The organism is Streptomyces mayonensis (assembly GCF_018982965.1).
Taxonomy (GTDB): Bacteria; Actinomycetota; Actinomycetes; order Streptomycetales; family Streptomycetaceae; genus Streptomyces; species Streptomyces mayonensis.
Map to the genome: position 1 here is coordinate 1 of NZ_JACBYP010000059.1, position 48,423 is coordinate 48,423.

The 48,423-nt window shown below is 73.6% G+C and carries 41 protein-coding genes; 14 read left to right on the plus strand and 27 right to left on the minus strand.

Going from position 1 to position 48,423, the window contains the following annotated elements; all coding sequences use genetic code 11:
* Nucleotides 1–109 precede the first annotated feature (109 nt).
* Genes HZS56_RS21720 through fxsT form a run of 4 tightly spaced genes read left to right on the plus strand, consistent with a single transcriptional unit; the run spans nucleotide 110 to nucleotide 7,663 of the window.
* Nucleotides 110–1,051, plus strand: coding sequence for an AAA family ATPase (locus HZS56_RS21720; protein WP_216722428.1), 942 nt, complete (start codon nucleotides 110–112; stop codon nucleotides 1,049–1,051).
* A 3-nt stretch (nucleotides 1,052–1,054) separates the two neighbouring features.
* A complete protein-coding gene (locus tag HZS56_RS21725; RefSeq protein ID WP_216722429.1) occupies nucleotides 1,055–2,965 on the plus strand; it encodes a magnesium chelatase in 1,911 nt (636 codons plus the stop codon).
* Nucleotides 2,958–4,307, plus strand: a complete 1,350-nt coding sequence (locus tag HZS56_RS38755; RefSeq protein WP_308408122.1) for a CHAT domain-containing protein — start codon at nucleotides 2,958–2,960, stop codon at nucleotides 4,305–4,307. Before HZS56_RS21725 ends, HZS56_RS38755 begins: the two co-directional genes overlap by 8 nt.
* The gene (fxsT, locus tag HZS56_RS21735; RefSeq protein WP_216722430.1) at nucleotides 4,304–7,663 is read left to right on the plus strand and encodes an FxSxx-COOH system tetratricopeptide repeat protein; all 3,360 of its coding nucleotides are present in this window, start codon (nucleotides 4,304–4,306) and stop codon (nucleotides 7,661–7,663) included. The genes HZS56_RS38755 and fxsT overlap by 4 nt, the downstream gene beginning before the upstream one ends.
* Before the next feature lie 143 nt (nucleotides 7,664–7,806).
* Here the strand turns inward: fxsT and HZS56_RS21740 are convergent, their stop codons facing one another.
* From HZS56_RS21740 to HZS56_RS21755, 4 genes are all read right to left on the minus strand, one after another.
* On the minus strand, nucleotides 7,807–11,631 hold the full coding sequence (locus tag HZS56_RS21740; protein ID WP_308408123.1) for a multifunctional oxoglutarate decarboxylase/oxoglutarate dehydrogenase thiamine pyrophosphate-binding subunit/dihydrolipoyllysine-residue succinyltransferase subunit: 3,825 nt from the start codon (nucleotides 11,629–11,631) through the stop codon (nucleotides 7,807–7,809).
* A 280-nt stretch (nucleotides 11,632–11,911) separates the two neighbouring features.
* Nucleotides 11,912–13,036, minus strand: a complete 1,125-nt coding sequence (locus HZS56_RS21745) for a sensor histidine kinase (protein ID WP_216722432.1) — start codon at nucleotides 13,034–13,036, stop codon at nucleotides 11,912–11,914.
* On the minus strand, nucleotides 13,033–13,773 hold the full coding sequence (locus HZS56_RS21750) for a response regulator transcription factor (protein ID WP_216722433.1): 741 nt from the start codon (nucleotides 13,771–13,773) through the stop codon (nucleotides 13,033–13,035). The genes HZS56_RS21745 and HZS56_RS21750 overlap by 4 nt, the downstream gene beginning before the upstream one ends.
* Nucleotides 13,774–13,885: 112 nt before the next feature.
* A complete protein-coding gene (locus HZS56_RS21755) occupies nucleotides 13,886–14,611 on the minus strand; it encodes a spermidine synthase family protein (RefSeq protein WP_216722434.1) in 726 nt (241 codons plus the stop codon).
* A 264-nt stretch (nucleotides 14,612–14,875) separates the two neighbouring features.
* Here HZS56_RS21755 and lon point away from each other — a divergent pair, with 264 nt between their 5' ends.
* Nucleotides 14,876–17,350, plus strand: coding sequence for an endopeptidase La (lon, locus tag HZS56_RS21760; RefSeq protein WP_216722435.1), 2,475 nt, complete (start codon nucleotides 14,876–14,878; stop codon nucleotides 17,348–17,350).
* 75 nt (nucleotides 17,351–17,425) lie between these two features.
* Here lon and HZS56_RS21765 read toward each other — a convergent pair whose 3' ends face one another.
* On the minus strand, nucleotides 17,426–18,253 hold the full coding sequence (locus HZS56_RS21765; RefSeq protein ID WP_216722436.1) for a lysozyme: 828 nt from the start codon (nucleotides 18,251–18,253) through the stop codon (nucleotides 17,426–17,428).
* Between the two features lie 263 nt (nucleotides 18,254–18,516).
* On the opposite strand from HZS56_RS21765, the gene HZS56_RS21770 reads away from it, so the two are divergent.
* Nucleotides 18,517–19,011: a MarR family winged helix-turn-helix transcriptional regulator gene (locus tag HZS56_RS21770; RefSeq protein WP_216722437.1), complete on the plus strand. Its 495-nt coding sequence runs from the start codon at nucleotides 18,517–18,519 to the stop codon at nucleotides 19,009–19,011.
* 30 nt (nucleotides 19,012–19,041) lie between these two features.
* On the opposite strand, the gene HZS56_RS21775 is transcribed toward HZS56_RS21770, so the two are convergent.
* Nucleotides 19,042–19,833 carry a protein phosphatase 2C domain-containing protein gene (locus HZS56_RS21775; RefSeq protein WP_216722438.1) on the minus strand — a complete coding sequence of 264 codons (792 nt, stop codon included), beginning with the start codon at nucleotides 19,831–19,833 and terminating at the stop codon, nucleotides 19,042–19,044.
* A gap of 453 nt (nucleotides 19,834–20,286) precedes the next feature.
* Between HZS56_RS21775 and HZS56_RS21780 the strand changes: the two genes are divergently transcribed.
* The 5 genes from HZS56_RS21780 (at nucleotide 20,287) to HZS56_RS21800 (ending at nucleotide 26,463) form a co-directional block, all read left to right on the plus strand.
* Nucleotides 20,287–23,451, plus strand: a complete 3,165-nt coding sequence (locus HZS56_RS21780) for a nitrate- and nitrite sensing domain-containing protein (protein WP_374201193.1) — start codon at nucleotides 20,287–20,289, stop codon at nucleotides 23,449–23,451.
* On the plus strand, nucleotides 23,448–23,969 hold the full coding sequence (locus HZS56_RS21785; RefSeq protein WP_216722440.1) for a roadblock/LC7 domain-containing protein: 522 nt from the start codon (nucleotides 23,448–23,450) through the stop codon (nucleotides 23,967–23,969). The genes HZS56_RS21780 and HZS56_RS21785 overlap by 4 nt, the downstream gene beginning before the upstream one ends.
* Nucleotides 23,966–24,499, plus strand: coding sequence for a DUF742 domain-containing protein (locus HZS56_RS21790; protein ID WP_253914637.1), 534 nt, complete (start codon nucleotides 23,966–23,968; stop codon nucleotides 24,497–24,499). The genes HZS56_RS21785 and HZS56_RS21790 overlap by 4 nt, the downstream gene beginning before the upstream one ends.
* Nucleotides 24,480–25,121 carry a GTP-binding protein gene (locus HZS56_RS21795; protein WP_216722441.1) on the plus strand — a complete coding sequence of 214 codons (642 nt, stop codon included), beginning with the start codon at nucleotides 24,480–24,482 and terminating at the stop codon, nucleotides 25,119–25,121. Before HZS56_RS21790 ends, HZS56_RS21795 begins: the two co-directional genes overlap by 20 nt.
* A gap of 79 nt (nucleotides 25,122–25,200) precedes the next feature.
* Complete coding sequence (locus HZS56_RS21800) at nucleotides 25,201–26,463, plus strand: styrene monooxygenase/indole monooxygenase family protein (protein WP_216722442.1); 1,263 nt, start codon at nucleotides 25,201–25,203, stop codon at nucleotides 26,461–26,463.
* Nucleotides 26,464–26,627: 164 nt separating this feature from the next.
* Here HZS56_RS21800 and HZS56_RS21805 read toward each other — a convergent pair whose 3' ends face one another.
* From HZS56_RS21805 to HZS56_RS21820, 4 genes are all read right to left on the minus strand, one after another.
* Nucleotides 26,628–27,962, minus strand: coding sequence for a C40 family peptidase (locus HZS56_RS21805; RefSeq protein ID WP_253914639.1), 1,335 nt, complete (start codon nucleotides 27,960–27,962; stop codon nucleotides 26,628–26,630).
* Nucleotides 27,963–28,065: 103 nt separating this feature from the next.
* A complete protein-coding gene (locus HZS56_RS21810) occupies nucleotides 28,066–28,434 on the minus strand; it encodes a DUF8847 domain-containing protein (RefSeq protein ID WP_216722443.1) in 369 nt (122 codons plus the stop codon).
* Nucleotides 28,435–28,543: 109 nt separating this feature from the next.
* The gene (locus tag HZS56_RS21815; RefSeq protein WP_216722444.1) at nucleotides 28,544–29,197 is read right to left on the minus strand and encodes a TetR/AcrR family transcriptional regulator; all 654 of its coding nucleotides are present in this window, start codon (nucleotides 29,195–29,197) and stop codon (nucleotides 28,544–28,546) included.
* Between the two features lie 63 nt (nucleotides 29,198–29,260).
* Complete coding sequence (locus HZS56_RS21820) at nucleotides 29,261–30,199, minus strand: AurF N-oxygenase family protein (protein WP_216722445.1); 939 nt, start codon at nucleotides 30,197–30,199, stop codon at nucleotides 29,261–29,263.
* 235 nt (nucleotides 30,200–30,434) lie between these two features.
* Between HZS56_RS21820 and HZS56_RS21825 the strand changes: the two genes are divergently transcribed.
* A complete protein-coding gene (locus tag HZS56_RS21825) occupies nucleotides 30,435–31,034 on the plus strand; it encodes a Uma2 family endonuclease (RefSeq protein ID WP_216722446.1) in 600 nt (199 codons plus the stop codon).
* Here the strand turns inward: HZS56_RS21825 and HZS56_RS21830 are convergent.
* The 6 genes from HZS56_RS21830 to HZS56_RS21855 form a co-directional block, all read right to left on the minus strand.
* The gene (locus HZS56_RS21830) at nucleotides 31,009–32,505 is read right to left on the minus strand and encodes a peptidoglycan D,D-transpeptidase FtsI family protein (protein ID WP_216722447.1); all 1,497 of its coding nucleotides are present in this window, start codon (nucleotides 32,503–32,505) and stop codon (nucleotides 31,009–31,011) included. The genes HZS56_RS21825 and HZS56_RS21830 overlap by 26 nt on opposite strands.
* Nucleotides 32,502–33,863, minus strand: a complete 1,362-nt coding sequence (locus HZS56_RS21835; protein ID WP_216722448.1) for an FtsW/RodA/SpoVE family cell cycle protein — start codon at nucleotides 33,861–33,863, stop codon at nucleotides 32,502–32,504. The genes HZS56_RS21830 and HZS56_RS21835 overlap by 4 nt, the downstream gene beginning before the upstream one ends.
* A gap of 43 nt (nucleotides 33,864–33,906) precedes the next feature.
* Entirely contained in the window at nucleotides 33,907–34,398 is a 492-nt protein-coding gene (locus HZS56_RS21840) for an SH3 domain-containing protein (RefSeq protein WP_216722449.1), read from the minus strand.
* Nucleotides 34,399–34,537: 139 nt separating this feature from the next.
* Nucleotides 34,538–35,782: an ATP-binding protein gene (locus tag HZS56_RS21845; protein WP_216722450.1), complete on the minus strand. Its 1,245-nt coding sequence runs from the start codon at nucleotides 35,780–35,782 to the stop codon at nucleotides 34,538–34,540.
* Nucleotides 35,779–36,594 carry a hypothetical protein gene (locus tag HZS56_RS21850; protein WP_216722451.1) on the minus strand — a complete coding sequence of 272 codons (816 nt, stop codon included), beginning with the start codon at nucleotides 36,592–36,594 and terminating at the stop codon, nucleotides 35,779–35,781. Before HZS56_RS21850 ends, HZS56_RS21845 begins: the two co-directional genes overlap by 4 nt.
* A 137-nt stretch (nucleotides 36,595–36,731) precedes the next feature.
* Nucleotides 36,732–37,238 (minus strand): protein-tyrosine phosphatase family protein, encoded by a 507-nt coding sequence (locus HZS56_RS21855; protein WP_253914640.1) that lies wholly within the window; start codon nucleotides 37,236–37,238, stop codon nucleotides 36,732–36,734.
* A 128-nt stretch (nucleotides 37,239–37,366) separates the two neighbouring features.
* Between HZS56_RS21855 and HZS56_RS21860 the strand changes: the two genes are divergently transcribed.
* Nucleotides 37,367–38,170, plus strand: a complete 804-nt coding sequence (locus tag HZS56_RS21860) for a nuclease-related domain-containing protein (RefSeq protein ID WP_216722467.1) — start codon at nucleotides 37,367–37,369, stop codon at nucleotides 38,168–38,170.
* A 219-nt stretch (nucleotides 38,171–38,389) separates the two neighbouring features.
* Here the strand turns inward: HZS56_RS21860 and ligD are convergent, their stop codons facing one another.
* Nucleotides 38,390–39,271, minus strand: coding sequence for a non-homologous end-joining DNA ligase (ligD, locus tag HZS56_RS21865; protein ID WP_216722453.1), 882 nt, complete (start codon nucleotides 39,269–39,271; stop codon nucleotides 38,390–38,392).
* Between the two features lie 59 nt (nucleotides 39,272–39,330).
* Between ligD and ku the strand changes: the two genes are divergently transcribed.
* Complete coding sequence (gene ku, locus HZS56_RS21870; RefSeq protein ID WP_216722454.1) at nucleotides 39,331–40,506, plus strand: non-homologous end joining protein Ku; 1,176 nt, start codon at nucleotides 39,331–39,333, stop codon at nucleotides 40,504–40,506.
* A 25-nt stretch (nucleotides 40,507–40,531) separates the two neighbouring features.
* On the opposite strand, the gene HZS56_RS21875 is transcribed toward ku, so the two are convergent.
* The 10 genes from HZS56_RS21875 to HZS56_RS21920 all read right to left on the minus strand — a co-directional run bounded on the left by HZS56_RS21875 (nucleotide 40,532) and on the right by HZS56_RS21920 (nucleotide 48,384).
* The gene (locus HZS56_RS21875) at nucleotides 40,532–41,098 is read right to left on the minus strand and encodes a hypothetical protein (RefSeq protein WP_216722455.1); all 567 of its coding nucleotides are present in this window, start codon (nucleotides 41,096–41,098) and stop codon (nucleotides 40,532–40,534) included.
* Nucleotides 41,099–41,330: 232 nt separating this feature from the next.
* Entirely contained in the window at nucleotides 41,331–42,077 is a 747-nt protein-coding gene (locus HZS56_RS21880) for a DUF4142 domain-containing protein (RefSeq protein WP_216722456.1), read from the minus strand.
* 157 nt (nucleotides 42,078–42,234) lie between these two features.
* Nucleotides 42,235–42,669: a PPOX class F420-dependent oxidoreductase gene (locus tag HZS56_RS21885; RefSeq protein WP_216722457.1), complete on the minus strand. Its 435-nt coding sequence runs from the start codon at nucleotides 42,667–42,669 to the stop codon at nucleotides 42,235–42,237.
* A gap of 85 nt (nucleotides 42,670–42,754) precedes the next feature.
* Entirely contained in the window at nucleotides 42,755–43,699 is a 945-nt protein-coding gene (locus HZS56_RS21890) for a DUF3152 domain-containing protein (protein ID WP_216722458.1), read from the minus strand.
* 251 nt (nucleotides 43,700–43,950) lie between these two features.
* Nucleotides 43,951–44,286 (minus strand): TcmI family type II polyketide cyclase, encoded by a 336-nt coding sequence (locus tag HZS56_RS21895; protein ID WP_216722459.1) that lies wholly within the window; start codon nucleotides 44,284–44,286, stop codon nucleotides 43,951–43,953.
* 135 nt (nucleotides 44,287–44,421) lie between these two features.
* Nucleotides 44,422–44,901 carry an SRPBCC family protein gene (locus HZS56_RS21900; protein WP_216722460.1) on the minus strand — a complete coding sequence of 160 codons (480 nt, stop codon included), beginning with the start codon at nucleotides 44,899–44,901 and terminating at the stop codon, nucleotides 44,422–44,424.
* Nucleotide 44,902: 1 nt separating this feature from the next.
* Entirely contained in the window at nucleotides 44,903–45,172 is a 270-nt protein-coding gene (locus tag HZS56_RS21905) for an acyl carrier protein (RefSeq protein ID WP_216722461.1), read from the minus strand.
* A 124-nt stretch (nucleotides 45,173–45,296) separates the two neighbouring features.
* Entirely contained in the window at nucleotides 45,297–46,559 is a 1,263-nt protein-coding gene (locus HZS56_RS21910) for a beta-ketoacyl synthase N-terminal-like domain-containing protein (protein WP_216722462.1), read from the minus strand.
* The gene (locus HZS56_RS21915) at nucleotides 46,556–47,827 is read right to left on the minus strand and encodes a beta-ketoacyl-[acyl-carrier-protein] synthase family protein (protein WP_216722463.1); all 1,272 of its coding nucleotides are present in this window, start codon (nucleotides 47,825–47,827) and stop codon (nucleotides 46,556–46,558) included. Before HZS56_RS21915 ends, HZS56_RS21910 begins: the two co-directional genes overlap by 4 nt.
* Nucleotides 47,824–48,384, minus strand: a complete 561-nt coding sequence (locus tag HZS56_RS21920; protein ID WP_374201194.1) for a cupin domain-containing protein — start codon at nucleotides 48,382–48,384, stop codon at nucleotides 47,824–47,826. Before HZS56_RS21920 ends, HZS56_RS21915 begins: the two co-directional genes overlap by 4 nt.
* Nucleotides 48,385–48,423 lie beyond the last annotated feature (39 nt).

Genomic DNA, 48,423 nt, shown 5'->3' on the forward strand with positions numbered 1-48,423 from the left:
CCCCCGCCACCCTCGCCGCCCCGGCAACCGGCGGCCCCCCGACGGGCGGTCCCGCCCCCGACGGCACCGGCCCCCGCCCGGCGCCCGGTGCCGCGGACGGGGCCGCCTCGTGAGCCGCCCGGCGTCCGGCCCGCGGATCCTCCCGTACTCCAGGGTCGTCGCCCAGGACGAGCTGAAGCTGGCGCTGGAGCTCAACCACGTCGTGCCCCGCATCGGCGGCGTACTCATGGCCGGACCCCGCGGCACCGCCAAGTCGACGCTCGTCCGCGCCTTCGCCCTGATGGCCCACGGCGAGCTGCCGGTCACCCTGCCCATCAACGCCACCGACGACCGGGTGGTGGGCGGCTGGGACCTGGACGCGCTCATCCGGGGCGAGCCCCGGCCGCAGCCCGGGCTGCTGGAGGACGCAGCGGACAAGGGACTGCTCTACGTCGACGAGGTCAACCTCCTCGACGACCACCTCGTCGACATCATCCTGGACGTCGCCGCCACCGGCGTCCTGTCCGTGCAGCGCGAGGGACTGGCCGGCGCCAAGTACCTGTCGTTCGGGCTCGTCGGCACCATGAACCCCGAAGAGGGCGGGCTGCGACCCCAGTTGCTCGACCGCTTCGGACTGATGGTCACCGCCGAGACCCTGGACGCGACCGCCCGCCGCCTCCTGCTCCGCACGGTGCTCGACTTCGAGCACGAGCTGGCCAGCGAGGACTCCGCGTGGCTGTCCGCCGCCGAGCGGGACGACACCGGCACCCGGGACCGGCTGGCGGCGGCCAGGGACCGCGTCCGCGGCGTCGACGTGCCCGACCGGATGCTGGAGCTGTGCGCGCAGGCCGCGGAGCGGACCGACGCCGTGGGCCAGCGCGGGGAGATCGTGGCCGTGCTGGCGGCCCGGGCCCTCGCCGCCCTGGAGGGCGCGGACGCCGTGGCCCCCGGGCACCTGCGGCGGGTCCTGCCGATGGCGCTGCGGCACCGGAGGCCGGAGGCGGCCCACGGCGACACCTTCGACTGGGGGCCCGAGGACGAGGCCCGCCTCCAGGACCTCTTCGGAGCCTGAGCGGTGACCGCCACCCCACCCGTGCCGCCCGCGTCGCCCACCCCGCCGCACAGGGGTGCGGCCGGCTCCGCGGACGCACCCGCGCCCGACGGCCTGATCCGCCGGCTCGGCCTGGCCCTGGTCTGCGCGGCCGCCGACCCCGCGCTCGGCGGCGTGCTCCTCCTCGACCTGGACCCCAGGCTCGTCGAACCGGTCGTGCGCCTCTTCGGCGCCGTCCTCGCGGGCACCACCGAACCGGCCCGCCCGCCCCTCGTGCTGGGCGCCGCCGACCGGGACGAGGACCTGTGGACCCGCACCCGCATCCGCGGCGGCGAGCACGGCATCACGGTCCGTACCGAGCCGGGGCCGCTGGTCGAGGCGGACGACGCGCACGGTCCGCCGCCGCTGGTCGTGGTGCCCGACCTGGCGCGCCTCGGCGTCGCCGGGATGCGCGCCGCGGTCCAACTGCTCGGTGCGGAGGTCGCGACCGTCGAACGCAGCGGGCTGCGCGGGACGGTCCGGCCCCGGGCACGCTGGCTGGCGACCTGCCGCGCGGCCGACGCCGGACGGCTCAGCCGGCACCTGCTGGACCGGTTCGCCGTACGGCTGTCGGTCGCCGAGCTGCGGCTGCCCGGTCCGGCCGGGCCGCTGGAAACACTGTTCGCAGGTCTCCCGGACGCCTGGCGCACCGCCGCCCCGGGCGTCCGGCCCGTGCCCGTCACCGACGCGGCCCTCACCCGCGCGCAGCAACTCCTCGGGCCCGACACCGGTGTCCGCCGGCAGCTGGCGCTCGTGCGGCTCGCCCGTACCCTCGCGGCGCTGGAGGGACGGCCGTCGGCGTCCGCCGGACACAGCGAGGCCGCGGCGCGGCTCATCGGCGTGGCCGTGCCGGACCGGGCACAGGACCGCCCGGAGGACGCCCCCGAGCCGCCCGGCCCGGCGCCGGGACCCGCGGGCCCGCCCGGCACCCTCCCGGAACGTCACGGCGCAGCCCGGCCGGACCCCCACCGGGTGCGCGACGACCGGGCCCTGCTGGACACCGGACCGGCCCAAGGCATCGGCACCGCACCCGGCCCCGCGCCCGCCCCGGCCGGATCGGGTCCCTACCCGGAGGACGGGACGGCCGGGGCACGGGACGCCACGCCGCTGAGCGGCCCCCGGCGGCGCACCACCGGCCCCGTCTCCGCGCGCGGCACCGTGATCGGCACCCGCCGCGCCACCGACCTGCGGGACATCGCCCACGTGCGCACCGTGCGCGAGGCCGCCGTGCACCAGCGGGCCCGGCGCACCGAACGGTTCACCGTCTCGCCGGCCGACCTGCACAGCAACGTGCGGGCCGCCCCGCCCGAGCGGGTCCTGGTGCTGCTCCTGGACCACACCTGCCGGGAGCCGGACGGAAACTGGCAGGAGACTCTCGCCCCCTTCCTGCAGTGGGCGTACACCAGCCGGGCCACCGTGCAGGTCATCGAGGTCGGCGCCGCGGACGCGGCCGACGAACTGCGGGCCGGGTCCTTCGCCGCCCGCAGCGTCCTGGACCCCAGGGTGCCGGGAGCGCTGCATCGCGGGGGCGGCCGGGCGACGCCGCTCGCCCACGGCGTCGAACTCGCGGCGCACACGCTGCGCCGTCTCTTCCGCCGGCTGGGCACCGGCCCGGCGGAGGCGTGGCTGGTGGTCGTGACCGACGGCCGCGGCAACGTGCCCCTGCGGGTCAGCCACACCGGCCGCCCCGCCGGTGGGGTGGCCGCCGCCGGCATCGAGGACGCGGTGGAGGCCGCCGCACGGATCGGGGCCATGGACCGGACCCGCCTGCACGTGGCGGTCGTCGACCCGGGCCGGGAACCGTACGGCGACCTGCCCCACGTACTCGCCGACCGGCTCGGGGCGGTGGTCGTCGACGGGCGGCACCGGTCCGGAACGGAGGACGCCGGTGACTGATCCGCAGCGCGGGCCGCGCCGGCTGCCGGGCGTCGGCGCCGCGGGACTGCGCACGGCACTGCCGGGGCTGAAGGCCGCGGCGCGCCGACCCGCGGCCTCGGTGCGCAACCTGCGCCGCGCCCAGGAACCGCCGACCGGGCTCGGCGGCACCGACGCGCGGCCCGGCGCCCGTCTGGAGGACGGCTTCGCCGTGCTCCGGGTCCTGCGCGCGGACGGGGCCGACGGGCTCCCGGGCTACCGGCTGCAGGGCTGGTGCGGCGACCTGTCGGTGAACTGCGCGGCCGGACCCACCCGGCGCGCCGCTCCCGCCGTCAGCCTCGCCCGGCTGCGGCAGGACGGCGACGGGCACTACCCCTCCGAGGTGCTGCGGGGCATCGGGCTCTGGTCGGACAACCAGTACGAACTCGCCCACTGGATCAACCGGATCCGCGTCCGGCACGGGGACGACCTGCGCCTCGTCGTGTGGGACGACACCGGGTACGACCTCCCCTGGGAGCTGCTCCACCTCCCCGAGAACGCCGCGCCGGGCCTGGCGGGCGGGCCGTTGGGGGCACTGGTCGCCGTCGCCCGCTGGACGACCGTGCGCGACCTGAGCCAGGGCGGCCTGCCCTCCGAGACCGGCGACTGCCGTGGCCAGGTGCTCGGCTACCTCCACCAGGACATGGCGGACGACGGCCACCTCTTCACCGCGTACGCCCGCCGGTTCCACGGACTCATGACACCCTTCCTCAGCGACCTCGACACCGAGGCGGACCGCACCGGGCTGGTCTACCTCGGCTGCCACGGCACGTACGGCGACGCCGTGCCGCGCCTCACGCTCGGCGACCGCACCTGGGCCGAGCTGAACGGCGAGCCGATGTCCGTACTGCGGCGGGACGGCTCGCTGGTCTGCCTCAACGCCTGCGACTCCGGCCGGTTCGTGGACAACAGCGCGCAGGGCGAACAGGCGCTGCGCGGCTTCGCGGAACTCTTCCTGCGCAAGGGCGCGGGCGGCTGCATCGTCAGCTCCGGGAGGGTCGGTGACCTGGAGGCCCGGGCGATGGCGCGGCGCCTGGTGCGCGAGGTGGCCGAGCACCCCCGCCGCCCGGTGGTGCGGACCCTGCGGGCCTTCCGGGCACGCGCTCTGGAGGAGTTCGGCTCCCTGGCGGCGGTGCCGCGGGTCCGCAACGACGACGGACGGGTCGACGTCGTGGGCCAGAAGCGGGTGCTGCGGCTCCTGTACGCGTTCATGTTCCACTACTACGGGCATCCGAGGACCGCCCTGCGGCTCACCGCGACGGACGCGCTCGGCACCGAGCGGACCGAGCGGACCGAGGGCACCGAGGGGGGAGGTTGCCGGTGAGCGCCGCCGGGCAGCCGCTGCTGATCGAGCCCGTCGTCGCGTGGCCCCGGCAGGCGGAGGCAGGATGCGACTACCTCGTCACCGTCGACCTGCGCGGACCGCTCCCCGCCCAGGACGGCGCCCCGGCCCCGTGGCCCTACCCCGAGGAGGAGTTCACCTTCACCGTCGCCCTGGACGGCTCGCCGTACTTCGACTGCTCCGCCCTGGGCGAACCGAGCGTCGTCCTGCACCGCTTCGGCGGCACCTACGGGCCCGCGCGGTTCCGGGTCTCCGCGGGCACCGACGCCGGACCGGCCTCGCTGTGGCTGACGGTCAGCAACCAGTGGGGCGTTCCGGTCCGCAAGGCGGAGCTGCACTCCGAGATCCGCACGGCGCCCCGGGTCCCGGAGGGAGACCCGGTACGGGCCGCCCTTCCGGGGCCCCGGCCGCGCGGGCATCCCCGGCACCGCCCGCGGCCGGCGCTCCCCGCGGCGCCGTCGCGCCCCGCGCACGCCGGTCCCGCTCGGGAGCCGGTCACCATCAGCTTCGTCGGTTTCAACCAGGCCTGGGCGGCCTGGATCGGGGACAGGCTGGAGAGCCGGGGCGTACGGGTGGTGCACGCGCGCCGGGACGGCACGGACGACGCGCCGCCGCTGGAGCTGCTGCGCGACCTGGTGGCTCCGGACGGGGGCGCCCTGCTGGTCCTGAGCCCCTGGTACTTCGGCCAGGACGCGGACAGCCACGAGGAATGGAACGCGGCCCTGCGCGACGTGGTGGCTCCCGACCCGTCCCGGTTCGCCGCCGTGGCGGTCACCTCCGCCGCCCTCCCGTCGGCGGCGGCCGTGCTGGCGCCGGTCTCCCTGGTCGACGTGAACGCCGAGGAGGCGGAGCGACGCCTGCTGGACCGGCTGCACCTGGCGTCCGGACCCTTGGCCGAGGACGCGGCGCCGTCGCGCCGTGGGCCGCGGTTCCCGGCGGAGATGCCGGACGTGTGGGGCGGGGTGCCCCGCCGCAACACCCGCTTCACCGGCCGGGAGCCGCTGTTGGGCAAGGTGCACGGGCTGCTGCACGGGCCCGGACCGGAGGGCGGTGTGGTGACGCTGCACGGCATGTCCGGGGTGGGGAAGACCCAGATCGCGGCCGAGTACGCGCACCGCTTCGGTTCGGAGTACGACGTGGTCTGGTGGGTGACCGCGGAGGACCGGGCCGGCTGCCGTCGCCAACTTGCCGAACTGGCCTCGCAGATGCGGCTGGAGACCGGCCAGGGGTACGGCGAGCGGCTGCGCGCCGTGCGGGACGCGCTGCGTCGCGGGGAGCCGTGTGCGAGGTGGCTGCTGCTGCTGGACGGGGCGGACGAGCCGGACCAGATCTGGGACCTGCTCCCGGCCGGCTCCGGTCCCGGTCACGTCCTCATCACCTCGCGGAACCCGGAGTGGGGCGAGCACCACAGCGAGCTGGTCGAGGTCCAGCCCTATCCGCGTGACGAGTCGGTGGCGTTCGTGCGCCGCCGCGCGCCCCGGCTGACGGAGCCGGAGGCGGACCGGCTGGCCCGGGCGATGGGAGACCTGCCGCTGCTCCTCGACCAGACGGCGGGCTGGCTGAACGACTCGGACCTGTCCTTCGAGGAGTACCTCGCCCTGCTGGACGCCGTGAGCGACGGCGACCCGGTGAAGGTGTCGGCGGACTTCCCGATGACCTTCCGGACTGCCTGGTCGATCCTCCTCGACCGACTCCGCGCGACCGTGCCGGAGGCCGTCGAACTGCTCCGGCTCTGCACCTTCTTCGCCCCCGGCCTCGTCCCCGTGCACCTGCTCCAGGACATGCCGCACGAGGGGCTGCCCGGCTCCGTGGCCGGGCTGCTGACCGACGCACGGCAGTGGGACCGGGCGGTCGGACAGCTGCTCCGGTACTCCGTGGTCCGGGTCGAACCGCACCCCGCCGACCCGGGGCGCGAGAACCTGTACGTGCACCGCGTGGTCCACCAGATGGTGCACCGGGCCATGCCGGCAGCCGTACGCGGCGAGCTGGTCGACGTCGTACGGCGTGCCCTGGCGGCGGCGGACCGGGGCACGCCCTCCGTGCCCGGACAGTGGCCCCGGTACGCCGAGATCGTGCCGCATCTGAAGTACGCCGACGTGCTCGCGAGCACCGACTCCGCCGTGCAGAAGCTGGTCCTCGACTCGCTGCGCTACCTGTACCTGTCCGGCGAGTACGGAGCGGGCGTGCGGCTCGGCGACCACGCCGTCCGGATCTGGCGCTCGCGCCTGGGCGAACAGCATCCGCTCGTCTGGGAGCTGACGTACCACTACGCCAACCTGCTGCGCGCCTCCGGCGACTACCACCGGACGATGGAGATCGAGCAGGCGGCCGTCGAGCACCTGCGCGAGCAGCGCGGCGAGCGGGACCCGGCGCTGCTGCGGGCCCTCGGCGGACTGGCCGCCGACCTGCGGGGCCTGGGCCGGTACGCCCGGTCGCTGGAGATCTCGCAGCAGGTGCACGCCACCTACCGCGAACTCCTCGGCGACCAGGACACCCGCACCCTGAACGCGCAGAACAACGTGGCCGTCTCCCTGCGCCTGCTGGGCCGTTACGAGGACGCCCTGCACGTCGATCTGCGCACCCTGGAGGCACGCCTCCGGCTGCTCGGGGACCGGCACCCGTGGACGCTGGGTTCGGAGACCTCCTACGCCGTCGACCTCCGGCTGCTCGGACGCGGTGCCGAGGCCGCGACGAGGCAGGCCGACAACCTGCGACTGGCCCGCGCGGCGCTGGGCGCCCACAGCAGGCAGACGCTGCTGGCCGCCCACAACCTGGCCCTGTGCCTGTACGCCGTGGGGGACACCTCCGGCGCCGCGCACCACCTCGGCCAGGCACTGGAGCAGGGGGAACGGGTGTTCGGGGGCGTCGATCCGCTGGTACTGGCCCTCATGACCAGCCAGAGCTGCGTCGCCCGCGAGCGGGGCGACCTCGGTCCGGCCCGCGCACTGAGCGAAAGCGTCGTCGCCCAGTACGAGGCGACCCTCACCGCGACCCACCCCTATGCCGCGGGCGCCCGTGCCAACCACGCCGTGCTGCTGCACCGGGCGGGCGAGACCGGCCGCGCCCGGGTCCTCGCCGACGCGGCCCTGGCCGGCATGGCCGCCGCCGTGGGCCCCGACCACCCCTGGACGCTCGGCTGTGCGCTCAACGCGTCGACGCTGCACGGGTACGCCGGGGACACCGAGCGCTCCCTCGCCCTGGGCCGGGACACCGCCGACGGGGCGGCCCGCACTCTGGGAACCGGCCACCCCCTCACCCGGTCCGCCCGAGCGGCGGCCGAGGGCGCGCTCGGCTCCCGGCAGCACCCCTTCTGGGACTTCGAACCCCAGCGCACCTGACGGATACCCGCGTGACTGAAACCCGCGCACCTGACGCACGCCCGCGCACCCGGCGACGCCGAGAGGCCCGGCAACGCCGAGGGACCCGGCGCCGGAACGCATCCGGTGCCGGGCCCCTCGGGACGAGCGGGTGTGCGGGCGGGTCAGGCGTCGAAGACCTCGCGCACCAGCTGCTCCTGCTCGGCCTGGTGGCGCTTGGCGGAGCCGACCGCCGGGGACGAGCCGTGCGGGCGCGAGATGCGGCGCAGGCGCTCGCCGTGCGGGACGTCGGCGCCGACCGCCAGGTCCAGGTGGTCGATCAGGTTGAGCGCGATGAACGGCCAGGCACCCTGGTTCGCCGGCTCCTCCTGGGCCCACAGGTACTTCTCGGCGTTCGGGTACTTGGCGATCTCCGCCTGGAGCTCGGCACCCGGCAGCGGGTACAGGCGCTCGATGCGGATGATGGCCGTGTCCGTCAGACCGCGCTTCTTCCGCTCGGCGTCCAGGTCGTAGTAGACCTTGCCGGCGGTGAAGACGACCTTCTTGACGGCGGCCGGGTCGACCGAGTCGTCGCCGATGACCGGGCGGAACTGGCCCGTCGTGAACTCCTCCGCCTTCGAGGCGGCGGCCTTCAGACGCAGCATCGACTTCGGGGTGAAGACGACCAGCGGCTTGTGGTGCGGGTTGTGCACCTGCCACCGCAGGAGGTGGAAGTAGTTCGACGGCAGGGTCGGCATCGCGACCGTCATGTTGTTCTGCGCGCACAGCTGCAGGAACCGCTCCGGGCGGGCCGAGGAGTGGTCCGGGCCCTGGCCCTCGTAGCCGTGCGGCAGCAGCAGCGTCACGCCGCTCGTCTGGTTCCACTTCTGCTCGGCCGACGAGATGAACTCGTCCACGACCGTCTGGGCGCCGTTGACGAAGTCGCCGAACTGCGCCTCCCACATCACCAGCGCGTCCGGGCGGGCCAGCGAGTAGCCGTACTCGAAGCCCATCACCGCGTACTCGGAGAGCAGCGAGTTGTAGACGTTGTACCGGGACTGGTCCTCGGACAGGTACAGCAGCGGCGTGAACTCGTCGCCGGTCTCACGGTCGATGACGACCGCGTGGCGCTGGCCGAAGGTGCCGCGCTGCGAGTCCTGGCCGGTGAGCCGGACCGGCACGCCGTCCAGGAGGAGCGAGCCGACGGCGAGGGTCTCGCCCATGCCCCAGTCGATCGTGCCGTCCTCGACCATCGCCGCGCGGCGCTGCAGCTGCGGCAGCAGCCGCGGGTGCACGGTGATGTGGTCCGGGATGTTGACCTGGGACTCGGCGATCCGCTTGACGGTCTCGGCGGTGACCGCGGTGTTCACGGAGACCGGGAACTCGGCCTGCGGGTCCGAGGGTTCCGACGCGGCCGGCTGCGAGGCGGCCTCGCGGACCTCGGTGAAGACCTTCTCCAGCTGGCCCTGGTAGTCCTGCAGCGCCTGCTCGGCCTCTTCCAGGGTGATGTCGCCGCGACCGATGAGGGACTCGGTGTAGAGCTTGCGCACCGAGCGCTTCTTGTCGATCAGGTCGTACATCAGCGGCTGGGTGAAGGCCGGGTTGTCGGTTTCGTTGTGACCGCGGCGGCGGTAGCACAGGAGGTCGATCACCACGTCCTTGTTGAACGCCTGGCGGAACTCGAAGGCGAGCCGCGCCACGCGGACGCAGGCCTCCGGGTCGTCGCCGTTCACGTGGAAGATCGGGGCCTCGATCATGCGGGCCACGTCGGTGGCGTACATCGAGGAGCGCGAGGACTCCGGGGCGGCGGTGAAGCCGACCTGGTTGTTGATGACGACGTGGACGGTGCCGCCGGTGCGGTAGCCGCGCAGCTGCGACATGTTCAGGGTCTCGGCCACCACGCCCTGGCCCGCGAAGGCCGCGTCGCCGTGGATCGCCACCGGCAGGACGGTGAAGTCCGTGCCGCCCTTGTTGATGATGTCCTGCTTGGCGCGGGCGACGCCCTCCAGGACCGGGTCGACCGCCTCCAGGTGCGAGGGGTTGGCGACCAGCGAGACCGCGATCTGCTCGCCGTCCAGGCCGGTGAAGGTGCCCTCGGCGCCCAGGTGGTACTTCACGTCGCCGGAGCCGTGCATCGACTTCGGGTCGAGGTTGCCCTCGAACTCGCGGAAGATCTGCGCGTACGACTTGCCGACCACGTTGGCCAGCACGTTCAGCCGGCCGCGGTGGGCCATGCCGATGACGACCTCGTCCAGGCGGGACTCGGCGGCCGAGTCGATGACCGCGTCGAGCAGCGGGATGACGGACTCGCCGCCCTCCAGGGAGAACCGCTTCTGCCCGACGTACTTGGTCTGCAGGAAGGTTTCGAAGGCCTCCGCCGCGTTCAGGCGGCGCAGGATGCGCAGCTGCTCCTCGCGCTCCGGCTTGGTGTGCGAGCGTTCGATGCGGTCCTGGATCCACTTGCGCTGCTTCGGGTCCTGGATGTGCATGAACTCGACGCCGGTGGTGCGGCAGTACGAGTCGCGCAGCACGCCGAGGATGTCGCGCAGCTTCATCAGGGACTTGCCGGCGAAGCCGCCGACCGCGAACTCGCGCTCCAGGTCCCACAGCGTGAGCCCGTGCTCGGTGATGTCCAGGTCGGGGTGCTTGCGCTGCTGGTACTCCAGCGGGTCGGTGTCGGCCATGACGTGGCCGCGGACCCGGTAGGAGTGGATCAGCTCGAAGACCCGGGCGGCCTTGGTGACGTCGTCGTCGTGCGACGCGTCGATGTCCTTGAGCCAGCGGACCGGCTCGTAGGGGATGCGCAGCGCCTTGAAGATCTCGTCGTAGAACCCGCTCTCGCCGAGCAGCAGGTTGGCGACCTGGCGCAGGAACTCGCCGGAGGCGGCGCCCTGGATGACCCGGTGGTCGTAGGTCGACGTGAGCGTCATGACCTTCGAGATGCCGAGCTTGTTCAGGGTGTCCTGGCTGGTGCCCTGGAACTCCGCCGGGTAGTCCATGGAGCCGACGCCCATGATGACCGACTGGCCGGGCATCAGGCGCGGCACGGAGTGGACGGTGCCGAGGCCGCCGGGGTTGGTCAGCGAGACGGTGACGCCGGTGAAGTCGTCCATCGTCAGCTTGTTGTCGCGGGCGCGGCGGACGATGTCCTCGTAGGCCTGCCAGAACTCGAAGAAGTTCAGCGTCTCGGCCTTCTTGATCGCCGCGACGACCAGCTGGCGGTCGCCGTTGGGCTTGACCAGGTCGATGGCGAGGCCGAGGTTGATGTGGGCCGGCTTGACGAGGGTCGGCTTGCCGTCCTTCTCGCCGAACGAGTGGTTCATCGACGGCATGGCCTTGATGGCCTGCACCATCGCGTAGCCGATCAGGTGCGTGAAGGAGATCTTCCCGCCGCGGGCGCGCTTGAGGTGGTTGTTGATGACGATGCGGTTGTCGAACAGCAGCTTCACCGGGACCGCGCGCACGGATGTGGCCGTGGGCAGCTCCAGCGAGGCGTTCATGTTCTTCGCGACCGCGGCGGCCGGGCCGCGCAGGGTCACCGTCTCGGGTCCCTCGGGCGCGGCAGCGGCGTCCTTGGCGGGCGCGGCGGGCGCGGCGGCCTTCGGCTGCGCGGCGGGCTTGGCCTGGGCCGGAGCGGCGGCGGGCTTCGCGGCCGGAGCCGCGGGGGCCTGCGCGGCCGGCTTCGCGGGGGCGGCGGCGGGCTTCGCCGCGGCCGGGGCGGCGGCCCGCGCCTGCGGGGCGGGGGCGGCCGGCTGCGTGCTGCCCGAGTCCGTGGTCGCGGCACCCGAGGCGGTGGGGGCGGCGGCCTGGGCCGCGGGCGCTCCCGGCTTGTAGTCGGCGAAGAAGTCCCACCAGGCTCGGTCCACGGAGTTCGGGTCCTGGAGGTACTGCTGATAGATCTCGTCGACGAGCCACTCATTGGCACCGAACGCGGTCGCGGGGTTCTTGCCCGCGCTGCTCGCTTGGTCGGTGTCGGTCGAGACGTTCGAGTTACTGGGGGACTGCGACACGGCGAGAACCGCCCTCTTCCGCTTCACAAGATGGTGGACAGCGGGAATCAAGGCTACGCCTACCCGACCGGGAAGGTCAGGCCGGGCCCGTCCATCGTCGCGTAAGTCACATCGCGGACCGCGTTTCGGCGCTGGAAATGGCGGGAAACAAGCGAGGTTCTGTTGCGTGCGGGATCGGGAGACCGGGACCCGGCGGCTCAGCGACGCGGGTCTTTACCTGATCACACGTGTCCGCCAGCGCGAACGTCGTGGATCTTTACGCTCCGCCGTGAACCCTACGTCAACATGGCGTCGACGGAAGGCCCGGAAGAGTGATGACGATGCGGCAGCCCCGCTCGGATTCGGCCACTCCGATCCGGCCGCCGTGCAGATCGACCGCCCAGCGCGCGATCGCGAGGCCCAGACCGGTGCCGCCGTCGCTGCCCGGACCGTGCGGCCGGGACACCGAACCCCGGTTGAACCGTTCGAACACCCGGCGCCACTCCGAACGCGGGATGCCGGGGCCCTCGTCGAGCACCTCCAGCTCCAGGGACTCGGGCAGCTCGCCGCGCCGCGCCCGGACCGTCACCCGGCCGTGCGGCGGGCTGTGCTTGACGGCGTTGTCGATGAGGTTGGAGACGACCTGGTGGATCCGCTCCGGGTCGGCGTGCGCCGTCAGCTCCGGCGGGAAGACGTCCAGCGCCAGGTGCACGTCGGTACGGGTGTGACTGCCCGACCCCGAGGCGATGCCCGCGCGTGCCGAGGCGACCATGTTGGCCTCCTTCAGCACGCCCGACAGGTACGGCCACACCTCGAAGCGCCGTTTGCGCAGCGGTATGACGCCGTTGTCCAGGCGGGAGAGGTCGAGCAGCGTCTCCACCAGCCGGCCGAGCCGCTCGGTCTGCCCGAGCGCCGTGCGCATCGTCTCCGGGTCGGCCTCGGTGACGCCGTCGACGATGTTCTCCAGCACGGCACGCAGGCCCGCGATGGGGGTGCGCAGCTCGTGCGAGACGTTCGCCACCAGCTCCTTGCGCTGGAGGTCCTGGGCCTCCAGGTCGTCGGCCATGCGGTTGATGGTGACGGCCAGGTCGCCCAGCTCGTCGCGGCGGTTCTCGCGCACCCGGCGCGTGTAGTCGCCGTGCGAGATGGACCGGGCGACCGCGTTCATCTCGTCCAGCGGCGCGGTCAGCGAGTGGGCCACGAACTGCGTGATCAGCAGGGTGGCGATCATGGAGAACACCGTGATGAAGCGCAGCTCCGTCTTGGTGTTCACCGCGACCACCGACAAACCGGTGGTGATCAGCACCGACGTGACGACGAGCGCGCCCAGCTTGGTCTTGATCGAGAACGGGCGTACGCCGCCCCAGGGATCCCCGGTGCTCCGGGGACCGGGGCTCCTCGGAGCGGCCTCCCGTCCTCTGCTCACGGGTTCGGCGTCTCCAGCGCGTAGCCCACGCCGTGCACGGTGCGGATGCGCTCGGCGCCGATCTTCCGGCGCAGCGCCTTGATGTGGCTGTCCACGGTCCGGGTGCCGGAGGCGTCGGCCCAGTCCCACACCTCGGCGAGCAGCTGCTCGCGGGAGAGCACCGCGCGCGGCGTGTTCGCCAGGCAGACCAGCAGGTCGAACTCGGTGGGGGTGAGGTGGACGTCCTCGCTGCGCACCCGCACCCGGCGCTGCGCGTGGTCGATCTCCAGCTCGCCCAGGCGCAGGATGCCGCTGCGCGGCGTCGAGGCGGCCACGACCGCCCGCTCCACCCGGCGCAGCAGCACGTGCACGCGTGCGGCCAGCTCACGCATCGAGAACGGCTTGGTCATGTAGTCGTCGGCGCCGACGCCGAGACCGACCAGCATGTCCGTCTCGTCGTCGCGCGCGGTGAGCATCATCACCGGCACCGGTCGCTGGGCCTGCACGCGCCGGCAGACCTCCAGGCCGTCGAAGCCGGGCAGCATGATGTCGAGGATCAGCAGATCGGGCTGCCAGGCCTCGGCCGTGTCGACGGCGGCCGGACCGTCGCCCGCCGTCTGCACCAGGAACCCTTCGGCGCGCAGGCGGGTCGCGATGGCGTCCACGATCGTCTGGTCGTCCTCGACCACCAGCACCCGGCGCTGTGCGCCCTGGGTGGCCGTCGCCGCGCCGTTGTGGGAGGTCTGTGTCTGCTCCATCGCCCGCCCCTGAGGTGTGCTTCCGGAATCCGTGGGGTGATCCCATGACTGCGATTGACGCTTGAATGAACCGCGTCAGAGCAGCAGCGTACGGGGATCCCCCGCGCCATTGCTATCCAGGACCGACGCCGAGATGCACGACGTCCGGAACGCCCCGGGCAACGGGGATCTCTTCGGTACGCACCTGCTGGAAACCGGCATTACGCAAGGTTTCTTCGAATTCCGGAGAGGGCTGGGCCGACCACACGGCGAGCACCCCGCCGGGCCTCAACAGCCGTACGCAGTCCGCGAGTCCGGACGGTGCGTAGAGCCCTTCGTTGCCCTCGGTGACGGTCCAGCCGGGGCCGTTGTCGATGTCCAGGCACAGGGCGTCGTACGTGTCGGAAGTCTCACGGACGTACTCGACCAGGTCCGCCCGGACGATCTCCGTGCGCGGATCGGCCAGGGCCCCGGCGGAGAGCGCGGCCAGCGGACCGGTGCGGTGCCAGTCGACGACGGCGGGCTCGCGCTCGACGACCGCGATCCGTCCCCAGCGCGGGTCGGCGGCCGCGTGGACGAGGGAGAAGCCGACGCCGAGCCCGCCGATGAGCAGGTGCGGCGCGGTGCGCCCGCCGGGCCCGGTGTCCTTCCCGGCCGCCGCCAGCGCGTCGGCCGCGGCGTCGATCAGCCGCCGCTCGGAACGCCCGTCGGAGGTGTCCATCAGGAAGCACCCGTTCGCGATGATCTGCAGCAGCGTCCCGTGCCGGCGCAGGACGACCTCGCCGTACGGGCCCTCGCGCCGGTCCAGCACCTCGGGGGTACCGGGGGCGTCGGGGGTGTCGTGGGTGATGAGGGGCATCGGCCCATCCTGGCATCCGTGCCGGCGGAGGGGTGCCGGTCGGTCTGGGGGAGCGGAGGAACGCCGGCCGGTCTGGGTGAGGGGGGACGCCGGTCGGCCGGCGGGCGGCAAGGAATGCCGGCCGGTCGGGCGGTGCTGTCAACGGCAGGGCGGGTGACGTCACCCCGGTACCCGATCGCTCACAGCGAACACGCTGGAGGGAACAATCCGGGGCTCTCTTTCATTGAGTCGATGTAACTCAACTTGACTGCCGAAGGGGAGATCATGGCTGCTGAGTCCGCCGCCTTCACACCGCTCACCCTGCCCGTGCTGCCGCTCGACGACGAAGTGGTCCTGCCCGGAATGGTCGTCCCCCTGGACCTGAGCGACGCCGAGGTACGGGCCGCGGTGGAGGCCGCCCAGGCCGCCGCCAGGTCCGAGCCGGGCAAGCCCCGCGTCCTCCTCGTCCCGCGCATCGACGGCACCCACGCCGCGACCGGCGTCCTCGGCACCGTCGAGCAGGTCGGCCGCCTGGCCGACGGCGACCCCGGCGCCCTGATCCGCGGCCGGGGCCGCGTGCGCGTCGGCGCCGGCACCACCGGCCCCGGCGCCGCGCTCTGGGTCGAGGGCACCCGCGTCGACGAGACCCTCCCGGAACCGCTGCCCGGCCAGGTCACCGAGCTGGTGACGGAGTACAAGGCACTCGCCACCGCCTGGCTGCGCAAGCGCGGCGCCTGGCAGGTCGTCGACCGGGTCCAGGCCATCGACGACGTGTCCGCGCTCGCCGACAACTCCGGCTACTCGCCCTTCCTCACCACCGAGCAGAAGGTCGAGCTCCTGGAGACCACCGACCCGGTCGCCCGTCTGAAGCTCGCCACGCAGCAGCTGCGCGACCACCTCGCCGAGCAGGACGTCGCCGAGACCATCGCCAAGGACGTCCAGGAGGGCGTCGACAAGCAGCAGCGGGAGTTCCTGCTGCGCCGCCAGCTCGAAGCCGTCCGCAAGGAGCTGCGCGAGATCAATGGAGAGCAGGACGGTGAGGAGTCCGACGACTACCGTGCCCGCGTGGAGGCCGCCGACCTGCCGGAGAAGGTCCGCGAGGCCGCCCTCAAGGAGGTCGACAAGCTGGAGCGGTCCTCCGACCAGTCGCCCGAGGGCTCCTGGATCCGCACCTGGCTCGACACGGTCCTGGAGATGCCGTGGAGCGAGCGCACCGAGGACGCGTACGACATCCAGGGCGCCCAGGGCGTGCTCGACGCCGAGCACGCCGGCCTTCAGGACGTGAAGGAGCGCATCACCGAGTACCTGGCCGTGCGCAAGCGGCGCGGCGACCGGGGCCTGGGCGTGGTCGGCGGCCGGCGCGGCGGCGCCGTACTGGCCCTGGTGGGCCCGCCCGGCGTCGGCAAGACCTCGCTCGGCGAGTCCGTCGCCCACGCGATGGGCCGCAAGTTCGTCCGCGTCGCCCTCGGCGGCGTCCGCGACGAGGCCGAGATCCGCGGCCACCGGCGTACGTACGTCGGCGCGCTGCCCGGCCGGATCGTGCGGGCGATCAAGGAGGCGGGGTCCATGAACCCGGTCGTCCTGCTCGACGAGATCGACAAGGTGGGCTCCGACTTCCGCGGCGACCCGGCCGCCGCCCTCCTCGAAGTCCTCGACCCGGCGCAGAACCACACCTTCCGGGACCACTACCTGGAGGTCGAACTCGACCTGTCCGACGTGGTTTTCCTCGCCACCGCCAACGTCCTGGAGGCCATCCCGGAGGCCCTGCTCGACCGCATGGAGCTGGTCCGCCTCGACGGCTACACCGAGGACGAGAAGGTCGTCATCGCCCGCGACCACCTGCTCCCGCGCCAGCTGGAGCGGGCCGGACTGGACGCCGACGAGGTCACCGTCGACGAGGGCGCGCTGCGCAAGCTGGCCGGGGAGTACACCCGCGAGGCGGGCGTGCGCACCCTGGAGCGGTCCGTCGCGCGGCTGCTGCGCAAGGTGGCGGCCCAGCACGAGCTGGGCGAGCGGGAACTGCCGTTCACCGTCACCGACGCCGACCTGCGCGGCCTGATCGGCCGGCCGCACCACGTGCCCGAGTCCGCCCAGGACCCGGCGGAGCGCCGCACCTCGGTGCCGGGCGTGGCCACCGGCCTCGCGGTCACCGGCGCCGGCGGCGACGTCCTCTACGTCGAGGCGTCGCTGGCCGACCCGGAGACGGGCGCGGCGGGGCTGACCCTGACCGGGCAGCTGGGCGACGTGATGAAGGAGTCGGCACAGATCGCGCTGAGCTTCCTGCGCAGCCACGGCGCCGAACTGGAACTGCCGGTCGGCGACCTGAAGGACCGGGGAGCCCACATCCACTTCCCGGCGGGCGCGGTCCCCAAGGACGGCCCGAGCGCCGGCGTCACCATGACCACGGCCCTCGCGTCGCTGCTCTCGGGGCGGCTGGTCCGCACCGACGTGGCGATGACCGGAGAGGTCTCGCTGACCGGGCGCGTACTGCCGATCGGCGGGGTCAAGCAGAAGCTGCTCGCCGCGCACCGGGCGGGGATCACCACGGTGATCATCCCCAAGCGCAACGAGCCCGACCTGGACGACGTCCCCGCGGAGGTGCTGGACAAGCTCGACGTCCACGCCGTGAACGACGTCCGCCAGGTCCTGGAACTGGCCCTCGCCCCGGCGACCAACGGTGCGGAGGCCCGGGTTCCGGTCGCGGCGATGGGGGGCACCTCCCAGGCGTTGAGCACTGGGGGAGGACGCGGTCGGATGTGAAGGTGAGTAAAGGGGACGGCTCGGGCTCCGCGCTGTGCGGGGAGCCCGAGCCGTCGCCGTGTGCGCCTGGGACCGTCAACCGTTGGCCAGTGCGACCACCCGGTCGAGTGCGCCGTTGAACCTGTTGTGGTCCCCGACCGTCGGACCGGACGACGTGTACTGCCACATCGTGTAGAAGCCCCACCCGGCCGGCAGGGTGCCCACCGAGGACGCGTACCGGGCGACCCACAGCGGGTTGGCGGCGGCGAAACCGGCGTAGTCGCCGGTGCACTGGGTCCACCAGCTGGTGGCCGTGTAGATCACCGCGTCGCGGCCGGTGCGGGCCTTGTACGTGTTCAGGAAGTCGCGGATCCAGGTGACCATCTGGCTCTGCGACTTGCCGTAGCAGGTCGCCCCGTACGGGTTCCACTCGATGTCGAGCACGCCCGGCAGGGTCCTGCCGTCCCGGGACCAGCCGCCGCCGTGGTCGACGAAGTGGTTGGCCTGGGCGGCGCCGCTCGTCGTGTCCGGGGTGGCGAAGTGGTACGCGCCGCGGATCATGCCGACGCCGTACGAGCCGTTGTACTGCTGGGCGAAGTAGGGGTTCGTGTAGTAGGTCCCCTCGGTGGCCTTGGCGTAGGCCCACCGGACTCCGCTGCTCCACAGGGTCGGCCAGGCGACGTTGCCCTGGTGGCTGGAGACGTCGACGCCCTCCGTCTGGACCGCGCGGCTCTGGGCGGGGGTGCCGTGCACCCCGTCGTGGGCCGCGACGCCCATGCCCATGTGGGCGGAGCCGCGCGGTGGGAAGTCCGCGGACGCCGACGCGTCGGCGGGGAGGGTGAACACGAGCGAGAACGCGGCGAGCAGGATCCCGGTGACGGCGAAGCGCCGTCCGCGGGCCGGTCCGGATCTGTGCACGAGCATGACGTGCCCTCCGATGGCTCGGTGGTGCCCGGTGGGGGATGCGCGAGCGGGAGACCCCGTGAATGGTGTGCCCATGTCATTGTTCGGCCGCCCGTGGGGTCCGGTGAAGACGCTACGCACGTAGAACGGAGCGTGGGAAGAGGGCCCGGAAGCCGCCGTTGGTCTAAGCCTGCGAAATACTTGCCGAGCTGCGGCGACGACGGGCCGTGGCGGAAACTTTCACGACCGGAAAATCACGACCGGAGAACGAGGCAGGGGCTGACGTGCACGAAGACGGGAACGGCGGCGGTCGCGAAGTCGAATCCCACCTGTCCGGCAGCGGTGTGAACCAACCGGAGTTCCTGGCACTGGAACGGGAGTTGACGGTCCTGCTGCGGCGGGCCCGGGCCAACCAGGGCGAGATGGCCCGCGAGGTCCACCCCGACCTGGAGTCGTCCGCGTACGGCCTGCTGGTCCGGCTCGGCGAGTGCGGCGGGCAGCGCGCCACCGACCTCGCCGCCTTCATCGGCGTCGGCAAGGCCACGATGTCCCGCCAGCTGCGGGCCCTGGAGGAACTCGGCCTCGTCGCCCGCGAACCCGACCCCGCCGACGGCCGCGCGTGGCTCGTCACCCTCACCCGGGAGGGCCAGGACCGCGTCGGCCGGGTGCGCGAGGCCCGACGCGCCCGGTACTCCCGCCGGCTCGCCGACTGGGATCCGCGCGAAGTGACGGAACTGGCCCGGCTGCTGCACGAGCTGAACCGCGGGATGGAGAAGTAGGCGGCGCCGGGCCGGGGCGCCGGTTCCCTTTCAAAGCTCCGCGTAGACCGCCGTCGCGTCGTCGTGCGTCTTGCTGCGCCCCAGGAACCTCCGGTCGCCCGCCGCGTCCGCGCGCTCCAGCTCCCGTACGCGGTCCACCAGCGCCTGGGCACCCTGCTTGCGCACCAGCGCCAGGCAGTCCGCCCAGTCGCCCTCCCGGAACTTCTCCACCCAGCGGGCGGCCCCGTCCGTCAGCGCCGTCAGCGTGCGCACCCCGTCGCGCGGCAGCACGCCGGTCACCGCCCGCCCCGCCACCGCCGGGTCCGCGGCGGCCGTGAAGAAGCCGCCCTCCTTGTTGCGGAGGTCGGCGTCGACCATCGCGTCCGTCGCGAGGGCCGCGCGGGGCAGCCGGGCCAGCCGGTCGTCCAGAACGGCCGAGACCGTGCCGTCCGGTGCCTCCACCAGCAGCGCCGAGTCCGACAGAACGAGGTACTCGACCGAGGCGGAGGACCAGCGGGCGAGGACGACGGTTGCCTGCGGCGTACGCGGGTGAGAAAGGTCACAGGTCCCCGCGTGTGCCGCCGCGGTGCGGGCGATGGCGCGGGACAGCGCCTCGGCGAGGGGAACCTCCGGGAGGGAAACGGTCAGTTCGGTCAGCGCGCCGCCGAGGTGCGCCGTGTACCAGGGCACGGAATGCAGGCAGCCCGTCGCCGTCCGTGGCGGGGTCACCCCGTCGAGCACCACGAGTGAGCCACCCTGTCCGGAGGCCGGTAGCCCGACGCTCGCGAAGTCCTCGTTGGGGTACTCGGCGAGGCCTGGTTCCGAGGCGAGTTCGGTGCGCATCCGGCCAGTCTGCCCGACCCTTCGGCCGGGCCGGCACACCCCTCGCGCCTTCGTCGGGAACAACCCGGCGACGCAGGTCAGGAGCCGGTTCCGGGGCAGAATTCCATGATCCGCCGGCACGTGGCGGCACATAGTGCCACCGCCCGTCGCGAACGTCCAACCGGCACGCCGCGTACCCCCGAGGCACGAGCCGGGGGAACTTGCTCCCCAACTACCCTCCGGGGTTCACTCCTTCGGGTGGCGGGTCGGACGATGCGCGCTCACCACCCACCGGCACTGGAAGGGTCGGGAACCGGTGGGGGTCCCTGCCCCGCTCACGCGGTCACCCCGCCCGGCACGCTGCCGGCGGCCGGGGAACGGCCCGGAGCACGGCGGAGGGTGCATGCGCCGACCGGCCAGTTGACGGAGCGCCACCCGGGCCCACGGGTACACGAGTCAGGAATGCGAGCACCGGTGCAGAAGACGCGGCCTCGTCGCACAGGCAAGCAGACGGCCCCCACGGGGAGCGCGGAGCGGACCCCCGGCACCTCCACCCCTCCGCCGCCGGAGGTTCCCGTCGGCAAGGGCCGTCCCACCCACGTACGCAACCGCCTGATCGTCGCCGTCGCGGTCGTGGCCGCCGCCGTCGCCGCGGCCGGTGCCCCGTCGGTGGTGACCGCCTCGGGGCAACTGCACGACTCGCAGGACCTGGTGACGCTCGCCGAGCAGACGCAGAGCGCGCTGACCCTCGCCCACTCCCTCGCCGACGAGCGCGACGAGGTCACCCCCTACATCGCGGCCGGGCGCCCCAAGTCCAAGGCGCCCTCCGAGCAGCGCAGCGCCCGCGTCGACCGGCAGGTCGAGGAACTGCGCGCCGACACCGGCACGCCCGCCTCCCTGCGCGAGGACCTGGACACCGTGGCCGCCCTGCGCCGGGCCGCGCTCACCGGCAAGAGCACCGCGCCCGAGGCCCACGAGGCGTACTCGGGGGCGATCACCGAACTCCACGCGCTGGCCGAGGAACTGGCGGAGCAGATGCCGCCCCGCGCGGGCGCCGGCGCCTACGCCCTCGCCGAACTGGACACCGCCGTACAGCAGGCCGCCGCCACCCGCGGTCTGCTGCTGGCGGCGCTCGCCGTGCCGAGCAGCACCCGGACCGTCCTCGACCCGGTCACCGGCCTGCCGACCGAGACGACCACCTCCTCGGACGCCGACGCCGAGCAGCGCGACGCGCTCTCCGCCGCAGCCCAGCAGGCCCGCGTACGCTCCGACGCCGCGCTCACCGACTTCCGCGAGGGCGCGACCAAGGAGGCCCGGGACAGCTTCGACGCCACGGTCGCCGGACCCGAGGTCAACTCCGCCGAGAAGTACCTCGCCGACCTCACCGACGAGCCCACCCTCTCCGACGGCGACCTCGCCACCGGCGCCAAGAAGCTGGACGCCGCACTGTCCGCCCGTGTCGACGCGATGCGCGGCGCCGAGTCCGCCCTGTACGAGAAGCGCGTCAGCTCGCTCGAGCAGCTGCGCGACGACGACGTCACGGCGCTGGAGATCCGGATCGCCGCGCTCGGCGCCCTGATCCTGCTCGCCCTGGGCGTCGCCACCGCCCTGGCCCGCACCCTCACCCGCCCGCTGTCGGTACTGCGCCGCGGCTCGGCCCGGCTCGCCGGCGCGGAGGACCCGACGGCCGAGGACCCGGTGGCCTTCACCGGGCGCAACGACGAGTTCGCCCAGGTCGTCCGCTCCGTCAACGCCCTGCACGGGCACGCCGCCACGCTCGCCGCGCGGATCGCCACGCTGGAGTCCGACCGCAAGCACCTCGTAGGCCAGCGGCAGAAGATGGCCGACGCCCGTGAGGAACTGCGCGCCGAACTCGCCGAGTCCGCGGCCCGGCTGGAGGTGGTCCGCAAGAGCATCGGCTCCACCTTCGTCAGCCTCGCGCTGCGGACCCTCGGCCTGGTCGAGCGGCAACTCGCCGTCATCGAGGGCCTGGAGGAACGCGAGCAGGACCCGGACCGCCTGGCCACCCTGTTCAAGCTCGACCACTTCGCCACGGTCATGCGCAGGCACAGCGAGAACCTCCTGGTCCTCGCCGGGACCGAGCACATCCAGCACAGCACCTCACCGGTGCCGCTGGTCGACGTCGTGCGGGCCGCGGTCAGCGAGATCGAGCGGTACGAGCGGGTGCGCATAGCCGCGCTGCCGCCGCACGCGCACGTGACCGGGCTCGCCGCCGACGACCTCTCCCACCTGCTCGCCGAGCTGATGGAGAACGCCACCTCCTTCTCGCCGCCGGACCTGCCCGTCGAGGTCTCCGGCTGGCTCCTGGAGAACGGCGAGGTGATGCTCTCCGTCCAGGACGAGGGCATCGGCATGGCCACCGAACGCCTCCAGCGGCTCAACGCCCGCCTCACCGACTTCGACCCGGACGCGCCGTTCGACCAGGAGGGCGAGGACGGTCTCGGGCTCGGCCTCTACGTCGTCGCCCGCCTCGCCCACCGGCACGGGGCGCGGGTGCGGCTGAGGGAGCAGAAGCAGGGCGGGGTCGCCGCCGTCGTGGTGCTCCCGAGCCCGCTGCTCGCCGAGGCGCCGCCGGCCGCGCTGGCCCCGACCGTGCCGCCGTCCGACGGCACCGCCACCTTCTCCCTGCCCGGCGCGGACGCGGAGGCCAACTCCAACGTCCTGCCGGGGCGCGGGGAGAAGGCCGGGAAGCCGGAGCAGGCCGACAAGGCCGACAAGGCCGAGAAGGCAGGGCAGGAGGAGTCGGCAGAGCAGAAGGAGCAGACAGAGAAGAAGGCGGAGGAGGCGGAGAAGGCCGACGAGGCCGCCGGGAACGACGTCCCGGCGGAGGACGCGGGACAGGGTCCGGACGCGGCGACGGTGGAGGACTCGGTGCCGGCGTCCGGGACGGCCCAGGAGGAGGCACCGCACTCCGAGTCGGAGGCCGCCACCGCCCCTGCCCCGGACAGGACGCACCCCGACAGCGACCTCCCCGACGACACCACGATGGCGCTCCTGCTGCCCCCGTCCCCCTCCGGGGCATCCGCACCCGAGGAGAACCCGGAGGAGCCCGACCCGGAGCCCGGCCACGGGCCCGGCCCGGGGCCCGATCCCGAGGGGAACGCGGAGGAGCCCCGCCCGGAGCCCGTCCCCGCGGAGCCCGCCGAACCCCGTATTCCCGGCCCGCGCTCCGCCGACCCCTACGCCATCGGCCCCGACGCCCACGACCGCACCCCGGACGCGGCGGCCCCGGACGCGGGAGCCCTGGACGAAGGTGCTGCCCCGGACGACGGTGCCGGTCCGGGCGAGGGGGCCGCGTACGTGGGAGCCGTGGACGACGGCGCCCTCCCGGACGAGGGCGACGAGCCCGTCACCGACAAGGGGCTGCCCAAGCGGACCCCGAGGCTCACCACGCCCGAGGCGGCCCCGCGGCCGCGCACCGCGGGCTCCGTCGACGCCGACGCGCTCCGTCGCCGCCTGGGCGGCTTCCGCCGGGGCGCCGAGGCCGGGCGCCGCGACGCCGAGGCGGAGGCGGAGGCGGAGGCGGCCGGCCGTACCGGAGAGCACGGGGCGCCGGACGCCGCGGCGGACACGACCGAAGAAACCACGGGGGGCACTGTCGAGGAGGCAAGCAGTTGACCGCTCCCAGTACCTTCGGACTGAGCACCGAGGCCCGCAATCTCCACTGGCTGCTGACCAATCTCGTCGAGGAGGTGCCCGGCATCCAGTCGGTCGCCGTGGTCTCCTCCGACGGGCTCCTGCTCCTGTCCTCCGACCCCGGGCGCAACGAGGAGGCCCGACAGGCCCGTGAGGCATCCCGCGCGGGCCCGCGCGGCTCCGCCGCCGACCTCGCCACCGTCGTCTCCGGCGTCGGCAGTCTGACCGTCGGCGCCGCCCGGCTGATGGACTACGGCGCCGTGCGGCACACGATGGTCGCCATGGACGAGGGCAGCCTGTTCGTGATGTCCATCAGCGACGGCTCACTGCTCGGCGTGCACGGTGCCGCGGACTGCGACATGAACGTCGTCGCGTACCACATGGCGCTCTTCGTCGGCCGCGCCGGCCATGTGCTGACCCCCGAACTCCGCAGCGAGCTCCGGCAGTCGCTGGAGCCCGAGGCGTCCCAGTCACCCGAGCCGACGGGGAGCGTCCGATGAGCAGCAGTCCCGGGAAGGCCGGGGAGAACGGGAAGGCCGGGGAAAACGGGAAACCCGCGAAGGCGGGGAAGCCCGCGAAGGCCGGGAAGTCCGGGAAGGCCGTGAGGAACGGCCGGGGGAGCCTCCCCGTACGCGGCGCCGACCGCAAAGCCGCCCGCGTACGCCCCTACTCGCTCACCGGCGGCCGGACCCGCTTCGGTCACGTGCTGCTCGTCGAGACGTTCGTCGGCGCCACCGATGGCACCGCCGCGCTCGAAGCCGCCGGGGAACGCAGAGAGCTGACCGCCGGCTCACTCACCTCCCGTGTGATGCCGGAGATGAGAGCCATCGTCGAACTGTGCCGCCGCATGCGTACGGTGGCCGAGATCGCCGCGCTGCTGAGGATGCCGCTCGGCGTGGTCCGCGTCCTCCTCAGCGACCTGGCGGACCAGGGAAAGATCCGTGTGTACGGCACCGGGACCGCCCATGGCACGGGCCGCCCGGACCGCGCTCTGCTCGAAAGGGTGCTCAGTGGACTCCGTCGTCTCTGACGCCGCCGTGTTCGGCGTCCCCCCGCTCGTCGACACCGACGGGCCCCTGCAGCCCTGGCAGACGGATCCCACGCGCGCGCCCGTCGCCACGAAGATCGTCGTCGCGGGCGGGTTCGGCGTCGGCAAGACCACGCTGGTCACCGCCGTCTCGGAGATCACGCCGCTGCAGACCGAGGCGCTGATGACCGAGGCGAGCGAGGAGACCGACGACCTCACCGCCACCCCGGGCAAGCTCACCACCACCGTGGCCATGGACTTCGGCCGCATCACGCTCGACGACGACCTGGTCCTGTACCTGTTCGGCACCCCGGGCCAGCAGCGGTTCTGGTTCATGTGGGACGACCTGGTGCGCGGCGCGGTCGGTGCCGTCGTCCTGGCCGACACGCGGCGCCTGAAGGACTGCTGGCCCGCGCTGGACTACTTCGAGAGCTGCGGACTGCCGTACGTCGTCGCGGTCAACCACTTCGACGGCACCGAGCTGTTCGAGGCGGAGGACGTGCGGGAGGCCCTGACGATCCCGGCGCACATACCTGTCATGATCATGGACGCGCGGCGCCGGATCTCGGCCATCGAGACGCTCTTGTCCCTCGTGGGCCACGCGCTCGACGAAACACCCGAGTAGACGAACCTCGAGCACAGAAACCCGGGCAGACGACCCCCGAGAGTACCGAGCCCCGAGCCCCGAGTAGGAGACGGACCGCATGCGGAAGATACTCGTCGTCGGAGCCGGCCAGTCCGGCCTCCAACTCGCCCTCGGCCTGCAGTCGCACGGCTACGAGGTCACCCTGATGTCCAACCGGACCGCGGACGAGATCCGCAGCGGCCGGGTCATGTCGACGCAGTGCATGTTCCACACGGCACTCCAGCACGAACGCGATCTCCAGCTGAACTTCTGGGAGTCCCAGGCCCCGAAGATCGAGGGGCTCGGCGTCTCGGTGGCGGCCCCCGGCTCCTTCGACCCGGGTCCCTCGCAGCGGGCGATCGACTGGCTGGGGCACCTGGACGGGTTCGCCCAGTCGGTCGACCAGCGGGTGAAGATGGCCGGCTGGATGGAGACCTTCGCGCAGCGCGGCGGCCAGCTGGTCATCCACGGCGCGGCCGTCGGCGACCTGGACTACTTCTCCCGCGCCTACGACCTCGTCCTGGTCTCGGCGGGCAAGGGCGAGCTGGTCCAGATGTTCGGCCGAGACGCCGCGCGCTCCCCGTACGGCGAGCCGCAGCGTGCCCTCGCCGTGGCCTACGTCCACGGGATGGGCCCGCGCCCGGAGCACCCGGACACGGAGGCCGTCCGCTGCAACCTGGTGCCCGGCGTCGGCGAGCTGTTCGTCATGCCGGCCTTCACCACGTCCGGCCGCGCCGACATCCTGTTCCTCGAGGGCATACCCGGCGGCCCGCTCGACGTCTTCAAGGACGTCAAGGACCCGGCGGAGCACCTCTCCCTGACCCTGGAACTCATGGAGAAGTACGTCCCCTGGGAGTACGCGCGGGCCACCAAGGTCGAACTGACCGACGCCGGCGGCACCCTGGCCGGCCGCTACGCCCCCACCGTGCGCCACCCCGTCGGCCGCCTGCCCGGCGGCGGTCTCGTCCTCGGCGTGGCCGACGTGGTCGTCGCCAACGACCCGGTCACCGGCCAGGGCTCCAACTCCGCCTCGAAATGCGCCGCCTCCTACCTCGCGTCCATCCTGGAGCGCGGGGAGCAGGAGTTCGACGAGGCCTGGATGCAGCAGACCTTCGACCGCTACTGGGAGACGGCCCGGCACGTCACCAAGTGGACGAACACCATGCTCGCCCCGCCGCCGGAGCACATCCTCGACCTGTTCGGCGCGGCGACGGAGCTCCAGCCCGTCGCCGACCGCGTCGCCAACGGCTTCAACGACCCGTCCGACTTCGAGGACTTCTTCTACGACCCGGCGAAGTCCGAGGGCTATCTGATGGAGGTCTCGGGCGCGGCGGGCGCGTAGGCCTCCGGCGGGGACACGAGCCCCCACCGCGGGCGCCCACCGACCGCGGCGCCGCAGTCGGCGGCGCCGCAGTCCGCGGCGCCGAGGCGGCCGACGCGCCGTCCCGGCGCACGGCGCGGACACGTCCGCGGGGCTGCGCGCCGTGACTGACCGGCGCGCGCCGCTCACCTGCCCCGCCGGACGCCGGCCTCCTGCGCACCTGCTTCCCGCGCGCCGGACGGCCGCGTGCCCCCGTACCCCGCGTCGGATCCGTCCGACGCCCCCTCGGGGAGCCTCGGCGGTGTGTACCGCCCTACGGGCTGCCCGCCGGGGTCGGGTCGTACGGCGCCCAGGACCGGGTTGGCCGCGATCGGCGACACCTTGACGTCGGCGCCGGGGCGCGGTGCCTGGACGACCAGGCCGTCGCCGAGATACATCGCCACATGGGTGGCCTCGGGGAAGTACACCACCAGGTCACCGGGGCGCAGTTCACCGAGCGGCACGTGCTCCAGGCGCGCCCACTGCTCCTGGCTGGTCCGCGGGATCGGCGTCCCGGCCCGCTCCCAGGCCACGGAGGTCAGACCCGAGCAGTCGTACGACGCCGGGCCCTCGGCGCCCCACTCGTACGGCTTGCCGAGCTGTTCCACCGCGAACCGCACCGCCCGGTCGCCCTCCTGCGACGGTTTGCCGTCGTCGCCGAGTGCGCCGGACGCGAGGAACCGGTCCTGTGCCTCGTCGATCCCGTCCTGTTCGAACTCCGCGAGGGCCGCCAGTTCGCCGGGGGTGAGCGTGGCGAGCAGTTCCTCGACGGCGCCGAGGCGTTCGCGCACGCCGTCGCGTTCCTGCTCGCGGCGCTCGGCGAGGGCGCGCTGCGCCGCCAGTGCCTTGCGGGCACGCTCGGAGAGCGCGGCGGCCTTCTTCGCGTCACCGGTCAGGCGGCCGACCGTCTCCGCCTGCTCGCGGGCCAGCCGGCCGATCACGTGCCCCTGGTCGAGCGCGTGCTGCGGGTCGCGGGCCAGGAGCAGCCGCAGGTAGGGGGAGAGGTTGCTGCTGTTCTGGTACTGCTGCCGGGCCAGCCGTCCCGCCGCGCCGCGGCTGTCGCGCAGGGAGAGGCGGCTGCGGGCCAGCTCCGCGTCCAGCCGGCGCACCTCGGCGCGCTGCTTCGCCAGCCGCTCCTCGGTGGCGTTGTAGGTCTCGGTGGCCTGTTCCGCCTCCCGGTACAGCCGCTGAAGATCCGTCAGCAAACCGGACACCGACCGGTCCTCGCCGCCGGCCCCCGCCCCGTCGGTCCCGGCCCCGTCGGTCCCGGCCTCCGCCTGGCCGGTCCCGGTCCAGTCGGTACCGGACCCCGCCCCCTCGGCCTCGATCCCCTCGGCCCCGATCCCGTCGGTCCCGGTCCCGGTCCCAGTCCCGGTCCCGGTCGCCCCGGGCTCGGGTTCGGCCGTGGCGGGCACGGGTGCGAGGACGATCCCGGCCGCCACCGCCGCCGTACACACCAGACGCAGAAACCTTCCTGACATGCCGTCACCTCCGTCGCGGGGCGGCTCGTCCGCTCCGCACGGTGAGCATGTGGCGGCTTCCCCGGCCCCGCGCGCCGAGTGTGCGCGGTTCGGCGCAACGGGGTCACCCGTCGGCGTCGTCCGGCTTGCCACCCGGCGTGGCGTCTGGATCGGCGGCCCTCGCAAGATCCGGGCCGGGATCCGGGCCGGGATCCGGGCCGGGATCCGGCTTCGACCACGGCCACTTGCGGCCGGGACCCTTCCGGCCCTTCCGGCCCGTCGGATCCCAGGCGTACTTCCAGCGGGCGAAGCCGAGTCCCGGCCCGGCGTCCCGGGGCACGCGCCGGTACACCAGCACGGTGGGCGGGCCGCCGTCCGGGTCCGGCACGGGGATGCGGTACGTCTTCGGCGGGTGCCCGGTCATCCCGACCAGGACGGGCAGCACCCGCCCGTCCATGGGGCCGCCCTCGAAGGGGGTGTCTTCGCTCTTCACGCCACCAGTGTCGGTGATCTCCGCACCGGTGTCCGATGCGCAGAGGTCAGCTGCCAGGCGTCAGCCGTCGGGCGTCAGCCGTCGGGCGTCAGCTGTCGGGCGTCGGCTGTCAGAGGTCCGCCGCCAGCGCCTCGACCAGGGTCGCGGTCTGGGGATCGCGCCTCGCGGTGACCGTCAGCACCGCGAGGAACTGCTCCACCAGCCAGTCCCGCAGCTCGTCGACGGGCGGCTGCTTGGCCTCGTCGAGCCAGATCAGCGAGGACGCCTCCACCGCCGTGATCCACATCCGGACCGTCATCCGCAGCCGGGGGCCCGCTTCGGCCACGTCCAGGTGGCGCATGATGTGGTCGGCGGCGGCCCGGCGTACGCCGTCCACGATGCCCGTGGTCTGCGAGGTCTCGACCACGCTGCCGCCGCGCAGCAGGGCGCTGAAGCCGGTGTCGTGCTGGTCGACGAAGGCGAGATAGCGGTCCAGGGCGCGGGCCAGCCGGGCCAGCAGCGGGCCCTCGCGGGGCTCGTCGAAGCACAGTTCCAGCTCGTCGGCGGCCGACCTGAGCGCGGCCTCGTACAGCTGCTGCTTGCCGCCGGGGAAGTACCGGTACACCAGGGGGCGCGACACCCCGGCCTGCTCCGCCACGTCGTCGAGGGAGACCTCTTCCGGCGGCCGGTGCGCGAAGAGGGCGAGCGCCGCGTCGAGCAACTGGACGCGGCGCTCCTCGACGCTGAGGCGGCGATAGGCGGGGGTGGAGGCCTGCGGGGTCATGAGGCGCAGCGTAACCCGCACCCCGTCGCCCCCGCCCACGTCAGCGGCCCGTACCGGCCCGGACTACGCCAGCAGCCCCGACGACCTCCACAGCTGCCGTCCGACCCCCCGCAGTACGCCGATGTCGTCCAGGAAGTCCGTCAGGCGCTTCGCGCCGGTCTGCATGATCTCCTTGCGGTGGCCGCTGGCCCTGGCCTGCGCCAGAGCCTCGCGCTTGTCGAGGCCGACGTTGGTGTACACCTCCGGGTTGACGAAGGCGACGGAGAAGACGCGGGCGAACTCGCCGGACGTGATCCGGGTGAACTCCTGCGACCACTTCGGGGCCGTCACCATCTGGCGGCGCAGCTCCTCACGGGCGTAGCGCACGTGGCGGGCCTCCTCCACGACGTGGATGCGCGTGACGCCGCGGATCAGCGGCTGGACCCGCTCGTCCGGGAAGGTCAGCCGCTGCATCCAGTCCAGGACCTCCTCGCCGAGCAGCGTGGCGGTGAAGGAGCCGGGCGTGGTGGAGATGGTCTTGAACAGGCGGCCCAGGTGCTGGTGGACGGGGCTCACCGGATACCACGGCGTCTCGCCGCGCGAGATCAGCCGGGCGAACATCTTCGAGTGGCGGCACTCGTCCTCGATCTCGGTCAGCGCGTAGCGCACGTGCGCGCTCGTCGCCGACTTGTCGTAGATGTGCCGCACCAGCAGCTGCATGAGGATCAGCTCGAACCAGATGCCGAGCGAGGCGAGCGCCGCGGCCTCGTGCTGGGAGAGCACGATGCGCTGCTCCTCGCTCATCCGCTTCCACAGCGGCGTGTCGTACAGCGACACCAGCTCCGGCGGCCAGAACCACTTGCCGTCCTCGAACGGCGCGTCCCAGTCCAGCTCCTTGTCCGGGTCGAAGGAGTGCTTGGCGGAGGAGACGAGTAGCCGCTCGGCCACCTGCTCCCGGTCCTTGAGCAGGCCGAGCGCGTCGCGCAGGCCCTCGAGCGCGTCGGCTTCCGTCAGGGTCGTCATGGCTGTACCCACCTCGTCGAACGGTTCGTGTTACCCGCGGTTACTCAAGCTGCTCCGACTTATGAGACTGCTTGTCAGCAAGCCCGTCAATCCCTTGGGCGGAACTTGTTGACCGGGAGTAAAGACGGCGCGAGCGTCAAAGGCGCGGCACGCGATCACTCGTTGGGGCGCTCTGCCGGTGTTCGGCCTGGGTACGCTGACCACGTCAGCCAGACTCCGGCACATGGGAGCGATCATGAGCGCCGCACGCGACTACGGGCTGGACGACGACTACCAGTGGCCCCGTCCGCCGGAGGGCGGCTGGACGGCGGACGACCTCGACGAGCTTCCCAACCTGCCTCCGCACACGGAGCTGATCGACGGGAGCCTCGTCTTCGTGAGTCCGCAGACCAATTTCCACTCTCTGGCCATCCGATTGCTGGACCACGCCCTGCTGGCCCAGACGCCGGACGAGCTGAAGGTCATGACGCAGATGACCGTCAAACTCAGCGAACGCAATCGGACCGAGCCCGATGTGCTGGTGTTCCGGGCGGAGGCCTTCGTCGGCACGAGGCAGACCTGGTACCGGCCGGAAGACGTCGTGATCGCTGTTGAGGTCGTTTCCAAGGAGTCGATGGAACGGGATCGGGAGGTGAAGCCCTTGAAATACGCGCAGGCGGGTATCCCGCACTACTGGCGAGTCGAGGAGAACCACGACCTCCCGGTGGTCTACGCGTACGAACTCGACCCGGCCAGTAAGGTCTATGGGTTGGTCGGCATCTTCCACAATCGCCTCAAGCTCACCGTCCCTTTCCCGATCGACATCGACCTCACCAGTCTGGAACCTCGCCGGTGAGCGCTCTTTGCCTCACCCCCCCGAGAACCGCCTCCATCACCGCCCGCGCGATCGGCGCCGCGAGCCCGCCCCCGCTGATGCCGCCGCGGTCCGCCGCCGAGCCCTCGACCACCACCGCGACCGCGACCTTCGGCTCCAGGTCCCCGTCGCCCCGGGCCCAGGAGACGAACCAGGCGTACGGGGTGCCCGAGTTGCCGACGCCGTGCTGGGCCGTGCCGGTCTTGCCGCCCACCGTGGCGCCCGGGATCGCCGCATTCGAGCCGGTGCCCCGCTCCACCACGCCGGTCATCAGCTCCTTGAGCAGCGCCGCCGTCGAGGGGCGCATCACCTCGTGGGAGGGCCGCGAACCAGCCGCCGCCACCAGGCTGCCGCCCGCCCGCAGCGTCCGCTCCACCAGGTACGGGGAGCGCGCCTGACCGCCGTTCGCCACCGCCGCCGCGACCGTCGCCATCTGCAGCGGCGTCGCCCGCGTGTTGTACTGCCCGATCGACGCCAGCCCGAGCTGCGCCCGGTCCACCGAGGAGTCGAAGGTGCTCCGCGCGACGGGGAAGGGGACGCGCAGCCCGTCGTCGTTGAAGCCGAACGCCTCCGCCATGGCCGTCATGTCCGCCACGCCCACGTCCGCGCCGAGCTTGGCGAACACCGTGTTGCAGGACCACTCGAACGCCTCCCGCAGCGAGGCGTCGCGGCAGCCGTCGGCCTCGTTCGTCAGCGTCGTCCGCGTCCCGGGCAGCGTGTACGGGTCGGGGGAGCGGGTCGGCGCGTCGAGGTCGCGCACCACGCCCGCGTCCAGCGCCGCCGCCGCGGTGACGACCTTGAAGGTGGAACCCGGCGGATAGGTCCGGCTCACCGCCCGGTTCAGCATCGGCTTGTCCGGGTCGTCGTTCAGCCGGTTCCAGGTGCGGGCGGCGGCCGCGCTGTTGCCGGACAGCAGCTGGGGGTCGTAGGAAGGGGTGGAGACCAGGGCCAGGATCCGGCCCGTGGCCGGCTCGATCGCGGCCACCGCGCCCTTGCGCCCGTCGAGCCCCTCGAACGCCGCCCGCTGCGCCGCCCCGTCGATCGTCGTCACGACGTCCCCGCCCGGGTTCTGCGCCCCCGTCACGTCGTTCCACAGCGGCAGCGGCGCCAGCATCGGGTCGGCGCCGGACAGCAGGCCGTCCTCGGCGTGTTCGAGGAACGTCGTCCCGTACGCCTGCGAGGCGAAGCCCGTGACCGGCGCGTACATCGGCCCGTTCGCGTAGGTCCGCTCGAAGCGCAGGTGCTCACCGGTGTCCCGGGAGCCGGTGACCGCCTTGCCGCCGACCAGGATGTCGCCGCGCGGCTGCTGGTAGCGGGCGATGTCGGGGCGGCGGTTGGCCGGGTTGCCGTCGTACTGGGGGGCCTGGACGATCTGCACGCGGGCCGCGTTGACCACCAGGGCGACCAGCAGCAGCGCGCAGAAGACGGCCGCGTGCCGGATGTGCCGGGTCACGCCGGCGTCCCGCGCCGGGCCGCATGGCTGACCCGGATCAGCAGGGCCACGATCGCCCAGTTGGTGACGACCGAGGAACCGCCCTGCGCCAGGAAGGGCATCGCCATCCCGGTCAGCGGGATCAGCCCGGTCACCCCGCCCGCGATGACGAACACCTGGAGCGCCACGATCGAGGAGAGGCCGACCGCGAGGAGCCGGCCGAAGGGGTCGCGGGCGGCCAGCGCCGCCCGGTAGCCGCGCTCCACCAGCAGCCCGTACAGCAGGAAGACGGCGGTCAGGCCGAGGAAGCCCAGCTCCTCCCCGGCCGTCGCCAGGATGAAGTCCGACTTGACGGCGAAGCCGATCAGTACGGAGTGTCCGAGGCCCAGGCCAGTGCCGGTCACCCCGCCCGCCGCGAAGGCGAAGAGGGACTGGGCCAGCTGGCCCGGCCCGTCGCCCGCCTCGATGGACGCGAAGGGGTGCAGCCAGTCCTCCACCCGGCTGTGCACGTGCGGCTCCAGCCAGCCCACGGCCACCGCGCCCAGCGAGGCCAGCACCAGGCCGACGGCGATCCAGCCGGTGCGGCCGGTGGCGACGTAGAGCAGCACCACGAACAGGCCGAAGAAGAGGAGCGAGGTGCCGAGGTCGCGTTCCAGGACCAGGACGCCGACGCTGACCAGCCACACCGCCACGATCGGGCCGAGGACCCGCCCCGTGGGCAGCTGGAGGCGCCACACCCGGCGCCCCGCGTACGCCAGCGCGCTGCGGTTGGCGGCCAGGTACGCGGCGAAGAACACCGCAAGGAGCACCTTCGCGAACTCGCCCGGCTGGATGGAGAAGTCCTCGATCCGGACCCAGATGCGGGCGCCGTTCACCGCCGGGAAGAAGATCGGCACGATGAGCAGGGCGAGCGCCGCGGCCACGCAGACGTAGGCGTACCGCTGCAGGACCCGGTGGTCGCGCAGGAGCAGGACGACCACGATGAACAGACCCACGCCCAGCGTCGACCACACCAGCTGGGCCGGGGCCGCGCGGTCGCCCGGCGTCTCCAGGTCGAGCCGGTAGATCAGCACCAGGCCCAGGCCGTTGAGCAGCACGCCGATCGGCAGCAGCAGCGGATCGGCGTACGGAGCGCGCAGCCGCACCGCGAGATGGGCGAGGAGCGCCAGCACGCCGAGCCCGGCGCCGTAGCCGGCGGCGCCGGGCGGGAGGGCGTCGTGCCGGGCCAGGCCGACGTTGCAGTAGCCGAAGACCGACAGCAGGACGGCCATCAGGATGAGCGCGAGTTCGACGCCCCGGCGCCGCGGGAGCTGGGCGGCGGGAGCGGGCGTGTCCGCCTGTGCCACGGTGAGTCCGGGTCCGGTTCCGGCCTTGGTCATGTCCGGAACTTACCTACATGGGAGGATCTGCGCGGCGTCCGGATCAGCACCAGCGCGGCGCGGGACCGACGTTGTCGATGTAGCGGGCCGCGCCCCAGGCCCAGGTGCCGTCCGTGAGGAGGTACCACAGGGGGTTGCCCTTGACCGTGTCGCCGGGCGTCTTGCAGTAGATGGAGACGACCTCGCCCCGGCGGGCGTAGCGGATGACGTCCGAGCCGCGGGTCGGGGAGGTGCGCAGGGCGAGCCGCTCCGCCGTGACGACACCCCGGTAACGGCCCTGCTCCTGACGGCCGTCGCCGTCGCCGCCTCCGCCCCGCGCCGCCTCGCCCCCGTTCGTGCCACCGGTGCCGGCGTCGGTGCCCGTGCCCGTGCCCGTGACGGTGACGAGGGAGGCGGGGCCGGGGGCGCCGTCCCGGCCGTCGTCCGCGGCGGCGGGTGTGACGGCGGCGGCGGTCGCGAGTGCGCCGGCCGCGAGGGCGGTGGCGAGGCCGCGGACCAGGAACGGGCGCGAGACCGGTGCGGACAGCTGGGACATGGGAGTACCTCCCGGGGAGCGAACGTGGGAAACCTGTCTCTAGGTGACCAGTCGCCACATTAGGAGCGCCCGGCGCCGACCGCTCCCCGCGCTGGGCCATCGGAGAACCCGGGACGGTCCGGACGGTCCGCCGCGGCCGTCACGGCTGCCGAGGCAGGGCCAGCGTCGCCAGCGCCCCGCCGTCCGGCGGGTTGCCGAACTCCAGCCGCGCGCCGAGCACCTCGGCCTGCCCCAGCGCGATCGTCAGCCCGAGCCCGTGGCCCTTCGCCCCGCTCTCGGTACGGAACCGCTGCGGCCCGTGCGCGAGGAGGTACTCCGGATAGCCCGGCCCGTGGTCCCGTACGGTGATCACCGGCCCGTCCACGGTCAGCACCACCGGCGTCCGCCCGTGCCGGTGCGCGTTCGCGACCAGGTTGCCCAGCACCCGCTCGAGGCGCCGCCGGTCGGTCTCCACCCGCGCGTCCCGCGCGACGTCGACCCGCGTGTCGGTGCCCGAGCCGCGGACCACCCGCCGGGCCAGCTCGCCCAGCGGCTCCGCGTCCAGCTCCAGCCGCTCCCGCCCGCTGTCCAGCCGGGAGATCTCCAGCAGGTCCTCGGTGAGTGTGCGCAGCGCCGCCACCCGGTCCCGCACCAGCTCGGTCGGGCGGCCCGGCGGCAGCAGCTCGGCCGCCGCAAGCAGGCCGGTGAGCGGGGTGCGCAGCTCGTGCGCGACGTCCGCGGCGAACCGCTGCTCGGCGAGCAGCTTGCCCTGCAGCGACGACGCCATCGAGTCCAGCGCCGAGGCGACCGACGCCACCTCGTCCTGCGGGCGCGTCGGGTCCTGTGCCCGCGGATCACCCACCCGGGCGTCGAGGTCGCCGGCGCTGATCCGCCGCGCCACCCGCGCCGTCGCGTGCAGCCGGCGCGTCACCCGTGTCACCGCGAACGCGCCGACCAGCAGCGTCGCCCCGATCGCCAGCCCCGACGACCACACGATCGCGCCGTCCAGGCCCTCGATGGTGCGCTCGCCCTGGGAGTGGTCGACCCGCACCGCCAGCGCCCGGCCGCCGTCCGCGGGGCCCGCCGCCCACATCGTGGGGCGCCCCTCGTAGTCGGCGGCCATCGTGCCGCGCCGTCCCGAGCCCGCCAGCTCGCGCAGCCGCCCGGGCAGCCCCGGCGGATCGACGCCGGCGCCGTGCGACAGCGGGTCCCCGGCCTCGTACGACGCCGTCGCCTCCCGCAGCCGGGCCAGCGCCGTGTCGCGGGCCTGGCCGACGGTCTGGTCGGTCACCGACACGTGCACCAGCACGCCGAGCAGCGCGGCGAGCGCGCAGCACATCACCGCGATGAACACGGCCGCCCGCACCGCGAGCGGACCGGCCCACCGCGGAAGGGCCGGCCTCACCGGGCACTCCCCGACGGGGACGGGGACGGTGTCAGGGACGGGGACGGGTGCTGCGACGGCGGCTGCGGCGGCGACGGACGCCCCGTCTGCCCGCCGTCGTCGCCCTCGTCGGCGCGGAGCATCTCGTCACTGGTCAGCAGCATCGCCCGCTGGTCGGCGTCCCAGGTCCACTGGAGCCGGTACTCGTACCCCGCGACCTCCGAGGGCGAGCGGACGACGACCGAGCGCCCCGCCAGCTCCACCGCGCTCACGGCGTCGTCGTACGACATCACCCGCACGAGCCGGTCCTTCTCGACGGTGTAGACGCGCACCGCGGTCAGGTTTCCGGGCAGCAGCCGGAAGCCCAGCGTCATCTCCGGCCGCCCGTCACCGGTGAGGTCGCGGTAGTACGGCCGCAGCACCGGGCACCCCCCGCTCCCCGCGCCGGACCCGCCCGGACCCTGCGTGCCGCAGTCCGCCATCCGCGCGGACGTCTCGTGGTACCGGGCCCCCGTGCCCGCGTAGTCGTCCGGGTGCGCGGCGATCTCGGCCCGCACCGCGGCCACCGGATCGGCGTCGCGGATGTCGCCGCCGGGCACGGCGACGCCCTCGACCGGGGCGTGCTCCACCTCGCCGATGTCGTAGGCCGGGCTCGACGCCGGCGGCAGGCCGGGCCAGAGCCGGGCGGGGCTGCGCGCCGCCGCCGTCGCGCCCGCGTCCCGCAGCCCGCCCGTGTCGCCGCAGCCGGCCAGCGCACCGGCCGCCGCGGTCACCAGGAGCAGCGCGAGGAAGGCGGGAACGCGGGCGGGGCGCCCACGGCGGCTCGGGAGCACTGCACTCCTGGGGTCCGGGTTCGGGTTCGGGGTTCGGCGTCGGTGGTTCCGCGTGGTGGTGCGGGGCGGGGGCGGGCGGGGCACCGTAAGCCTCTTTCGTACGGGAGGCCATTTTGCGCGGGTCCGGGTGCGCCGGGCTACTCGGCCAGCTCCTCCAGCAGTCGCGCGGTGGCCAGACCGGCCCGCAGGTACGCCACGAACAACTCGTTGTGCAGCGCCCACGGCGAGCGCCGCGCCCGGATCAGCCGGACCGCCTCGTCGGCGTCGGCGCCCCGCCGCATCAGGGTCTGCGCGACGACCAGGCCGGAGCGGTTGTACCCGTGGTAGCAGCGGACGAGTACCGCGCGGCCCGCGTCCAGCGCCCCGTCCGCCGCCTGCGCGAGCCCGATCACCCCGGCGAGCTGCGTGCCGTCCAGGGGCCCGTCGGGTATCGGCCACACATGGTGCTCGACACCCTCGTCCGGCCCGTGCCCGGGAAGCCGCAGCAGCGTCTGTACGAGATCGAACTCGTCGCCCACCACGGCGAACTCCAGTCCCCCTCCGGGCCGCCGGAACTCGTGCCCGCCCATCCACAGCCCCGGCACGATCTCGTCCCACGGCCGGTCGGGTGCCGGCACGTCCGGACCTCTCCCACGGGTACGCAATGGAGCCTCCCCAGTCCCGCCCAGGGTCTGCCCGGCACCGCCCAGGGCCTGCCCGACTCCTCCCCAAGGTAACCGGGTTCTTGCCCCCGCAGCACCCTGCCTGGTCCCATGGACGGGGGGTGATGGCGATGGACGGACTGCGCGTCGTGCCGACCCGGCGCCACGGCCAGGAACGGCTCTACGTCTGCCTCCCGGACGGCGGGAACGTCGCCTGGTACGACCGTGAGGCGGCCCGCGTCAACCTGCTGAGTGCCGACCGCAGGGACGAGATCCTGCACGCCCTCGGCCCCTTCCTGACCGGCCCGGTCACCGTCGGCCCGCCCCCGGTCCCGACCCCCGCCGAGCTGGCCCGGCTCTCCCTCCACCCGGACGACGACCTCGCCCCCAACCGGCCGGGCGAGGCGCTCCTGGTCGCCCTCGACCGCGAGCCCGGACCGGTGCACCGGCTGCGCCCCGACCCGCGCCGCCGGGCGCTGGCCGCCGAACAGACAGTGGGGGAGGCCCTCGACCGGCTCGACGGGGCCGGCTGGCACACCCTGCACTCCGTACCGCTGCCCGGCGGCGACCGCCTTCACCACCTGCTGATCGGCCCCGGCGGCCTCTTCGCCCTCCATGTGCTGCCCGCCCGCAGGCAGCGGGTGCGCGTCACCGACCCCGACGTCGCGCTGGGCCGCCGCGCGCCGCGCCCGCTGCTGCGCAGGGTTCGCGCCGACGCCGACCGGGCCTCCTACGCGCTGACGGCCGAGGTCCGCGCCGTCCTCGTCCTGGTCGAACCGGCCCACGTGTCCCTCGCCGCCCCGCCCCGCTCGGTGCGCGTGCTCACGGAGCGGGAGCTGCCCGGCCTGGCCCGCCTCGGCGGCACACTCAAGCCGGCCGACGTGCAGACCCTGCACGCGGCCGCCCGCGACCGCACCACCTGGACCCGCCTCTGACCCGGCCCCGACGCCCGTCCCGCCGCCGGCGCCTGTCCCGGTCGTGAGGTCCGTCCCCTTCTCGATGCCCGCCTCGGTCCCGAGGTCCGTCTTGCCCTTGGTGCCCGTCCGTGCGTCGGCGCCTGTCCCGGCTGCGAGGTCCGCCCTGCTCCCGATGCCCGCCCCGGCACCGAGGGTGGGACGGACGTCGACGGTCCCCGGAGCCGACGGTCCCGGGAGTCAGGGCAGGGCCGCCGCCCCCTCCCGTTCGAGCAGCGGTGCGAGGAGGTCGCCGTAGTCCTGCACCCGGGGCCCGAGATCCCCGGCCAGGAACACGAACTGCTCCGCCCGCCGGCAGCCGGCCACCTCGTCCCACGTCACCGGAGTGGACACCGCCGGGACGGAGCGGGACCGCACGGTGTACGGAGCGGCCGTGGTCTTGCGGGCCGCGTTCTGGCTCCAGTCCACGAACACCTTCCCCGGCCGCAGACTGCGCGTCATCCGGTGCACGACCAGCTTCGGCAGCTCCCGCTCCGCCTCCACGGCCAGCGCCTTCGCGTACTCCGACACCCGCTCCGAGGACGACCCCCGCACCCCGGCCAGCAGGTGCAGCCCCTTGGCCCCGGACGTCTTGGCGTACGCCTCGATCCCGTCCGCCGCCAGGCGCTCCCGCAGCCACAGCGCCACCTCGCAGCACTGCACGACCGTCGCGGGCGGGCCGGGATCCAGGTCGAACACCAGGCGGTCGGCCTGCTCCGGGTCGTCCGCGGTCCACTGGTGCGTGTGGAACTCGGTCACCAGGTTCGCCGCCCACATGAGGCTCGCCAGGTCCTGGACCAGCACCATCCGGGCCGGGCCCTCGGAGCGGGGCACCTCGGCCGTGGTGACCCAGTCGGGCGTACCCGGCGGCACGTTCTTGGCGAAGAAGACCTGGCCGTCCGGGCCGTCCGGGTACCGCAGGAAGGAGACCGCACGGTCCCGCAGGTGCGGCAGCAGCACCTCCGCGGACGTCGCGTAGTAGTGCAGCAGCTCGCCCTTGGTGAAGCCGGTCGCCGGATACAGCACCTTCTCCAGATTGCTGAGGGCCACCCGCCGCCCCTCCACCTCAGTGATAGGCGCCATACCATGAGAGTCTCACGAAATACGGACAAAACGCCCAGGATTCCGGAAAGGTGCTGCACGTGCGATCCATCTGGAACGGCGCCATCTCCTTCGGCCTGGTGAGCATCCCGATCAAGCTGGTGAACGCCACCGAGAGCCACGCGGTCTCCTTCCGCCAGATCCACACGGAGGACGGCGGCCGGATCCGCTACCGCAAGGTGTGCGAGCTGGAGGACCGCGAGGTCACCCAGGCCGAGATCGGCAAGGCCTACGAGGACGCCGACGGGTCGATGATCCCGATCACCGACGAGGACCTGTCCCACCTGCCGATCCCGACGGCCCGGACGATCGAGATCGTGGCCTTCGTGCCCGAGGAGCGCATCGACCCGCTCCAGATGGGCGCCGCCTACTACCTCGCGGCCAGTGGCGCCCCCGCCGCCAAGCCGTACACGCTGCTGCGGGAGGCGCTCAAGCGCAGCAACCGGGTCGCCATCGCCAAGTTCGCGCTGCGCGGCCGGGAGCGGCTCGGCATGCTCCGGGTGGTCGGCGACGCCATCGCGATGCACGGCCTGCTGTGGCCCGACGAGGTCCGCGCCCCCGAGGGCGTCGCCCCGGACGCCGGGGTCACCGTGCGCGACCAGGAGCTGGACCTCGCCGACGCCCTCATGGACACGCTCGGCGAGATCGACCTGGAGGACCTGCACGACGAGTACCGGGAGGCCCTGGAGGAGGTCATCGCCGCCAAGTCCGCCGGTGAGACGCCCCCGGAGACCCGCGAGGAGGCCGCGCCCGGGAAGGTCCTCGACCTGATGGCCGCGCTCGAGGGCAGCGTACGGGCGGCCCGCGAGTCCCGGGGCGGCGAGGAGGCCGGGCCCGCGGAGGAGGCCGAGGTGCGGTCCCTGCGAAAGAGCGGGGCGCCGTCCCGGCAGGCCCCCAAGGAGACCGGCGGCAAGAAGTCGACGTCGGCGGGCGCGAAGAAGACCGCGGCGAAGAAGGCGGCGCCGAAGAAGTCGACGTCGGCCGCCGCCACCGGCGGCGCGGGGGCCGGGACGGGCCGGTCGGGCAGGAAGGCGGCGGCCAAGGACACCGCGAAGAAGACCGCGGGCAGAGGCACGGCCACGAAGAGCGCACCGGCGAAGAGCACGGCGACGAGAAGCGCGGCGACGAAGAGTACGGCGACGAAGAGTCCGGCGGCCGGGAGCGCGGCGGACAAGAGCACCGCCAAGAAGTCGCCGTCCCGCAAGCGCAGCGCCTGAAGCCCTGCGGCGGTCCGGGCGTGGGTCAGTCCACGGTCCGGGGGTGCGCGGACATGCGGGGTATGGCGGACGGCGCGGGCTCGAAGACGGCCGGGGTCGCCGTGGCCGACTCGTCGGGCGCCGGCGACGCCGGCCCCGGCACCGGCGGGCTCTCCTCCAGGCGCTGCCCGATCGTGGCGGCCGGTTCGCCGTCGGGGACGACCTCCTCGGCGGACAGCTGCGACCACGCGGTCAGCCCCAGAGCCAGGGCGGCGGCCGCGCCGAGCACCCGGCCGGCCCGCCGCAGCCGCGCCCGGCGGTCCAGCTCGCGCCAGGCCGGACCCTGCCAGGGGTCCTCGGGCCGCCACGCCTCGCCGACGGTGTTCACCGTGTTCGCCGTGTTCGCCGTGTTCACCGTGTCGGCCGGTGGCCGCCGGGGCTGCCAGCCCGGCATCCGGTCCTGCGCGGACGGTTCCCTGGGCGCGGAGGTGCGGATGGCGTGTTCGCTGTCCTCCAGGAACATCCGCCAGACGTGCTCCGGCACGGGCGGCGTACCGCCCGGCTCGCCGGGTCCGCCCGGTGTGCCGCCGCTGCCCGGTCCGGAAGCGGTCATGGTCCCGCTCTTCTCTCTCGTACGGTTCCCGGACGGGTCCGGGTGGCGGGCCGGATCATGGCACAGCGCGAAAAGAGATCGCCATGCCCCTCACCACTCGCTCCCGCCAACTGTTCAGACGCGCAACGACGTCGGCGCGTTCCCGGGGGGCCACCCACCGGACCCACCGGACCCACCGGACCCACCGGACCCACCGGACCCGCCGGACCCGCCGGACACGCCCGGGGCGGCCTCATGGCGCCGCCGGCGACGGAGTGGGCGTCGGGGAGGCGGTGTTGACGTTGAGGTCGGGGCGGGGCTTGAGCACCAGCACCCGCTCGCCCGGCTGCGGCGGGGGCGGGGTGACCTTCTCCTTGGGCAGCTTCGCCGGACCGGTCTGTTTGAAGGTCACCTGGTCGTACTCGACCAGTCCGGTCTTCTCCAGCACGGTGATGTGGTCCAGGACGGTGTCGTTGGCGAGGTCGGCCAGCTGCCGCACGAGGGTGTTCTTGGTGGAGGCCCGGATCTTGGCGATCGCCGGGAAGATCTGGCCGTGGGTCACGCGCATGATGTTGACGGCCGAGGAGTCGAACTCCTTGCCGCTCTTGGCGTTCACCGTCGTCACGAAGCCCTCCTGCTGCGGCGAGGCCCGGTTGGGCAGCGTGATGCCCAACTCGGGGGAGATCTCCCGGCACATCGCGTCGAGCCCCGCGTGTCCGACGATCAGATGCTCGCCGGCCGTCTTCATCTCCTTGGTCGTGCCGCGCTTCAGCACGCTCTCGCCCAGCGGGTACTCCCACAGTCCGGCGGCCCGCACCTTGACCACGAAGTCCCGGTCGGCCTCCGTGAGCGGCCCGTACTTGGTCGCGGCCACGATCCGGTCCTGGTTGCCGTCGGCCTTGTCCAGACCGAGCACGGCCGGAAAGGCCAGCGCGGTCAGGGTCAGGGTCATCGCGGCGAACAGTACGACGACTCCGATCCTGCTGCGGGACAGGCGCATGGTGCCTCCAGGTACGACGGCGAGGGGCTCGCGACTCGGCTTCGTACGCGCACTCGTGGCGCGTGCGCGTACACGTGTGCCTGGAGATACGGAAACGGCGGGCGGATCTATCACCGCCGGGGAGGGGAACTTGCGGACGGACCCGACTGCCGCCGGTTCAGCCGATGTCGGCGCCGTACATGCGCTCGACCGTGATGGTCAGCAGCACCCGGCGGTCGGACACCATCGTCGCGCGGTACTCGTCCCAGTCGGGGTGTTCACCGGCGGCGGCCCGGTAGTACTCCACCAGCGCCTCGACCTCCGGCCCGAGCGGGTCGGTGCCGGGGCCGGTGAGGGTGGCGACGCCCTCGGCGGTGGCCCAGGACCTGCCGTCCGGTGCGGTCACCTGCAGCGTGGCCCGGGGGTCCCGGCGCAGGTTGGCGGTCTTGGCCAGCCCCTCGCGGGTCGAGACACGGATGACGCCGGCCTCCGGGTCGTAGGCCGGCGTCACGGGGGAGAGCTGCGGGCGGCCGTCCGACTTGATCGTCGCGAGTACGCCGAGCCGGCTCTCCGCCAGCAGGGCCCGTGGGTCAAAACGCGGTGTGGTGGTCATGGTCCGATCATCACCCGCCGCACCGGGAGCTGTCCCGCGAACCGTCCGCCGGACGCCGTCGTCCGGGGCCGGACCCCCGGGCGGCTCAGGGGACCGACGGACCACCCAGGTAGTCGCCGTCCGCGTCGTACGGCCAGGCGTTGGCCACGCACCCCTTGAGCCCCTTGATCTGCTGCATCATCGCCGGAGCCGGCCGGCCGGCTCCGGGGCAGGTCTCGTGCCCGTGGCCGAGGCGGTGGCCGACCTCGTGGTTGACGATCAGGGCGCGGTACTCGTGGATCGGGCCGTCGAACTCCGGCGAACCCAGCACCCAGCGCTTGAGGTTCACCACGACGTCCGTGCCGACGCTGCAGTTCACCTCGCCCCGGGTGAGCAGCCCCGCGGCGCCGCAGATCTCGTCGACGGTGCCCGGCGTGGCGATCTTCACCACGAAGTCGTACGAACCGCTGCTCACCAGCCGGAAGGAGTTGGTGCCGTCCCGGGTCCAGCCGCGTCGGTCGGCGAGCACGTCGGCTATCTCGGCCGCGGCGGCGCCCGGCCGTACGTCGAGGCCCTCCTCGACCAGGACCTTGTACCGGCGCACCCGGCTGCCGGTGCCCACGGTCGTGCCGTCGGCCCGAGCGGTGACGAAGGTGCCGGGGCCGGTCGCCGGAATGGCGATCGTGGAGGCGGACGCCGACGGAGACGAGGACGCCGAGGCCGTACCGGACGGCGATGCGGAAGAAGGGCTTCCCGACGGCTCCGGCCCCGCCGAGGGACCGGCGGCGTCCAGGGCGTCGGCGACGTCGGCCACCTGGTCGTCCGTCACCGGCGGCCGGGTCTCGCGCCAGTAGGCGACCGCGGCCCCCGCGGTGAGCACGACGGCCCCGAGGACGAGGCAGACCAGGCCCGCGCGGACGGGACCGCGGCGCCCGCGCCCGCCCCTGCCCCTGCCCCTGCCCCTGCCTCTGCCCCTGCTCCTGTGAGAGTTGTGCCCGGAACCGTCGGGCGCGGCTCCCCGGCCGGTCCGGCGGGCGGTGGATCGGCCCACGGTGTGCGTCCTCTCTGCTGGTCGGCGGGGCCCCCACGGCGGGCCGCCGTGCGCTGGTCTCCCCACTGGATCCAAGCGGACGGATGTGCGAAATAGTTCACAGCGCCTCACGTGTCCCTTCTCACGCGCGTGTTCGCCTCCCGCACGCAACCCATCCGCCGTCCGCACCATCCGCACCGTCCCCAACGTCCGCGTCGGGGCCGCCCGGTGGAGACCGGACGACCCCGACGCTCGGTGGGGACGGCGTGCCGTCAGCCGGCGGAGGTCCGCTCCCAGCGGTAGAAGCAGCGCGCCATCGCGTCCTTGGGACCGCGCCAGGTCGCCGGGTCGTACGCCGACACGTACGGCTCCAGACGCTCGCTGACCTCGCGGAACTCCGGGTGCCCGGTCAGCTTCCCGATGGTGGGGGCCGGGTCCTCGTCGCTCTCGATGAGGTGCAGGTACACGCCGTCACCGAACTCGAAGAGGCTGCGCCGGTTGACGCCCACCAGGTGCGGCAGCTCGCCGCGGTCGGACTCCGCGAACACCTTCGCGATGTCCGGTGCCGCGCCGGGTGCCATCCGGGCGACGATCAGTGTGTGGTGCATGGGGTGATGCCCTTCTCCGATGTCGGTCGCTGTGCGCGCGCCGCGCTGTCGCCGAGCACGCGCCGTGCGGTCGTCGTGCCGTCGCCGGGCGGACGCCGGGCGGTCGGCGTACGGCCGCCGCGCCGCCGCCCGGTGTCAGTCGGCGAGCGCCGAGGCGGTCCGCCGTTCGCCCGCCGCCTGCTCGATCCGGTCCCGGATGAGAGCCATCTGCGTGCGGGAGTTGCGGTTGATGTTGTCCGTCATCCAGGCGTCGTCCACGGGCGCTTCCGGCTTCATGGCGAAGTCCTGCGTCCAGCGCATGACGGTGCCCTCGGCGGTCTCCGAGTACTCCCAGACGATGTTCATGTACTGGAAGGGCCCGGTCTCGACCCGCTGGGCGCGCACGGTGCGGGTCACTGGGTCGGCGACACGCTCGGAGACCCAGCTCCACACCTTGCCGTCCGCGTCCGGGTGCATGGTGAGCCGGAAGACGACCTTGTCGCCGTCGCGCTCGAGCACCTCCACGGAGGCGTACTCGCTGAACAGCTTCGGCCAGCCCTCGATGTCGTTGGTCATGTTCCAGACCAGCTCCATCGGCGCGGCGATGGTGATCTCGTTGTCGGTGTGCCCTGCCATCTCACACTCCTGTCCTGAGGGCGCCGTTGACCAGCGCGAGGAAGTCCGCGGGTGTCTTGCAGCGCTCGGCCTGCTCCGGCAGGCCCAGGCCGTACCGCTTCTCCAGCTCGGCGACGATGCCGAGCAGGCCGAGGGAGTCCAGGCCGAAGGTGTCGAAGCCGTCGTCGGCCTGCTGCCCGAGGGTGACCGGGTCGACATGGACGCCGGCGGTGCGCTTCATCAGCGCCGACAGGTCCTCGACGGTCACCTGGTGGTCCAGTTGGTCGGTCATGGGGGTGTCCTCCTTCACTTGACGGCGGGCGCCCGGTCACGGCGTCCGCCCGGGACCGGCGTCGGCCGGTCCCCGGTTGCCGGCCGGCAACCGCTCGGTACTCGGTCGCCGGCCGGTCCGCGGCTCAGGACGGCGAGGTGCCGCCCTGCCGCAGGACGAGCGCCGAGTTCGAGCCCATGAGCCCGCGGCCGAGAACGAGCGCCGTACGCGGCTCGGCGGGACGGGCGCGCCCGGTCACCACGTCCAGGTCGTGGCACACGTCGGACACGTGCGGAGTGGGCGGTATCAGCCCGTGCTCCATGGCGAGCACCGCGGTCGCCACGTCCAGCACCGGCGCGGCGCAGTAGGCCCGCCCGGTACCGGTCTTGGGTGCGGTGACCGGTACGCGCCGGGCGTGCGCCCCGAGCGCGTCGGCCAGCGCCAGGGCCTCGGCCCGGTCGGCCTCCGGGATCCCGAGGGCGTCCGCGAAGACCACGTCGACCTCCTCGGGACGGCAGTCCGCCTCGGCCAGCGCGCCCGCGACCGCCCGGGCCAGTCCCTCGCGGGAGTCGGCCCAGCGGCCCGGCCCGGTGAAGGTCGCCGCGTGCCCGGCCACCGTCGCGCGCACGTCCGCCCCCCGCTCCAGGGCTGCCCGCTCCTCCTCGACGACCAGCACCGCACCGCCCTCGGCCGGCGCGAACCCGCAGGCGGCCTCGGTGAACGGCCGGTAGGCACGCTCGGGTTCACCGGCCCGGCTCAGCTCGGGGTAACCCAGCTGGCAGACGATCGAGTACGGGGCGAGCGGCGCCTCCGTCGCGCCGCAGACCACCGTTTCGGTGCCGCCCCGCACGGCCAGCGCGGCGTGCGCCAGGGCGTCCAGGCCGCCCGCCTCGTCGGCGGCCACGACCCCGCAGGGGCCCTTGAAGTCGTTGCGGATGGAGACCTGGCCGGTGCTGGCCGCGTAGAACCAGGCGATCGACTGGTACGGGCCGACGTACCGCGAGCCCTGGCCCCACAGGTTCTGCAGCTCCCGCTGCCCGAACTCGCCGCCGCCCGAACCGGCCGCCGTGACCACGCCGACCGAGTACGGCGAGTCGACGTCCGCCCGCCCGAACCGGGCGTCGGCCAGCGCGAACTGGGCCGCGGCGAGTGCGAAGTGCGTGAACCGGTCGGTCTGGACGAGGAAGCGCTCCTCGACCGTCTCGGCGGCGTCAAAGCCGCGCACCTCGCCCGCCACCTTCAGCGGCATCCGCTCGCAGCCCTCCCGGGTGACGGGGCCGAGGCTGCTGGCTCCGTCGGCGGTCGCCTTCCAGTGCGCCTCGACCCCGACGCCGTGCGGGGAGACCACGCCGAGCCCGGTGACGACCGCGCGCCGGTCCGTGCCGGTGGTCCGTTGCCGTCCGCTCATCGCAGCGCTCCTTCACTGGCGCTCAGCACGACCGCGGACTGGAAGCCGCCGAAGCCGCTGCCCACCGACAGCACGTGCCGCAGCGTCCGCTCCCGCGCCTCGCGGGGCACGTAGTCGAGGTCGCACTCGGGGTCGGGGGTCGTGTAGTTGGCCGTGGGCGGCACCACCTGGTGGGCCATGGCCAGCACACAGGCGGCCAGTTCGATCGAGCCGATCGCGCCGAGCGAGTGGCCGACCATCGACTTGATCGAACTCATCGGCGTGTTGTAGGCGTGCTCGCCCAGCGAGCGCTTGACGGCCGCCGTCTCGTGCCGGTCGTTCTGCTGGGTGCCGGAGCCGTGCGCGTTGACGTAGTCGATCGCGGAGCCGTCCAGCTCGGCCATGTCGAGGGCCGTGTCGATGGCCCGCGCCATCTCCAGGCCCTCCTTGGTCAGCCCGGTCATGTGGTACGCGTTGCCGAAGGTCGCGTAGCCGGAGATCTCGCAGTACACGTCCGCGCCGCGGGCCCGGGCGTGCTCCAGGTCCTCCAGGACCAGCACCGCCGCGCCCTCGCCCATCACGAAGCCGTTGCGGTCGGCGTCGAAGGGCCGGGAGGCGTGCGCGGGGTCGTCGTTGTTCGGCGAGGTCGCCTTGATCGCGTCGAAGCAGGCCATGGTGATCGGCGATATCGGCGAGTCCGCCGCGCCCGCCAGGCACACGTCGACGCGCCCTTCGGCGACCGCGTGGTAGGCGTACCCGACCGCGTCGAGGCCGGACGTGCACCCGGTGGACACCGTCTGCACCGGTCCGTGCACCCCGAACTCCTCGGCCACGGCGGAGGAGAGGGTGGCGGGGGTGAACGCGCGCTCCAGATGCGGCTCGGCCCGCCGGTCGTCGACGTCCCAGCGGGCACCGCGCTCGCTGACCAGGACGTAGTCGTGCTCCAGCCGGGTGGTGCCGCCGACCGCCGTGCCCAGCGTGGCACCGGCCCGCCAGGGGTCCTCACGGTCCATGTCGAGGTGCGCGTCCCGGACCGCCTCCGCGGCGGCGACGAGCGCGAACTGCACGTACCGGTCGCTCCGTTGGGCGGTGGCGAGGCCCAGCCCGTGCTCGGACGCCTCGAAGTCGCACTCGGCGGCGATCTGGGAACGCAGCCCTGCCGGGTCGAACAGGGAGATGCGGCGCGTCGCCGTACGGCCGTCGGACAGCAGGCTCCAGAACTGGGGCACGCCGATCCCGCCCGGGGCGACGACGCCTATGCCCGTGACGGCGACCCGTCGCCGGGTCATGACACCACCTCGGGCGCGGCGGCGGGCCGCTCGTGCCCGGCCCGGTCCTGCCCCACTCGGTCCTGCCCGGCCCCCTCCTGTCCGGCCCCTTCCTGTCCGGCCGTCTCCTGTCCCGCCCGGTTCCGACCGGCGTGGCCCGGGTGCGCTCCGTCGTGCGAGAGGGGATTGCCCTCCGCGTCCTCGGTGTCGACGTGGCCCAGCTCGGGGCGCGGGGCCAGCGGGCCGAGGTGGAACACGAGCCGCGCCTCGACGTCCCCCGCGTTGCGGATGCGGTGGCGCATGTCCTGCGGGATCAGCAGCCCCTGCCCCGCGCCGAGCGCGTGCGGCACCCCGTCCAGGTCCACCTCGAGGGCCCCCTCGGTGACGTACACGAACTCCTCGGAGTACGGGTGGTAGTGCTCGGCGATGCGGTCGCCGGGCTGCACGATGGCCACGCCCATGAAGCCGCTGGTCGATCCCGCGGTGGTGGGCGTGAGGAGGGCGCGGAGGTCGCCGCCGCGCCGGCGGTTCGGCGCGATGTCGCCGAGCGAGACGATGCGTACCTGCTGGTTTGTCATGTCGTTCACTCCGGGGTGACGGGAGGGGGAGGCAGGGGG

What these genes read in the sequence shown, in the direction of transcription:
- lon (WP_216722435.1), top strand. Translation starts at nt 14,876, where the DNA reads ATGGCTGCTGAGTCCGCCGCCTTCACACCGCTCACCCTGCCCGTGCTG.
- HZS56_RS21920 (WP_374201194.1), bottom strand. Translation starts at nt 48,384, where the DNA reads ATGACAAACCAGCAGGTACGCATCGTCTCGCTCGGCGACATCGCGCCG.
- HZS56_RS21835 (WP_216722448.1), bottom strand. Translation starts at nt 33,863, where the DNA reads ATGACCAAGGCCGGAACCGGACCCGGACTCACCGTGGCACAGGCGGAC.
- HZS56_RS21790 (WP_253914637.1), top strand. Translation starts at nt 23,966, where the DNA reads ATGAGCAGCAGTCCCGGGAAGGCCGGGGAGAACGGGAAGGCCGGGGAA.
- HZS56_RS21775 (WP_216722438.1), bottom strand. Translation starts at nt 19,833, where the DNA reads ATGCGCACCGAACTCGCCTCGGAACCAGGCCTCGCCGAGTACCCCAAC.
- HZS56_RS21800 (WP_216722442.1), top strand. Translation starts at nt 25,201, where the DNA reads ATGCGGAAGATACTCGTCGTCGGAGCCGGCCAGTCCGGCCTCCAACTC.
- HZS56_RS21815 (WP_216722444.1), bottom strand. Translation starts at nt 29,197, where the DNA reads ATGACCCCGCAGGCCTCCACCCCCGCCTATCGCCGCCTCAGCGTCGAG.
- HZS56_RS21910 (WP_216722462.1), bottom strand. Translation starts at nt 46,559, where the DNA reads ATGAGCGGACGGCAACGGACCACCGGCACGGACCGGCGCGCGGTCGTC.
- HZS56_RS21765 (WP_216722436.1), bottom strand. Translation starts at nt 18,253, where the DNA reads ATGCTCGTGCACAGATCCGGACCGGCCCGCGGACGGCGCTTCGCCGTC.
- HZS56_RS21915 (WP_216722463.1), bottom strand. Translation starts at nt 47,827, where the DNA reads ATGACCCGGCGACGGGTCGCCGTCACGGGCATAGGCGTCGTCGCCCCG.
- HZS56_RS21860 (WP_216722467.1), top strand. Translation starts at nt 37,367, where the DNA reads ATGGACGGACTGCGCGTCGTGCCGACCCGGCGCCACGGCCAGGAACGG.
- HZS56_RS21825 (WP_216722446.1), top strand. Translation starts at nt 30,435, where the DNA reads ATGAGCGCCGCACGCGACTACGGGCTGGACGACGACTACCAGTGGCCC.
- HZS56_RS21900 (WP_216722460.1), bottom strand. Translation starts at nt 44,901, where the DNA reads ATGGCAGGGCACACCGACAACGAGATCACCATCGCCGCGCCGATGGAG.
- ligD (WP_216722453.1), bottom strand. Translation starts at nt 39,271, where the DNA reads ATGGCGCCTATCACTGAGGTGGAGGGGCGGCGGGTGGCCCTCAGCAAT.
- HZS56_RS21755 (WP_216722434.1), bottom strand. Translation starts at nt 14,611, where the DNA reads ATGCCCCTCATCACCCACGACACCCCCGACGCCCCCGGTACCCCCGAG.
- HZS56_RS21820 (WP_216722445.1), bottom strand. Translation starts at nt 30,199, where the DNA reads ATGACGACCCTGACGGAAGCCGACGCGCTCGAGGGCCTGCGCGACGCG.
- HZS56_RS21905 (WP_216722461.1), bottom strand. Translation starts at nt 45,172, where the DNA reads ATGACCGACCAACTGGACCACCAGGTGACCGTCGAGGACCTGTCGGCG.
- HZS56_RS21840 (WP_216722449.1), bottom strand. Translation starts at nt 34,398, where the DNA reads ATGTCCCAGCTGTCCGCACCGGTCTCGCGCCCGTTCCTGGTCCGCGGC.
- HZS56_RS21880 (WP_216722456.1), bottom strand. Translation starts at nt 42,077, where the DNA reads ATGCGCCTGTCCCGCAGCAGGATCGGAGTCGTCGTACTGTTCGCCGCG.
- HZS56_RS21895 (WP_216722459.1), bottom strand. Translation starts at nt 44,286, where the DNA reads ATGCACCACACACTGATCGTCGCCCGGATGGCACCCGGCGCGGCACCG.
- HZS56_RS21885 (WP_216722457.1), bottom strand. Translation starts at nt 42,669, where the DNA reads ATGACCACCACACCGCGTTTTGACCCACGGGCCCTGCTGGCGGAGAGC.
- HZS56_RS21875 (WP_216722455.1), bottom strand. Translation starts at nt 41,098, where the DNA reads ATGACCGCTTCCGGACCGGGCAGCGGCGGCACACCGGGCGGACCCGGC.
- HZS56_RS21750 (WP_216722433.1), bottom strand. Translation starts at nt 13,773, where the DNA reads ATGGAGCAGACACAGACCTCCCACAACGGCGCGGCGACGGCCACCCAG.
- HZS56_RS21805 (WP_253914639.1), bottom strand. Translation starts at nt 27,962, where the DNA reads ATGTCAGGAAGGTTTCTGCGTCTGGTGTGTACGGCGGCGGTGGCGGCC.